General features: G+C 35.8%; 50 protein-coding genes (1 of these 50 only partly in view). 19 read left to right on the forward strand and 31 right to left on the reverse strand.

Annotated elements, in window-relative coordinates; all coding sequences use genetic code 11:
• From polX to HYG87_RS00345, 5 genes are all read right to left on the reverse strand, one after another.
• Nucleotides 1-1134, reverse strand: the 5' portion of a protein-coding gene (gene polX / locus HYG87_RS00325) for a DNA polymerase/3'-5' exonuclease PolX (RefSeq protein WP_211533260.1). Its footprint begins 573 nt before the window's first position; 1134 of the gene's 1707 nt are visible here — the first part of the coding sequence; the start codon lies at nt 1132-1134; its stop codon lies off the left edge, out of view.
• A gap of 418 nt (nt 1135-1552) precedes the next feature.
• Entirely contained in the window at nt 1553-2290 is a 738-nt protein-coding gene (locus HYG87_RS00330; protein ID WP_211533261.1) for a geranylgeranylglyceryl/heptaprenylglyceryl phosphate synthase, read from the reverse strand.
• 69 nt (nt 2291-2359) lie between these two features.
• Nucleotides 2360-2506, reverse strand: coding sequence for a 50S ribosomal protein L40e (locus HYG87_RS00335; RefSeq protein ID WP_211533262.1), 147 nt, complete (start codon nt 2504-2506; stop codon nt 2360-2362).
• Entirely contained in the window at nt 2507-3019 is a 513-nt protein-coding gene (locus HYG87_RS00340; RefSeq protein WP_211533263.1) for a DUF367 family protein, read from the reverse strand.
• Nucleotides 3020-3235: 216 nt separating this feature from the next.
• Nucleotides 3236-5398, reverse strand: coding sequence for a VWA domain-containing protein (locus HYG87_RS00345; protein ID WP_249164908.1), 2163 nt, complete (start codon nt 5396-5398; stop codon nt 3236-3238).
• A gap of 410 nt (nt 5399-5808) precedes the next feature.
• Here HYG87_RS00345 and HYG87_RS00350 point away from each other — a divergent pair, with 410 nt between their 5' ends.
• From HYG87_RS00350 to HYG87_RS00370, 5 genes are all read left to right on the forward strand, one after another.
• Nucleotides 5809-5964: a hypothetical protein gene (locus tag HYG87_RS00350; RefSeq protein WP_211533265.1), complete on the forward strand. Its 156-nt coding sequence runs from the start codon at nt 5809-5811 to the stop codon at nt 5962-5964.
• Nucleotides 5922-6404, forward strand: a complete 483-nt coding sequence (locus HYG87_RS00355; protein WP_211533266.1) for a hypothetical protein — start codon at nt 5922-5924, stop codon at nt 6402-6404. The genes HYG87_RS00350 and HYG87_RS00355 overlap by 43 nt, the downstream gene beginning before the upstream one ends.
• A gap of 14 nt (nt 6405-6418) precedes the next feature.
• Nucleotides 6419-6865 (forward strand): sister chromatid cohesion protein PDS5, encoded by a 447-nt coding sequence (locus tag HYG87_RS00360; protein ID WP_211533267.1) that lies wholly within the window; start codon nt 6419-6421, stop codon nt 6863-6865.
• Between the two features lie 176 nt (nt 6866-7041).
• Nucleotides 7042-7755, forward strand: a complete 714-nt coding sequence (locus tag HYG87_RS00365; RefSeq protein WP_211533268.1) for a DUF116 domain-containing protein — start codon at nt 7042-7044, stop codon at nt 7753-7755.
• Between the two features lie 53 nt (nt 7756-7808).
• Nucleotides 7809-8657 carry a TatD family hydrolase gene (locus HYG87_RS00370; protein WP_211533269.1) on the forward strand — a complete coding sequence of 283 codons (849 nt, stop codon included), beginning with the start codon at nt 7809-7811 and terminating at the stop codon, nt 8655-8657.
• A gap of 95 nt (nt 8658-8752) precedes the next feature.
• Here the strand turns inward: HYG87_RS00370 and HYG87_RS00375 are convergent, their stop codons facing one another.
• The 6 genes from HYG87_RS00375 to HYG87_RS00400 form a co-directional block, all read right to left on the reverse strand.
• Complete coding sequence (locus tag HYG87_RS00375; protein WP_211533270.1) at nt 8753-9640, reverse strand: ATP-dependent DNA ligase; 888 nt, start codon at nt 9638-9640, stop codon at nt 8753-8755.
• A gap of 25 nt (nt 9641-9665) precedes the next feature.
• Nucleotides 9666-10430, reverse strand: coding sequence for a non-homologous end joining protein Ku (gene ku, locus HYG87_RS00380; protein ID WP_211533271.1), 765 nt, complete (start codon nt 10428-10430; stop codon nt 9666-9668).
• A 126-nt stretch (nt 10431-10556) separates the two neighbouring features.
• On the reverse strand, nt 10557-11132 hold the full coding sequence (locus HYG87_RS00385) for a TIGR00267 family protein (RefSeq protein WP_211533272.1): 576 nt from the start codon (nt 11130-11132) through the stop codon (nt 10557-10559).
• 31 nt (nt 11133-11163) lie between these two features.
• Nucleotides 11164-12372, reverse strand: coding sequence for a hydroxymethylglutaryl-CoA reductase (NADPH) (hmgA, locus tag HYG87_RS00390; RefSeq protein WP_211533273.1), 1209 nt, complete (start codon nt 12370-12372; stop codon nt 11164-11166).
• A gap of 168 nt (nt 12373-12540) precedes the next feature.
• Nucleotides 12541-13398, reverse strand: coding sequence for a succinate--CoA ligase subunit alpha (gene sucD / locus HYG87_RS00395; RefSeq protein ID WP_211533274.1), 858 nt, complete (start codon nt 13396-13398; stop codon nt 12541-12543).
• A gap of 150 nt (nt 13399-13548) precedes the next feature.
• Nucleotides 13549-14277: a hypothetical protein gene (locus HYG87_RS00400; RefSeq protein ID WP_211533275.1), complete on the reverse strand. Its 729-nt coding sequence runs from the start codon at nt 14275-14277 to the stop codon at nt 13549-13551.
• A gap of 386 nt (nt 14278-14663) precedes the next feature.
• Here HYG87_RS00400 and HYG87_RS00405 point away from each other — a divergent pair, with 386 nt between their 5' ends.
• The 4 genes from HYG87_RS00405 to HYG87_RS00420 all read left to right on the forward strand — a co-directional run bounded on the left by HYG87_RS00405 (nt 14664) and on the right by HYG87_RS00420 (nt 20400).
• A complete protein-coding gene (locus HYG87_RS00405; RefSeq protein WP_211533276.1) occupies nt 14664-17702 on the forward strand; it encodes an InlB B-repeat-containing protein in 3039 nt (1012 codons plus the stop codon).
• A 261-nt stretch (nt 17703-17963) separates the two neighbouring features.
• Complete coding sequence (gene aroD / locus HYG87_RS00410; RefSeq protein ID WP_211533277.1) at nt 17964-18626, forward strand: type I 3-dehydroquinate dehydratase; 663 nt, start codon at nt 17964-17966, stop codon at nt 18624-18626.
• A 99-nt stretch (nt 18627-18725) separates the two neighbouring features.
• Nucleotides 18726-19349 carry a S24 family peptidase gene (locus HYG87_RS00415; RefSeq protein ID WP_211533278.1) on the forward strand — a complete coding sequence of 208 codons (624 nt, stop codon included), beginning with the start codon at nt 18726-18728 and terminating at the stop codon, nt 19347-19349.
• Between the two features lie 220 nt (nt 19350-19569).
• Nucleotides 19570-20400, forward strand: coding sequence for a potassium channel family protein (locus tag HYG87_RS00420; RefSeq protein ID WP_211533279.1), 831 nt, complete (start codon nt 19570-19572; stop codon nt 20398-20400).
• A 42-nt stretch (nt 20401-20442) separates the two neighbouring features.
• On the opposite strand, the gene HYG87_RS00425 is transcribed toward HYG87_RS00420, so the two are convergent.
• Nucleotides 20443-20805 carry a response regulator gene (locus HYG87_RS00425; RefSeq protein WP_211533280.1) on the reverse strand — a complete coding sequence of 121 codons (363 nt, stop codon included), beginning with the start codon at nt 20803-20805 and terminating at the stop codon, nt 20443-20445.
• A 422-nt stretch (nt 20806-21227) separates the two neighbouring features.
• Here HYG87_RS00425 and csa3 point away from each other — a divergent pair, with 422 nt between their 5' ends.
• The gene (gene csa3, locus HYG87_RS00430; RefSeq protein WP_211533281.1) at nt 21228-21821 is read left to right on the forward strand and encodes a CRISPR-associated CARF protein Csa3; all 594 of its coding nucleotides are present in this window, start codon (nt 21228-21230) and stop codon (nt 21819-21821) included.
• A gap of 548 nt (nt 21822-22369) precedes the next feature.
• Here csa3 and HYG87_RS00435 read toward each other — a convergent pair.
• On the reverse strand, nt 22370-23647 hold the full coding sequence (locus HYG87_RS00435; protein WP_211533282.1) for an ADP-ribosylglycohydrolase family protein: 1278 nt from the start codon (nt 23645-23647) through the stop codon (nt 22370-22372).
• 149 nt (nt 23648-23796) lie between these two features.
• Here HYG87_RS00435 and HYG87_RS00440 point away from each other — a divergent pair, with 149 nt between their 5' ends.
• Nucleotides 23797-25302, forward strand: a complete 1506-nt coding sequence (locus tag HYG87_RS00440; protein WP_211533283.1) for an MBL fold metallo-hydrolase — start codon at nt 23797-23799, stop codon at nt 25300-25302.
• Between the two features lie 229 nt (nt 25303-25531).
• On the forward strand, nt 25532-26113 hold the full coding sequence (locus HYG87_RS11070; RefSeq protein WP_320055112.1) for a class III signal peptide-containing protein: 582 nt from the start codon (nt 25532-25534) through the stop codon (nt 26111-26113).
• Between the two features lie 137 nt (nt 26114-26250).
• On the opposite strand, the gene HYG87_RS00450 is transcribed toward HYG87_RS11070, so the two are convergent.
• From HYG87_RS00450 to HYG87_RS00480, 7 genes are all read right to left on the reverse strand, one after another.
• The gene (locus HYG87_RS00450; protein ID WP_211533285.1) at nt 26251-26430 is read right to left on the reverse strand and encodes a hypothetical protein; all 180 of its coding nucleotides are present in this window, start codon (nt 26428-26430) and stop codon (nt 26251-26253) included.
• Nucleotides 26431-26466: 36 nt separating this feature from the next.
• On the reverse strand, nt 26467-26964 hold the full coding sequence (locus tag HYG87_RS00455; protein ID WP_211533286.1) for a GNAT family N-acetyltransferase: 498 nt from the start codon (nt 26962-26964) through the stop codon (nt 26467-26469).
• A 290-nt stretch (nt 26965-27254) separates the two neighbouring features.
• Nucleotides 27255-27968, reverse strand: a complete 714-nt coding sequence (locus tag HYG87_RS00460) for a hypothetical protein (RefSeq protein ID WP_249164860.1) — start codon at nt 27966-27968, stop codon at nt 27255-27257.
• Entirely contained in the window at nt 27965-28300 is a 336-nt protein-coding gene (locus tag HYG87_RS00465; protein WP_211533287.1) for a hypothetical protein, read from the reverse strand. The genes HYG87_RS00460 and HYG87_RS00465 overlap by 4 nt, the downstream gene beginning before the upstream one ends.
• A 341-nt stretch (nt 28301-28641) precedes the next feature.
• Complete coding sequence (locus tag HYG87_RS00470) at nt 28642-28986, reverse strand: hypothetical protein (RefSeq protein WP_211533288.1); 345 nt, start codon at nt 28984-28986, stop codon at nt 28642-28644.
• 189 nt (nt 28987-29175) lie between these two features.
• Nucleotides 29176-29535 (reverse strand): PepSY domain-containing protein, encoded by a 360-nt coding sequence (locus tag HYG87_RS00475; RefSeq protein WP_211533289.1) that lies wholly within the window; start codon nt 29533-29535, stop codon nt 29176-29178.
• 139 nt (nt 29536-29674) lie between these two features.
• On the reverse strand, nt 29675-33349 hold the full coding sequence (locus tag HYG87_RS00480) for a DEAD/DEAH box helicase (RefSeq protein WP_211533290.1): 3675 nt from the start codon (nt 33347-33349) through the stop codon (nt 29675-29677).
• Between the two features lie 446 nt (nt 33350-33795).
• On the opposite strand from HYG87_RS00480, the gene HYG87_RS00485 reads away from it, so the two are divergent.
• From HYG87_RS00485 to HYG87_RS00495, 4 genes are all read left to right on the forward strand, one after another.
• Nucleotides 33796-34074 (forward strand): cache domain-containing protein, encoded by a 279-nt coding sequence (locus tag HYG87_RS00485; protein WP_211533291.1) that lies wholly within the window; start codon nt 33796-33798, stop codon nt 34072-34074.
• Nucleotides 34075-34137: 63 nt separating this feature from the next.
• Nucleotides 34138-34263, forward strand: a complete 126-nt coding sequence (locus tag HYG87_RS11015; RefSeq protein WP_256438689.1) for a hypothetical protein — start codon at nt 34138-34140, stop codon at nt 34261-34263.
• Nucleotides 34264-34353: 90 nt separating this feature from the next.
• Nucleotides 34354-34929, forward strand: coding sequence for a nucleotidyltransferase domain-containing protein (locus HYG87_RS00490; RefSeq protein WP_211533292.1), 576 nt, complete (start codon nt 34354-34356; stop codon nt 34927-34929).
• Nucleotides 34919-35449, forward strand: coding sequence for a hypothetical protein (locus HYG87_RS00495; RefSeq protein WP_211533293.1), 531 nt, complete (start codon nt 34919-34921; stop codon nt 35447-35449). The genes HYG87_RS00490 and HYG87_RS00495 overlap by 11 nt, the downstream gene beginning before the upstream one ends.
• Before the next feature lie 8 nt (nt 35450-35457).
• Here HYG87_RS00495 and HYG87_RS00500 read toward each other — a convergent pair whose 3' ends face one another.
• Genes HYG87_RS00500 through HYG87_RS10965 form a run of 4 tightly spaced genes read right to left on the reverse strand, consistent with a single transcriptional unit; the run spans nt 35458 to nt 43449 of the window.
• Entirely contained in the window at nt 35458-36645 is a 1188-nt protein-coding gene (locus HYG87_RS00500) for a PD-(D/E)XK nuclease family protein (protein WP_211533294.1), read from the reverse strand.
• A gap of 12 nt (nt 36646-36657) precedes the next feature.
• Nucleotides 36658-39003, reverse strand: a complete 2346-nt coding sequence (locus tag HYG87_RS00505) for a DEAD/DEAH box helicase (RefSeq protein WP_211533295.1) — start codon at nt 39001-39003, stop codon at nt 36658-36660.
• Between the two features lie 9 nt (nt 39004-39012).
• Nucleotides 39013-40887, reverse strand: a complete 1875-nt coding sequence (locus HYG87_RS00510; RefSeq protein ID WP_211533296.1) for a DUF2357 domain-containing protein — start codon at nt 40885-40887, stop codon at nt 39013-39015.
• Nucleotides 40888-40896: 9 nt separating this feature from the next.
• Nucleotides 40897-43449 carry an MrcB family domain-containing protein gene (locus HYG87_RS10965; RefSeq protein ID WP_320055122.1) on the reverse strand — a complete coding sequence of 851 codons (2553 nt, stop codon included), beginning with the start codon at nt 43447-43449 and terminating at the stop codon, nt 40897-40899.
• A 58-nt stretch (nt 43450-43507) separates the two neighbouring features.
• On the opposite strand from HYG87_RS10965, the gene HYG87_RS00525 reads away from it, so the two are divergent.
• From HYG87_RS00525 to HYG87_RS00535, 3 genes are all read left to right on the forward strand, one after another.
• The gene (locus tag HYG87_RS00525) at nt 43508-44023 is read left to right on the forward strand and encodes a hypothetical protein (protein ID WP_211533297.1); all 516 of its coding nucleotides are present in this window, start codon (nt 43508-43510) and stop codon (nt 44021-44023) included.
• A gap of 4 nt (nt 44024-44027) precedes the next feature.
• Nucleotides 44028-44486 (forward strand): DUF6884 domain-containing protein, encoded by a 459-nt coding sequence (locus tag HYG87_RS00530; RefSeq protein ID WP_249164861.1) that lies wholly within the window; start codon nt 44028-44030, stop codon nt 44484-44486.
• Between the two features lie 225 nt (nt 44487-44711).
• Nucleotides 44712-45623, forward strand: coding sequence for a DUF5655 domain-containing protein (locus tag HYG87_RS00535; protein WP_211533298.1), 912 nt, complete (start codon nt 44712-44714; stop codon nt 45621-45623).
• Between the two features lie 69 nt (nt 45624-45692).
• Here the strand turns inward: HYG87_RS00535 and HYG87_RS00540 are convergent, their stop codons facing one another.
• Genes HYG87_RS00540 through HYG87_RS00570 form a run of 7 tightly spaced genes read right to left on the reverse strand, consistent with a single transcriptional unit; the run spans nt 45693 to nt 57369 of the window.
• Nucleotides 45693-46502 carry a hypothetical protein gene (locus tag HYG87_RS00540; protein ID WP_211533299.1) on the reverse strand — a complete coding sequence of 270 codons (810 nt, stop codon included), beginning with the start codon at nt 46500-46502 and terminating at the stop codon, nt 45693-45695.
• Nucleotides 46486-46998, reverse strand: a complete 513-nt coding sequence (locus HYG87_RS00545; protein WP_211534171.1) for a DUF1802 family protein — start codon at nt 46996-46998, stop codon at nt 46486-46488. The genes HYG87_RS00540 and HYG87_RS00545 overlap by 17 nt, the downstream gene beginning before the upstream one ends.
• 4 nt (nt 46999-47002) lie before the next feature.
• Nucleotides 47003-47416, reverse strand: a complete 414-nt coding sequence (locus HYG87_RS00550) for a DUF365 domain-containing protein (RefSeq protein ID WP_211533300.1) — start codon at nt 47414-47416, stop codon at nt 47003-47005.
• A 21-nt stretch (nt 47417-47437) separates the two neighbouring features.
• Nucleotides 47438-51520 carry a helicase-related protein gene (locus HYG87_RS00555; protein ID WP_211533301.1) on the reverse strand — a complete coding sequence of 1361 codons (4083 nt, stop codon included), beginning with the start codon at nt 51518-51520 and terminating at the stop codon, nt 47438-47440.
• A 15-nt stretch (nt 51521-51535) separates the two neighbouring features.
• Complete coding sequence (locus HYG87_RS00560; RefSeq protein ID WP_211533302.1) at nt 51536-54046, reverse strand: DUF1156 domain-containing protein; 2511 nt, start codon at nt 54044-54046, stop codon at nt 51536-51538.
• A gap of 12 nt (nt 54047-54058) precedes the next feature.
• Nucleotides 54059-54475, reverse strand: a complete 417-nt coding sequence (locus tag HYG87_RS00565; protein WP_211533303.1) for a hypothetical protein — start codon at nt 54473-54475, stop codon at nt 54059-54061.
• Complete coding sequence (locus HYG87_RS00570; protein WP_211533304.1) at nt 54472-57369, reverse strand: DUF499 domain-containing protein; 2898 nt, start codon at nt 57367-57369, stop codon at nt 54472-54474. Before HYG87_RS00570 ends, HYG87_RS00565 begins: the two co-directional genes overlap by 4 nt.
• Nucleotides 57370-57671: the final 302 nt, after the last annotated feature.

Here is a 57671-nt window from a genome sequence, read left to right on the forward strand (position 1 = left end):
GGCAATTTTCAAAGATCCAGTGTGTTCGGTAAAGGCCAGATACTCATAACCCTGCTTGCGGGCCCCCTCCACCATCTCCTCCAGGCCGGTTTTACCATCACTCCACTTGCTATGTAAATGCACATCCCCTCTTATATCTTTAAGTTCAATTAGGGATGGTAAATCACCTCTCCGGGATGCTTCCACTTCACCCCGATTTTCCCGCAGTTCAGGAGGAATGTAATCCATTTTCAGGGCCTGGAATATTTCTCGTTCAGTTTTACCTGCTAACCGATCTTCTTTTTTAAATAGGCCATATTCACTGAGTTTCATACCCCGGGATATGGCTATTTTTCGCATCTCCACATTCAGCTCCTGGGAACCGGTAAAATACATCAGGGCCGCCCCAAAAACTTCCTCATCAAAAACCCGGATATCGCATTCCACACCCCCCATCAGACGTACAGTGGATTTAGCCGGGCCCTGTACAATTATCTCCCCCACCAAATCCAGGGAGACAAAATAATCCATAACCTCCTGGGGATGGGAGGTTATAACCAGAATATCAATATCCCCCACGGTTTCTTTATAACGGCGTATGGAACCTGCCACTTCCACCCTATCTGCCAGGGAAAGTTTTTCTATTTTCTTTTTAACTTCCCGAGCCAGGGGTAAAACTTCACCCAGTAAACTGCGCTTTTTGAATTTACGGGCAAATTCTATATTTTCCAATAGTGCCTTTTCTTTCTTATCACCCATACCCTTCAACCGCCGGATATGATGCCTTTTAGCCTCCCTTTCCAGGTCATCCAGGTTTTTAACTCCCAGTTCCTGGTAGAGCAACTTGATGGTTTTAGGTCCCAACCCCTCCACCCCACGCAGTTCCTCAAAATTCACTGGATATTTTTCTTTTAGTTTTTCATAAAAATCAGCGGTTCCTTTTTCAATTATCTCTTCTATTTTACCGGCAATATGCTGGCCAATCCCGGGGAGTTTTATAAGTTCACCTTCCTGGTGTATGGTTTCAATATCCGTGGTTAGTACTTCTACACTGTGGGCAGCCTGACGGTAGGCTTTAACCCGGAAAAAATCATCCTCCATCTCCAGGTAGTCGGCAATGCTATTTAGAATTTTAGCTACTTTTTCATTAAGCAATTAATTACCCCGCATTCCCCTTATAATTAATATAAACTATTCTTAATTCTGGTTAATAATTTTATACCTGCTGATAAATAAAAAATCATATGATTATCAATAGTGGGGGTTATTTTTTTTTTGTAGATAATCCATTATCCACCTACTCCATTTAAAATTGAATCAGGTATAATAGGGAATTAAATGTATTATAATCAATCAATTTGACCAAAAGGGTACTTGATATTTAAATCTATTTGACCAAAGTGATACTGGATATTAATCAAGTTGACCTAAATGTTATTAGATATTTTAATCAACCTGCCAAAATAGTATATTTAATCAATTTAAAAAAAATGATACGGGATATTATTAATCCGGTCTAAAGGTGGGCTTTTTTAAAAATAATATAAAAAAATAAGGATTTATTTTAAGATTATTAAGCCTGGTGAATACCTTCCACAATCTCTCTAATCTTTTCTTCCACATCAGAGCATTTTTCCACCACAGTACCGGTTACTACAAAATCAGCACCTGCTGCAGCAATCTTATGGGCGGTGGCACCGTCCTGAATCCCGCCTCCTACCACGATACTCATGCTGGTGTATTTTTTACAAGCAGCAATCATCTCCGGGGGAATGGTCTGACTGGCACCGGATCCTGCTTCCAGATAGAACATACGCATACCCATAAATTCAGCAGCCATGGCATAGGCTGCAGCCAAATCAGGTTTCTTTCGAGGGATTAATTTAGCATCCCCTACCCAGCCCACAGTTCCGCCTGGTTCCACCACAATGTATCCCATGGGGATGGCTTCAATACCTATTTTTTTAACACTGGGTGCTCCCAGGGCCTGAGCTCCTATTATCCAGTAAGGATTGGTGGAATTAAGTAAACTCATAAAAAATATGGCATCAGCGTATTTACTCACTCCCGTAATATTTCCCGGGAACAGTACTATGGGAACATCGATATTTTCCTGGAGGGCTTGTGCTGTGGCATCCAGTTCACTACCATCATTGGTGGATCCACCTAACATGATACCATCTGTTCCCCCAGCAATAGCTGCCTGGGCAATCTCCACTGCTTCTTGTGGGCTTTGCTCTTCCGGGTCCAGCAAGGTAAGGTGAACTTTACGATCTTTTAAAATATCTTTAAAATAAGCTTCGACTTTCATATTCCACCCTTAAAAAAAATTAATATAATCTGTGTAAATAAGAAAATAAAGGGAATTAAAAGACTTTATTTAACCCCTTGGTTCTTTAGCTTTAAATCTCAAACCCTTGTATCCGCACTTCCGGCATACTTTAGCATTGGTAGGGTTACGAGCATTACATTTTAAGCAAATCTTGATCTTGAATAATCTATTTTCTGCTTCTTCAAATCTAGCCATTTATGTTCCTCCTATGAATTCGTTTTGAATTTTAACAACTTCCAGACTACTATCAGCCTGGGAATAAGCTTCTAATATTTCTCTATTGAGGATTAGAAAATGAGGTCCCCACTTAAAATGGGACATAATATCTTCTGCTATATCTTTCAATCCCACTATATAAAATGTTGCTGCAATAGCCTCTGCAGTGGAAAGTATACATGGTTTACCATAATTGGTAGGATTAGCTGCAATCAAAAAAGGCAGCGACCGATGGTACTTTGATGTTTTAAATATCACAGCAGACTTCTTGACCTTTTTCCAGGAACAATCTAAAGCAGCCACCCCTCTTTTAATAACCATATCCCTATCTTCAGGAGATACAGATTTTTCAGAAAAGGGATTTAAAACCAGTGCACCATATGGTAACTGGTTAAGATGATTTACTATTTTAAACTTTCCCTTTTTGGCCATGCGAAAGGTGGTGCACTTTTTGCGATCGCATTCTTCAGCATGGTAAACTGTAACCTTCATCTCCCTCACCAGTAAATAATTCAGATATTCCTAATCAATAATTTAATTTAAATTAAAAAACAGCATACTAACCATTTCTAAAAATTCAATTAACTTAAAAATTAAGCCATCTCTTAAAATCTTTAGTAGGAATAGCTTAATATACTTTTTCCACCAGGGGTAAACATATTTCTTTTTTAATTTTTTTAGGGGGTAGTGGTTTTGGAGATTTTTTATCTAAAAATGACTTCTCTCATATTTCATTATTTGACACATGGCATTACCTGGATTTTGTAAGTCCTCCAGTTCATAGTAACGACCACCTGAGGCCAGGGCCAGTTCCATATTCATGTTACGGCCATGTGCTTTAGATCTCTCGAAGTTGACCACCAGGGCATTTATATGATTTTCTTCTATCATATGGGCATATTTAAGGGCGTCTTTAGCCGGGTTCTGGTCAATACCCACATTGGGCATACCATCGGTTAAAAGCACCATTAAAGGTACATATTCTTCTTTTTTCATTTCATTTTTAAGTACTTCCACTCCCTTTTTTATACCGGCGGCCATGGGAGTGGTTCCCCCTACCTGAATATCCCCCACCACTTCCTGGAAGGAAGAAACCCTTCTGGTGGTGGGTATGATTACCTGGGCTTCCTTTCCTTTAAAACCAATAACCGTTAACTTGTCCTTATGGCGGTGGGCATCTTTAATAATTTCACTTATTATTCCCCGCACCCGCCGGGCTTTTTTATCAGAATGCATGGATCCACTGATATCCACCACCAGGGCAATAGAGGCCCGGGCACCATGCTTTCTAATCTTCTCCCTTAAATCCCCGGATTCTACTTTTATTTCACCCTGGGACTTTAAGGCCGCAGCACGAAGGGTGGCATCAATGGCAATATCTCCCCGGGAAGGAGAATATAAACGGCTTTTAACATACTTCCCCTTATCTGTTTTAGAATCCACCCGGGCACCATATAGACGTTTTTTCTTTTTACCCTTCATTTTCAGCATTTTTTTTATATCAAACTCCTCACAAGACCCTTCCAATGGTTCTTCCTGGGGATTAGGTACAAAAGGTTTCTCCTTTTCAGGGCCCCTGTTACCTGCTGAAGATGATTTATTACTATCATTAGTTTCTTCTTCTTTACCGCTATGAGGAGAAGAACTATCTTCCTTAGAATCATTACTTTCATTTTCCTCAGGAGAATTGGATGCACCACCTGGAGATTCTTCCTCCGGGGTATTATCATCATCGTCCTGGCTTTGTTCTTCACCTGCAGAATCTTCACCCTGATTTTTTTCTTCTTCTTTAGATGAATCACCATTAGAAGAGGAATTTTCCTGATTCTGGGATTCCTCCTCTTTTTTTTCTTTTTCCATATCCTCTTGGGCTTTATTTAGTTGATTTTTTAGTTGCTGGGGGTTTTGAGGTTTCCCAGTACTTCTTTCACCTAAAACCAGGGTTATGGCCTCTTCCACATCCTTATATTTTACCTCTTTTTGCTGGTTATAACTGGCTATGGCCTTGGAGGTTTTTAATATGGCAATATCTGACCGGTGGCCATCCACCCCGGCTTCCACACATACCCGGGCAATCAACTCCATGAGTTCTGTGGAGATGGTTACCTGGGGTAACAATGCCCGGGCCTTAATTATCTTATCCTGCAATTCCTTTTGGGTGTTTTCAAATGATTTTTTAAAGCCTTCTGGATCCTTTTCAAACTGCTCCCTCCGGTGCATAATGCTTATCCTGTCTTTTATATCCAGGATACTATGCACCGTCAGGTGTAATCCAATCCGGTCTGATAACTGGGGCCTCAGGTCACCTTCAGCAGGGTTCATGGTCCCTACCAGTATGAATTTAGAGGGGTGGGATATGGATATTCCTTCCCTTTCCACATTATTTATGCCATAGGCTGCAGCATCTAAAAGCACATCCACCAGGTGATCATCCAGGAGGTTGATTTCATCAACATATAAGATGTTCCGGTTGGCCTCAGCCAGGATACCCGGTTCAAGTGCTTTAATACCTTCTTTTAAAGCTTTTTTAATATCCAGGGAACCTACCACCCGGTCTTCAGTTGAGCCCAGAGGCAGTTCCACCACTCTCATCTTCTTTTCTTCAATTTCCATATCCGGGGTTTGACAGAACTCACACAAAGAGTCCCGGTCATGGGGGTTGCAATTGAAGGGACATCCTTTCACCACCTCCAGGGAAGGCAATAGATCAGCCAGAGCCCGGACCGCGGTGGTTTTACCAGTACCACGGTCACCTTTAATCAATACTCCACCAATACCCGGGTTTATAGCATTTAATATAAGTGCTTTTTTTATATCCTCTTGTCCAACAATGGCTGTAAAGGGGAAAATCAGGTTTTTCAAGTGTCTCACCAATTTTTTTTGCAATGTGATTACCCTTACTTTTAGTTTTAATTAATTTTTTATTATACTTACCCTTAATAAATCCGACTTTTCTATATTTTAAGGGATTATTATTATTTGAATTTGATTAAACTTATAAATACCTTTTTTTTAATCCATAAAATTTGATTTAGCGGTATAATCACTTTAAATAAGGATAATATTCCTTTAATATGAGAAAAATAAATCATGATAAATTATGTTATTAATTATATTATTTTTTTATTTAATAAATATCTTGGGTATGATACTCAACCTGGTATTATTCTGGCTCCTATTTATGATAATTTGATTTTAAGGGTATTTTAGTTCATAAAAATGGTAATTTATTATAAAAAAAAATAAATAAGAACAAAAACATAGCCTCCACTGGTGATAATATGTGTACAGTGGGCGGTCCCATGGCGGACATCAAGATGAAAAAACTGAAAACTAAACGATGTAAATGTTTAGATTGTGGCAATGAATTTAAAGGACTTGGAAAACGAATCATATGTCCCTCCTGTCAATCAGAGAACGTGGAGTGCTCAGAGTAGACCCTTCACAAATATTATTTTTAATAGGTGATACCGGTACGGTGGGGGTGGTGAAATCACTTCAAAACCAGACTTTATTTATTGGTACCCCTGATGAGGACGAAGTGGTGATGTTTCTAGAGGAAGATGATTTATTTGTAATCTCTGCTTTTGGAAAAGGAATAGAAGTGGAAAAAGGTATTAAATGCATGAGTTATCTATTGCGTGAAATGGCCTCCCCTATTATAGTTCTGGGGGAAAATCATCCCACATCCCAGCGCCTGAAAATGGTGGTGGCGGTAGGTAGTCAGGTGAGACTGGACTGCAATATCATACCTGGAACCCACCCGGAACAGGACATATTATGCTCCTGTGAATCACTATCTGGAGTGCAGATTAAATCCACCCCTCAGGGTGTGGAAATAGAAGGCAACCTCCTGGTTAAAATGGAAAAGATTTAAGGGTTAGAGATACTATGGAAACATATAGTAGCACCCAAATTGACCAGATGAAGCTGGATAAAGACTTAAACGGCCTGGTAAAGGTACTACAACAAAGTGATGAATTTTTAAAAAAAGAAGCAGTCCGGGCCATGGGCCAGGTAGGTACCACTGCCTGCATTAAATATTTAGAAAAAGCCCTGAAGGATGAATACCCCAGTGTGAGGGCGGTGGCCCTGCAATCTATAGGTACACTGGGATCCCAGGATGAAAATACCATACCTGAAGATAGAATTAAAGAAAATATTGTAAATCTGCTCCATGATAAGAACTGGACAGTTAGATATGCGGCAGTAGAATCATTATCCCTTTTATATGGAGAGGAATCCTTAGATGATATAACACCCTTTCTTCTGGATGAAAACCCCCATGTAAAAGAAGCAGTATTCCAGGCCATGGATAATTTTAGAAAAGAAAAATAATTTTCTTAGTCAACTTTATATAAAAAAAGAGAGATAATAGCTTTATAATATTATTAAAAATGTTCTATTTTTCATACTGATTGTTATATATTTTAATTATGAAGATATTAATTTAAGTTAAGCTTATTATATTAAATTTTGTTATTAAAGCACAAAATTATTACAGGTACAATGGCATGTTACTTAGTGAATTTTATCAACTATTTGGACAGATGGTATTCTTAGCAGGGGCTTCTTTAATTGTCCTGCTTTTAATTACCCTTATTTTAGGTAAGATATTATTAAAACAGGATAAACTCATTTTTCCCCGACTTCTTTTATTCACCATAGACCTCTTCTATGGCCCTTTCAAGAAATTCTCGGAAATAATAGGATTAGATGAGAAAATAGTGGATCATATTGGAGTGGAAGTCAGAAATAAAGTCAATCAAAAACAATTTGAAAAAATCAAACCCCAGGATAAACTACTGATACTGCCCCATTGTTTAAGGAGCCTGGATTGTGAAGCCACCTTAGAATCATCAGGACTAATATGCAACCACTGCAAAAAATGTGTTATAGGGGTATTAAAAGAAAAAGGAGAAGAGATGGGATACAAAGTATTTATCATCCCGGGATCCACTTTTCTTCAGAAAATCGCTGAAAAAAATAATTTCAAAGCAGTGCTGGGGGTGGCCTGTTACCAGGACCTTAACCTGTCCATGATGAAACTGGCCCGGTTCTCACCCCAGGGAGTGGTCCTATCCCGGGACGGGTGTATAAAAACTAAGGTTGACCCTAAAGCCGTACTGGAAAAAATGGGATATAACTCTGATAAATCAACTGAAGATAAATCCCTCTCCCCGGTAAGCTCTTGCAATACGGATAAACCAGATAAAAGAGCCTATTAACTTTTTTTTTAAATTAATTTAATAAATGCAATGGATTTAAGGAATTGTTTACCATGGAAGAAATCCCTATCACTGATAACCATATTCATGTGGACCCTGTAAATGGGGAAGGACCCTTAAAAGTAGCCCAGAAATTCCATGCCTCAGGAGGAAGGGTGATGATCATCCCTAATAAACCCTCCTGGAGTTGTGGTAAACCATTTAATTATGAACATGCCATGGACCTGGTCTTAGAATATGTGGATATAATTAACCAGAACACACCAGTTAAGGCCTATGCCGTGTTAGGACTCCATCCGGCAGAACTATCCCGACTTTTAGAATCGGGTAAATCACCGCAAGAAGCAGAAACACTCATAATAGAAGGTATGGAATATGCCCAGAAAAAAGTCCAGGAAGAAGAAGCAGTGGCCCTGGGGGAAATAGGCCGACCCCACTATGAAGTCTCCGGGGAAGAATGGGAGATCCACAACCAGATCATGGTGCAGGTTATGCAACTGGCTAAAGAGGTAGATTGCCCGGTGCAACTACATACCGAATCTTCCCAGGAACCACAATTTAATGAATTCAGTCAGATGGCGGATAAAGCCGGTCTTAAAAGACATAAACTGATTAAACACTTCTCCGGGCCCTATACTTCCCGGGAAGAAAACCATGGACTCACCCCCTCTCTAATTGCCACCCGGGAGGTGGTGAGTGAGGGTATAAAAAAGGGAAATAATTTTTTAATGGAAACTGATTACCTGGATGATGTTACCCGTCCGGGGGCGGTTTTAGGCCCGAAAACAGTACCCCGCCGGACCTTTGAATTTATTAAAAAAGGGATAATGACTAATGAGGATGCTTTTAGTATTCATAAGGATAATGTGGAAAAGGTGTATGGGATTCTTAATGATTTTTAAATCTATAAAAAAAACTTATTTTATGGTATTTTTAAAATCTTTAATTGTTTATAAAAAACTTATTTTAGGGTTTTTTAAACTTAAATTGAATTATTTTAATCCCAGCGGAAACGCACCCATACCGGAGCCCGGGGAGATCCATTTATCATTTCCTGGACTCGTATTTCAGCTAAAAGGGGGCGGGTACTAATTAATAATTCAGATTCCACCTCAGGAGGTAGCTCAATATCCAGAGGGGCCTGATTTTTTTTAAGTATATGGAGTATGATTTCACGATCCCTATCACTAAAACCGGTACCTACCTTACCCAAAAATTTCCCATCTTTTTTAAGGATTAAAGCACCAAAAGGAATACTACCTGTGCTACGGGTAGCACCCACCACATATACATCTACCGTGTCCTGTTTTTTAACTTTTAACCATTTATCTGATCTTTTACCAGCTTCATAGGTCGAATGTGCTTTTTTAAGAACCACGCCTTCAAAGCCCTCATCCAGGTATTCCTTAAAACGATTTTTCCAGTTACTATCCCCGGCCTCCTGAAAGGGAACAATATCAATACCCTCCTTAAAATAAACCGCTTTTAATAAAATGCCTTTTCGTTCCAGCAATGTTTTATTGGTTAAATCTTCCCCATCCAGGTGTAAAATATCAAACAGGTTATAGGTGGCGGGCATCTTCCAGGATAAAATACCTATTTTAAATTTATCCTCCACATTACGCTTTAATAATTGTCTAAACCCACCCTCCACCGTAAGCTCCCCATCCAGGATCCAATTATCACTGTTAATATTTCTTCTTAAAGCTTCTACAATCTCTGGAAACTTATATGCAGCATTAACATGTCTACGGGTCCAGAGATCAATCTTATCTTTATTTCGCTGGGCAATTATTCGCTCTCCATCATATTTAGGTTCAATAACCCATTTACCCTCCAATTGGAGCTTTTCTTTAACTAAAGTAGCCAGCATGGGTTCAATCATAGAAAATATCTCCTGAAATTATTATTTACTCTTCAAGGAGCATTCTTTCCAGCTCCGCTTCAATGGAACGAGTTTCCGGTAATTTGATTTCTTCTCGGGGTATTTCTTCACCCCTGGCCTTTTTTTCTATCAGTTCTTTTACCTGGGAAGTGTATTCCTCCTGGTAACTACCCCAATCAAAATCAAAACTCATCTTCTCTACCACCTGCACTCCTTTTTCCAGGAGATCTTTGGGGAGGTCTGCTTCTATTATTTCTATTTCTTGTGAGGATCGTACCTGTTCTTTATAGAGGAGCTGTTTTAAGAGAAAGCCATTTTCTTCTGGTTTTAACATTCCAATATATTCATTGCTCCGGGAAACCCACTTAACCACCGCCACTTTTTCTGTTTTTTCCAGAGCTTTTTTAAGTAAAAGAAAACTTTGTCCCACTCCTCCTTTTTGAGGTGACTGGGTACCAATGTAATAGGGTTTTCCCAGGCCCAGAAGAGGTATTTCTTCCATTTTACAAAATCCCTGTATTTCCATTATTTTATTGGCAAATGGTCGGAGGGATTCTATTTCCTCATCAGAGAACTTTAAACATTCACCGGCAATAAAAAAAGCTTTAGATATTTCATCTCTTTTTAATTCCTTCCCATCCTTTTCACAGACCTTTTTATACCGCACCCGACCACAGTCTATTTTATGCACCTGATGAAAACCAATGTGCAGGGGCCCGCTGGCAGAATAAGTACGTATGGGAATTAAAATACTTCCAAAAGTTAGATATCCAGACCATATGGATCGCATAACTATACACCCCTATAATATTATTTTAACAAGAGGTAATATATTTTCCCACTCAACCTGAATTAAGAATTATTATGCGGTAGTTATGAAAAAAAATAATAATTGGGGGGATATTCTAAAGATTAGTTATCCTCCACCCATAACAAAACTAACCACCATAATGAATATTCCAATTACCACTATTTCAATACTGGTTTTAAAGAGGCTTTCCCGGGATACCCGTCCCAGGTAGATACCCAGGATGATTAGAGCTATAAAACACAGTATCAGGGTGACAATGGTGGCGGTGATTCGATCAGCAATCACCAGAAAGGCGGTTACCGGTACAAATGATCCAATAAAACTGGAAAAACCATGGGTGAACATACTCATGTAGATACGGCGTTTGGCCTGTTTATGGATGAGAGTATCATCCAGTTTTCCTTCTTCCATAATCATCTTCTTTTCCAGTTCCCGCATGGAACGCATTTCTTCGGCCCGTTCCCCAATAAAAGAACCAAAGGCATTGGACATGGCTATGGCTATCCCTCCACTAAGACCAGTTATACCAATAAGGTAGTTTGGTATTTCTGCTCCCCCTAAACCAGCCACACCACTGGCGGTAAGGGTAACTCCCATCACCGCCAGGATCCCATCCAGACTCCCTAAAGCCACATAACGGCTCATATTGAAAAATTCTTCAAAAAATTCTTTTAGATTCATTTTATTTAATACTCCCTGAACGTGGAGGTATTTAACCTCTTCCCAGGTCTTTATGTGCCCGGGCCAGATGTCCTGAAGCAAGAGCCCCTAATAGTGATAACTCTCCGGCTAATACTGTGGCAGCTACAATCTCTGCAAATTTCTGCACTTTACCGGCACCATAAACATCCATTATCTCCAGACATTCCCGGGCGGTTTCCAGCCGGGTGCCCCCACCAAAGGTGGCCAGAGGCACATCCGGAAGGGTCACTGCAAAATATAAATCACCATTTTGCTCTTCAGCAGTGGTAATCCCCATACTGCCCTCCACCACATGGGCCTCATCCTGGCCGGTGGCTAAAAATAAGGCCCCGATCATATTAGCATAATGGGCATTAAAACCCATACTACCTGCTATAGCAGAACCTACAAGGTTTTTAGCAACATTAACCTCGACAACAGCCTGGGGGGTGGTTTTCAATTTTTGTTTTACCATTTCAGCAGGTATTACGATTTCTGCTATCATGGTTTTACCCCGGCCTTCTACCATGTTTAAAGCAGAGGGTTTCTTATCCACACAGACATTTCCACTAAGTGCCACCACATGGGCTCCGGTTTTCTTTTGGAGTAAATCCAGGGCTTTTTCTGTGGCAATGGTCACCATATTCATCCCCATACTATCTCCGGTACTGTATACAAAACGGGGATAGAGGTAAGAACCCACCACCAGGATAGGATCAATTTTTAATAGTTTTCCATGGCTGGTGGTGCTTTCTGCTGTTTCTTTTAGTATATGGAAATTATCTTCTATCCAGGTTTTTATTTCCAATGCTTTTATCACCGATTCGGCTTTAATTACCGGGGCTCTGGTCATTTTATCTGAGATGATGCGGGTGGTTACACCGCCTGCCTGGGTTATGAGGGAGCATCCCCGGTTAACTGAGGCCACCAGGGCCCCTTCAGAGGTGGCCAGCGGAACATAAAAATCTCCTTTCGCATATTCACCCTGTACTTTCAGGGGACCGGCCACACCCACCGGGATCTGGATGGTTCCTACAGGATTTTCAATATTCTTTTTAACTGCTTCTTCCATATCCAGAGAATAATGGGCCACATTATCCAGTGATCCTGCAGATATGGTTTCTATATATTCCCTTCTAATATCCACACTCTCTTTTACATTGGAGGTGAATTTTTCTATCTCATGGAGCTTCATATCTCCTGAAGATAGTTTTTTAATTATCTCGTTTTTATCTACCATGATTAAAACCTTAGGGGTGTGTATTTTTGGAAATTAGTTTATTATAATCAAATTTTCTAAAAAAAGGTGTTTTTACCCTTATTTTAGATTAAGTGGACTTTTAATCTAGAATTCTTTTATAATATTTGCCCTTACTTTTGATTTACCAGGTGTTTATTCATTATTTTTTTAGAATTCTTTTATGATATTTACCATATCAGATGGTTTCTCCACCACCTTAACCCCTACTTCTTCCAGGGCCTGGATTTTACTCTCGGCGGTTCCACTGTCTCCCTCAATTATAGCTCCAGCATGTCCCATTCTTTTACCTGGTGGGGCAGTGGTACCGGCGATGTAGGCTATAACGGGTTTAGAAATATTTTTTTCTATGTACCGGGCGGCTTTTTCCTCGGCATTACCTCCGATTTCCCCAATCATCACCATGGCCCGGGTGTCCGGGTCGTCTTCAAATTTCTGCAGTACGGTGGCAAAGTCCAGTCCCACCACCGGGTCTCCTCCAATCCCCACACAACTACTTTGACCCTTACCAGAACGGCTTATCTGGTGGGCGAATTCATAGGTGAGGGTTCCACTACGGGATACAATACCAATATTCCCTGGCTGGAAGATATGGGCCGGCATAATACCCAGCTTACCCACACCCGGAGAGATAACTCCCGGGGTATTCGGTCCCACTACGGTGGTATTCATTTTTTGGGCATACTCCATAATCTGCACCGAATCATGCACCGGGATGTGTTCGGTGATAATGATAACGGTATCCAACTGACTTATGGCTTCAAAAGCGGCATCCTTGGCAAAAGGAGCAGGTACAAATATTATGGAGGTATTAACATCCATGACTTCTTTTACTGCTTCTACTGAATCATAAACTGTCACCGGTCCGAATTTTTGACCTCCCTTACCGGGAGTTACTCCCGCCACGATATTGGTACCGTATTCCAGCATTTGCTCGGTATGGAAAGCTCCCTGCTTTCCGGTAATTCCCTGTACTAAACATTTGGTATTTTTATCCAGGATTATCATTGATAAAACTCCTTAATTTTTTGAGTTAATATAAAAAATATTTTTTTTTAGTAGTTACTATATGGGCCGCTTATTTATTTAAGGATTAGGATGGCCAACAGGCTTCTATAATAAAAGGGATAAGCTTGATTTCGGTATGAAATCAGGGCACTACAACCTTAAAATACGGGTTCTTTCTTCAAAGGGAACAGCCAGATCAATGATATTACCATTCATATAGGCAGTAACTGAGGTGATAACACTTCCTGGTATCACATGGGATGGTGCTCCTCTTTTTACCAGGTAAACATTTTTATTTCCCAGAGCAGCTCCCATCATGGCCCCGGCCACACTACCCACACTCTCCAGATTTTCTATGGTGGCAATAATCACCGGATCATCAGTTTTATCTGATACATAACCCACTCCCGGTATGTGATTAACCCCGGGGGTGATCGGGGCAGATACATCTGTAACCCCACTCATGCCCTGGGCAGCCAGCCGGGCGGAGTTGGCCACCTCTCCCACAAAGTCTTCCCCTCCATAGGTGTCAAAGGCCATGATGATAGCATCAGGGTAACGGTCCTGACGTATACGTGCTTCAGCATAAGATATGCCCTCCCCGGCACCTTCCGGGGTGGAGGATATCCCCTCTACATCCCCCAGGTCCTCGGCATTATCCCTTAAAATTTGCACCATGGCCTGGTTAATGGTCTCTAAAAGTTCATCCGGGACAAAAGCACTGATAACCACATCATCACCAGTTATATTGGTTAAAGCAGCTTTATCAGCTCCCAAATCCACTAAATGGGAGATGTTATCTTCTAAGTTCTTTATAAGAGAGTTACTACAACTTGTGTCATTATTAGATATATCTGCACCAATGGAGCTTACTTTCATGGGATCACCTTTTAGATTAATTATATATAATAATTGGATATAAGTATCAGTTTTGGGGTTAGGTGTGGTATTTTTAATTAATTTCTTTTTTAGATTAAGGTAATATTTAGTTTATCTTCACTTTTTAATACATTTTAAGTAATTGTTATATTTGCTACAAACAAATAGGTAGATTTATTTAGTGTTATTACTAATACTGAGGTGTTTTACTATCAGTTTCAGGGATCTTTAATCCCGCATCAGTAAAGTTCAGTTTCAGTATTTATTATACTGCACAAAGGAGTTTTTGCTTTTTTTTAAGCCGTCCTTTAGAAATTAGCAATCATTTACCATTTATTTTTCAGATATTTATCTTACATAATTGATTGTACAAGGAGGTGAAAAACGTGAAAAAACAACTAATAATGACTCTAATTGTTCTATTATTAGCTATCACCCTGGCTGGTGCGGTATCTGCTACGGTGGATCCTGATAGTGTGAAATACGTTTCCCCTACAGGTAGTGATGATAACGATGGAAGTGAACTATACCCTTATCTAACTATTGGTAAAGGAATAACTTCAGTAAGTGTGGATGGTACGGTTAATGTGGCTGATGGGGTCTACCAGGAACAATTAATTATTGATAAGAATGTTAATCTGGTGGGTCAAAGCCAGGAAAACACCATCCTTGATGGGGCTAATACTAAACGACCCCTTACCATAGATACTGGTGTTACAGTGAGTATCAGTCTATTTACCATACGAAATGGTAGAGCCACTGGTTCCTATGCTTATGGGGGAGGAATCCTCAACACTGGAAACTTGACTCTTGATAAGTGTACCATCAAAAATAATCAGGCCAACCCTAATACTTTTTATGGATCCAGTTACGGGGGAGGAATTCACAACTCTGGAAACCTGACCCTGAAAGGTAGCACTGTTGAATACAACACTGGTACCGGTTACTATACTTATGGTGGAGGAATCCATAACTGGGGGACTATGACTATTGAAGACAGCACCATACAGTACAATCAAGCTATCAGTTCTTCTGATGAGGCTATGGGTGGTGGAATCTACAACGAAAATACACTTACCATCATTAACAGTAATATAAATGGTAACAGAGCCCAGAGCAGCTATCCTGATGATGCTTATGGTGGTGGTATTTACAATAGGGGTGCTTTGATTATGGATAACACCAACCTGGAAGGCAATATAGCATCTGGTTATGACGCCTATGGTGGAGGTATCTACAGTTATTATGGTACCCTGGAAATTAAAAACAGTACCATCCATAATAACCTGGCCGAAGCCAGCAATACCTCAGCTTACGGTGGTGGAATCTACCTTAATAGTGGTAGTTTAACCTTAACCAATAGTAACATCAACCAAAACACAGTAACTGGACAGGATGGTTTTTGGGCTGAAGGTGGTGGAATCTACAACTCAGGAGGCGCCATGACCATCACCGGTGGAAGTGTAAGTTCTAACCGGGTTAACGGAGGATCTGCCAGTGGTGGTGGGATTAGTAGTGATGGTTATCTTAATATGGTGACCATAAATGGTTGCACCATCCATGATAACGCTCTCTACAGTACTTTTACTTCTAATGGTGGTGGAATTTACAATAAAGCCCCTATGGCCATTAATGATTCAACTATCAAAGGTAATACGGCTAAAAATGGTGGTGGAATCTACAATTACCAGAGTTCACTAACCATCACCGGATCCACTATTCAGGAGAATAATGCCGCTATTGGAGCTGGAATCTGGAATTCAGGAACCACCAGTATCTCTAATTCAACAATCACTGGTAACATCGCATCTATTCAGGGTGGTGGAATACACCACCGGAGTGGTACTTTGACTCTCACCGATACAAACATAATCCACAACACTGCTACTACTTACGGTGGTGGAATATCAAATGAGGGTACTTTATACATTCAAAACTCAGCCATAAATGATAACACAGCACAATTTGGTGGTGGAATCTTCAACGTCGACCGGGAAGTTATTCTGGATAGCACTGAAATCTTAAGAAACACCGCAGCCGACTATAATGGAAACGGAGCACGCGGAGGAGCCATTTACAACCACTATGGTGCAGTTACTATCGATAAGAGTAAAATCAATAATAACACCGCATATTCTTACACCTTTGTATATGGTGGAGGAATATACACTTATAGTGGTTTATTAACCATTACCAACAGCAACTTCAACCATAACACCGCCGCTGCTACTAGTAATGTATATGGTGGAGGAATCTACACCTACGATAGTATGGTGACCATGAACTTCAACCGTATAGTGGGCAATTCCCATAAAACCATCTATCATTCCCTCGACTCACAATACGGTACTGTAAATGCTGAGTACAATTGGTGGGGTTCCAATAATCCCAACTTTGCCACTTTAATTAGTGGTGTGGTGGATTACACTCCATGGTTATACATGACCTTCCAGGCTGATCCTACCAGTATTGTACAGGGTGAAACCTCTACTCTAACTGCTAACTTCAACCAGGCCTTTGATGGTACCACGGTTACTCCTTTAAATCCAGTTGATGGTCACCTGCCGGATGGTACTCTAGTGACTTTTAAGACGGATTTAGGAGAAGTGGGTAGCCAAGAAGTGGATAAACCCACCACTGGTGGTGTGGCCATTGCTACTTTAAATGGTACTCAATCAGGACTAGCTACGGTTAATGCAATGCTGGATGGGGAGGAACTATCACATACGGTGCAGGTTACCGGATCAGAACACAACCTGGTGGTGAATGTCACCGGCCAGGGTATTGTTAATAAGAATCCAGATATGGCTTCTTATCCTGCTGGTACTGTGGTTACATTGACTGCTGTTGCTAATCCTGGTTGGAACTTCAGCCACTGGACGGGAGACCTGACTGGAAACACTAATCCTCAGACTATAACTATGGATGGGGATAGGTCTGTTACTGCGGTCTTTGTAGCAGATGCACCGGAAACTGGTATTTTCACCCGTTTAATGGTGCAGGATGCGGCTATTCGGGTCAGGAATTTCATCACCAGTCGTGGTGTTTTACCTAACTGGGTGCGTATGGTGGATACCGCCGGTACAACGCATTATGTGACCATGCCCGTATTTCTGGAGTTATCCACTGCCAGTTTGATATCTTCGGCTAATGAATTTAAGGCCCTGGATGTTAAAACGGCACCTAAAGCTGTGGGTTCAACCATTGTAAACCGCAACCTTTACAAGGCTGGTTATATGGATATGGCCTACAGGGTGAATAAGTTCATCCGGAATAATGGTGTGGCACCTAATTTCGCCTGGAGCTCACTGGGTAACATTCGTTTCCAGGCACTGGTGGATAGTTTTGCTCGTATTGTGGCTTTTAAAGCTGAAAGAAAAGTACTACCAAATTATGTGGTAATAAACACCCGTCGGGTAAGGTAAAAAACAAATAATTTATCCCCTTTTTCTTTTTTTTTATTCAATACTAGAATTTAAGTTATATTTTAAAAACAGATTAAGGCCTAAATATAATATTATTTTTTAAGGTTGGTTTAGATAAAAACTAATATACTAGTTTAAAGGATATACTAATATATTCATCATTATATACATTGTTTTTATTATCAATATTTAACTGATATTAACTTTTAACTTAAATCTTAATAACTAAAATTATTTACTACTATAAGAAGGTGTATAAATTTGGAAAATGTTGTCCAGATATGTGTCCCTGTATTTGAAAAAACCCTGGAAAAAGCTGTTTTATCGGGGAAATCCTACCAAAAAATGGGTGCAGATTTATTAGAACTCCGGATAGATGCTCTGGATAATCCCACCCCCAAAATGGTGGAGGATATATTAGGGGAGCTGGAACTACCGGTTATTGCCACTAACCGGGTGGAATCAGAAGGTGGATTTTTTAAGGGATCTGAAGAAGAACGCATAGAACTACTCTTAGCCGCCAGTTCCCAGGCCCATTACCTGGATATAGAACTTAAAACTAAAGAGGAGTTACGCCAAAGGGTGATAAAATCAGCCTCTAAATCCATTATATCTTTCCATGACTTTAATAAAACCCCGTCTATCGTTTCCCTACGGAAGATTGTGGAAGAAGAACTGAGCCTGGGGGATATTGCCAAGTTCGCGGTTATGCCTCACAATATGGAGGATACTTTAAGGGTGCTTAAGATTATTCAGGAGTATCCTTCCACTTTGGGACTGGCCATGGGATCCTATGGTAAATACACCCGGGTGGTTGGGCCTTTATTTGGTTCACCCTTTACTTTTGCTTCTGGTAATAAATCCACTGCCCCGGGACAGATGGATATTAGCACCACCCGCATGATTATAGATGAACTGATTTAATAAGCATATATTTATTACTTAAAATAAAATGATTAAAACTAGAATAGATTATTATTATCAAATACATTTAATATTATCCAACACTTTAATGGTGAAATCATGAGAAATAGTACTAAAATTCTGGTGGGTTTCATGGTACTGGCCCTGGGTTTAGTAGTGGCCTCTTCTATTGCTTTATCCTCAATAGAACCCACCCTTAATGTTAATATCCAGACTGATGGTTCATCCACCACGGTAAGTTCCTATACCTGGTGGGGTATGGTACCTCCTGAAATGGATCGGGAAATGGCCCAGTATGCAGCGGGAGCCATTAACGAACCTTCCAGTTCTCTGGAGAGCATAGAAGCTGGGGTTAAATCTATTGCTAATAAATATAACTACACCCAGGTAGATATCACCCTTAAGTCCCAGTTTGGTGAAGACCAGCTACCCTTAATAGCGGTGGTAAAAGGAAATTCCATGGTTCCCACCTTATATGACGGTCAAAGTATCACCGTACTAAAAACCGCAGATATTAAAGAAGGGGATATTGTGGTGTCCTTCCATCCCACCTATGATTTAATAGTAAAAAGAGTCAGTATCATTGAAGAAGACCGGGTTTATCTCATCAGTGATAACAAGGAAGTGGAAGTAACCTACACTGCCACTTCAGTAATAACCCGCACCCCCCTGAATACCTGGGTCCCCCGGGGAGATATTATTGGAGTAGTTAAATCCTACTAAATGTGGGGACTAATAAACTAATTTTTTTTTTTATACGTTTTCCCCTATTATTCCTGGTTTTCCAGGGATAATCACTATATTTTCCTTGAGAAATTTAGGGATAATAACTCTCCCATTCATCTAAAATAATCCTTGAGCTCCCCCGGTGGAATATTTAATATAAGATAAGGCTCCATATAAATAAAACATATTGGCTTTTATAATTGTAGAGGGTTTCAGAATGAGGGATAAGATAAAAAATATAATGCAGCAGTTTTTGCAGTTCTATTTAACCATACTAATTATACTCATTGTGGTGGATGTGGTTCTTTTAATTGTTTTAACCCTGGATCAATCCCGGATTTTTGAGTTTTTCCAGATAAGTTCTTCTACTGTGGTAAATATTTACAATTTTGATTTAATGGTTTCGTTGTTGCTATTTATAAATTTATTAATGGTACTTATCACCAGAGAGGACCGGAGAGATTTTATAAAGAATAACTGGGTTTTTATTCCAGCGGTTATACCCTTTGACTTTATATTCCTGGGACAATTAGGAGTCACCCTCACCCTGCCTCTGGCTATTTTACGGGTGATTCATATCCTGGCCCTCATTCGTACCATAACAAAAATGGGATCCACTTTTGTCAAGTTCACCAAAAAAACTGGTTTAAGTTATGGTATCACCATTATCACCATACTATTTTTATGTACCTCCTTTAGCTTCCTTCTGGTGGAAAGGGGTGTTAATCCTGAAGTTAAAAATTATGAGGACTCCGCCTGGTATACCGTTACCACCATGACCACCACCGGTTACGGGGATATTGTGCCGGTAACCTCCTGGGGACGGTTTATAGGTGCCTTTATGATGATTTCTGGTTTGGCCTTCACTGGATATGCCACCGCATCTGTGGCCAGTATGCTGGTGGATAAATTCCGGGAAGAACAAGACAAGGATCGTAAAGCACTGGCCCAGATATCTCAAAAACTAAACCAGGAAAGGAAAAAAGAAAGTGAAGAAATTAAAGAGTCACTGAATGATATTTTAAAAAGGCTGGATGAGAAAAAATAATTGTTTAAACTTTTTTTACTAATCTAAGGGAGTATTATATAATTATTTCAGGGCCAGCTGAATATTAATCCGTAATTCCTCATTATTTAAGGGCTTAAGCAAATAACAATTAGGATTAATCTCCAGGGCACTATCCACCACTTTTGGATCCATATAAGCACTGATAATGATTATCGGGAACTTGCTCCAACTTTTTAATTTTTTTATGGTTTCAATACCATTGATTTTTCCTTTTAAATGGATATCGGCCACGACCAGATGGGGAGGGTGCTTTTTTGCAATTTCCAAAGCTTCACTACCTGTAGAAGAGATGAATACTTTATCATATCCCCATGATTTTAACTTGGTTTTAAGTTCCAGGGCTATTAGACCTTCATCTTCCATTATCAGGATATTTTTTTCCATATTATCTCCCCTTTATGAGTATCAGGTAACTCCTATTATAAGCTATTTTTTTTGCAATCCCTTATCATAGTTACTGCTTTATAAGCACCCCCTATATAAATTTAATGTTTTATATTCAATATTTTTAAAATTATTTGATAGTTTAGGAATATTATTTAACTTATCATAAAAAAAATCTTATTTAAACTTTTTAGATTAACATTTACTTTGCTGTAAGAACAATTAATAATCAATAAAATAATATAATAAACAGTATAGTAATTTACAGCTTAAAAAACAAGATTTAATACATTGTGGGTTAATAGCACATTTATTTAAGGAAAATATATATAAAGTAGTTACAACATAAGGGCATACGATAAGATAGCATTGTTCACCCTGTATATATATTGTGGGTATGAACATCTAAGGAAAGTGATATTATGGAAACAACTATGATTTCCACCATTTATTCCATTGAGCCGGTGATGATCTGTATCACCCAGTTTTCTCCCAAAAAGGTAGTGCTCTTAAGGGAGGATAAGGCTCCAGATGAGAAAAATAAAGTGGAGCAAATTTTGAATGATACAGTAGGTAAATTTATTGAAATTGTATCCCATGAAACCAGCTTATATGACGTGGTGCGGGTAGCTCAGGACACGGCTGATGTGATTGATGAAGAAAAAGCAGCCGGCAGAAGGGTGGTAGTTAATATCAGTGGGGGACGTAAACCTCAAGCTTTAGGTGCTCTTTTTGGTTGTTATGCCCGGCACCAGGAAGTAGAAAGAATAGTATATGTCACTGAAGAAGACAGTGAATTAATTGATCTACCTATACTCAACTTTGGTATTTCTAAAACTAAAAAACAGGTTTTAGAGTCTCTCATTAATGGGGAGAGTTCGGTTAAAAACCTGGCCATAAAAATCGGTATCAGCCGGGGTATGACCTACAACCACATCCGTGAATTACGGGAAATGGGCTTTATTGATCAAAATAAACTGGAAATTACTTCTGCTGGACAGCTGGCAGTAATCTAATTTCTTCTTTTACTTAGATTATTTAAGCAGAGCTAATAAACTAAATTTTCTCCTTTACCTTTATTAAAATATATAACTGACCTATTTTTTTTTATTTATTCTGGTGTATTTAATTTACTTTGGAATTCTAAAAAGGAATGGAATTTACAATCTGATCTAAAATAATTAATATTTGAAAAATTCCAGATGCCTGGAGCTATGATATGATAAGTTTTTAGCTAATAATACCGTATTAAAGATGTTTTTAGGTAACATTTGCATTGTAATATCCCACCTTTTTAGTTCACTTGTGTAATTCATTTCACTTAGTAAGAAAGTGTACCTGATTACACTAATGAACTTAATAAAGAGTAAGCTAGATTTCACCAGTTAAATCTTTAAAGTATTTAACTAAGGCAATGAATTTTTAATCAATGAATCAGGCTTTTAAAGCATTATTTTAAATTAAAAAGAAAAATTAATCCGTATTATTTCTTCATATAATTTGAATAGTTTAGGAGGGTATAAAATTCCTTAAAAAAAATACTATAATTCCAATTTTTTTATATCTACCACTCTGCATGATAAACCAGTCTCTGGCTTAAATCCATTATAAAATCACAGCAGGCCAACTTATCCAACCATTCCAGGGGAATACTCTTTTTACCATAATAAGCCCCGGCAAGCTGACCATAAATAGCCCCCACGGTATCCGCATCATCCCCCAGATTCACCGCCAGAAGAGCACCACTTTTAAAATTATCCGAGTTATAAAAGGCCCATAAAGCAGCCTCCAGGGACAGAACCACATAACCCCTGGCCTTAATCTGTGGAGGGTTTTTTGTTTTATAGGATCCCTTAATTACTTCTTTTAGTTCTAAATTAATCTCCTCTGTAAAGGGGTGATTATCCGGGGATAATAATTTATCTTTATCCTCACCTAAAAGGGCCCTCCAGAGTAGATGGGCAAAGTAGGTGCAGCACTCCACCACCAGGGGGTGCTGGTGGGTGGTGCAGGAGCTAAGCCGGGCATACTTTAAGACTTCTTCTTTTTTAGAGAAAAAATAGATGGGTATGGGGGCTATGCGCATCAGGGAACCATTACCTGCAGAATTACTATGATCTGGCCCAGAATAGGGTTCTTGGGTATCGGCAAAGTGTTCCAGAGCCTCCCGGGTGGTGTTACCTATATCAAAACACTCCCCATTAACTGATAAATATCCCTCCTGGTACCAGGCCAGGTAGCGTTCCATCTGGTCCTGAGGGTCAAAGCCCTTACTATCAATCAAACTTTTAGCCAAAGCCAGGGCTAAACTGGTATCATCACTCCACTCCCCTGCTTTAAGGTTGTGGGATCCACCTTCCCTAAAACCGGTAACTTCTTTAAAACTCCCGGGGGCATTAAATTCCACCGGCACGCCCAGGGCATCTCCCACAGCCAGTCCTAAAAGGGAGCCGTACATGCGGTCCTGGGTTTCTGTTTGGATAATTTTTAATCTTTTTACCAGTTTTCTTAAATTTCCCTGGGCAATGAATTCACTTAAAAAACCAGGGGAGTAACGATCAGCCATCACCACCCCACTAAATACCTCTACCAGACTGCAGATATCTGCTTTTTCCAGGTCTTCTGGTAAATGAGGGGATTTATTAAATACCTGAATGAAATGTTCCATGTATAGTTTATTTACCAGCTGGAACACTTCAAAAGAATAGATATAAGGATCAATAAGGTCCGGGTCATCTTCTCCTTCGTAGTGGTGGTCCGGGGGGTGGCGGAAAAATTCATAGTATTTTAAAAACCGGGCAATATTGGCAGGGGAAGGGATGATCATTTTTTCATGCTCCATTAATATTAATTAAGGGAGATACTTTAGCATAAAATTTATGATTTAGATTATACCAAATTAAATAAAAAGTTATATGGGTTAAAGTAAGTATTCCGGATTTAAACCAGCTAACCGGTTATAATTTAATAATAGATAGGGGGAGTAAAAACATGACTAAATTTAAGTTCTATGGTGGGGTGGATGAAATAGGGGGAAATAAGGTACAGCTTATTTCACAGGAAAACTCTATCTTCTTTGATTTTGGTAAGAGTTTCAACCGGGAGGGTGAGTTTTTCTCGGAATTCTTACAACCCCGTAAATTTAATGGTATTATGGATCTGGTGGAATTTGGACTCTTACCCCCTGTAAAGGGTATCTACCGGGAGGACTACCTTAAAAAAGCCGGCCTACAACATACTCCCCAGCCCTCAATTCAGGGGATTTTAATAAGCCACGCCCACCTGGACCACATGGGATACTTACACCACATCCGGGAGGACATACCATTCTACATGACCCGGGATAGTCACCGGATTATCCGGGCTCTGGAGATGACGGGGATAGCAGGATTTAATAATTACACCACCTATCAACCTGATTTTCTACTTTTACCTAAAAAAAGATTGAATAAGAATTCTAAAACCACTCATAAGCGGGCTGATGCCAGGGATGGGATTAAAAAACCCCGGCCAATTGAAATCATGGAACCCTACCAGGAATATGAGCTGGGAGATTTAAAAATCACTTCAGCCCCGGTGGACCACTCCCTACCAGGATCCTGTGCTTTTATGAGTGATGATGGTGAAGAAGCAGTTTTATATACCGGGGATTTCCGGTTCCATGGTCTTCGGGAAAGAGAAACCCTGAAGATGATTAAAGAAGCTAAAAAATTCACCCCCACCACCATTATCACCGAGGGTACCCGGATTGATCGGGACCATAATCGGACTGAAGCAGATATTAAACTAAAAGCAGCTGATAAAGCCCTGTCCCATGATGGGCTTTTGATTGTTAATTATCCTTTGCGGGATCTGGATCGTTTTTATACATTTTACCAGGTAGCAAAAGAAAGCGACCGGACCATGGTGGTGAATACTAAACAGGCCTTTTTATTAAATGAGTTTGGAGGTGATGGTTACCCTGGCCTGAAGGATGTGGCGGTATATGTACCCCGCCGGGGCTGGGGATTACTGGGAGGAGAATCCCAGGTGTGTATGGAAGATGAATGGATTTACTCCTGTGAGTTAGGAGAAGAATACCTGGACTCTGATTACAAGGGATGGGAAAAAGACTACATCAACTGGGATAATAATGTTAATTACCAGGACCTGCAGGAAAAACCAGAAGATTACATCTTCCAGTGTGACTACTTTGAATTTAAAGAATTAATTGATATAAAACCAGAAAATGCGATTTATATTAAATCTAAAACTGAACCCTTTAATGATGAGATGGAGATTGATGCCCGGAGGGAGAAAAACTGGTTGGAGCACTTTAATATTCAGATTGAAACCGGGTACCATGCCTCCGGTCATGCCCATGGAGTGGAGATACTGGAAATGATACAGGAGATTGCACCAGAGAAGGTTTATCCCATACATACCCGTCATAAGGAGAAGTTCCAGGTACTGGAAGATGATGGTATTAAGGTGGTGGATCCGGAGCAAAATAAATGATGGAGTTGAATATTCAGGTTTAGACGGCCCTGCATTAAAATATATGAGGGGAAAATAAACCCTTATTTAGAAATTATCCCCTGAAAGATAAGTTATTATGTTCAAATATCACTAATAGTTTATTTTATCTGATTTAGGTAGCCAGGGAATGCTACTGGGGACTTTACCGTTTAATTATTATATTATAAAATCAATATAATACTCTGAATGCATGGAGGTGTATTTTAGGTTGCTAACTAATGATAAACGTGGCCAGGGAGGGGCAGAATATTTACTGCTTCTAGGAGGGGTGATTGTAGTGGCTATTATGGCTATTATGATCTATCAGAGTTACTTTAATATGGGATCTGGAGATGGTGAACCGGTGGATGTCACCATGAATATCACTCATATAAACAGTCCCTTTGCTTTAAAATATGTTTACCAGGTTAATGATACCACCAATAATACTAATTCTGTTATACGCTCTAATACTGGACAATTCCAGTACCTGAATCGGGGTCAAACCAATTCGGTTTATCTGGGGAAAATGAATCCCGGGACCAGTTTCACGGTTATGGTGGCGGTGGGCTGGCCGGTAACTCACCAGTATGATCAACCAGGTTCTGACTGGACCGGTAATAATCGCTGGGTAAGGGTGGATCTGGCCATGGGAGATGAGGTAAGTAGCTGGGTAGTAGCAGGACCCTATGATTGGAGGAAGAATCCTTCAGGAGCGGTAATTAAATCATTCACCGTACCAGGAGGAGGGGGAGGAATACCCAACCTCATGGATGATATATTCGAAGTAAGAAATAAAACCTCACCCTGATTTTTTAAATTAAGCACCTTTACTGGTGCTAATCCACCTTTTCTTTTTTTATGGTTATCTTAAGGCTTCAAGTTAAAAATATATGAATTTAAAAGTTTGGTTTTTTTAAAATTTTAATCAATTAAAACTGCTATTTTTTATCCATCATCAACTTTTTTAGATTTTTTATAGGATGATATGATACTGCCTATTACAATTCCAATTCCTGCTCCCATGGCAGCACCCAGAGCCAGATTATTAAATATTATTCCCAGAGCAGTACCTATTCCCACACCCATTACCAGTCCAGTTCCAACCCATTGATCTTCTTTAGCCATTATAATCACCCATTTCTTTTTGGTTAAATATTAAAATTAAAGCTTCAACTCTCTTATAATTTCTGTATATAATATTCTATTTTTTCTTTCAACTTCCTTTAAACCATGTTTTTGGTAGATTATTTGAGCTTCCCTTTCATTGGAAACATCAGAAGTATAGAGTCGCAGGTAATCCACCTTCTTACTCCGGGCCTCTTTAATGGTATAGGTAAGTAATTTTGTCCCGATTCCCTTACCTCTTTCTTCCGGGGCTACACAAAACCAGAAAAGCCATACTGCTTCATCTGCATCTTTTAAATAATTATAAAGGCCGGTGGTACCCACCACCTCCTGTTTTTCATTTACCGCCAAGTAGATATCTAAAATATCTTTAATTCCAAATAAATTCATGATTTTTTTAAGTAGCCAGTTATCAGGAGAGGTGATAGCCATTAAATTAAATTGTTCAGATAGGCTTCTATAGGGGAATACTCTTTTTATTAATTTTTTTGCTTCAGGAAGGGTTTCTTCTGTAGCAGGTACAATCTTAACCATATAAAATCCTCTTAATCGTTGGAATAATGTAATTATTTAAATTAGGAGGTGGGAATTATTTTCTATTTAATTACTTCCCTGGTGGGGTTTACTTCATCTGGATTATAGGGGCTTTCATCCTTTTAGCACATGATGGACATTTTACATACTTCCATCCATAAGTTTTACTGGAATCATCTCTACTCAGGCCCTGGGGGCTTATAAGATTAGTAAAATTTGAAACTCATTCCCCACTTATTAAAAAGGTAAATTTCTTTTTTTTTAGTTCAATTATTCAAGTAAATTATACTTCATCCTTTTTTTGTAAGATTAATATTAAATACTTTAAACATTTTTTTCAAGGGCTTTCTGTAAATGTGAAGGTGTATAAATGTCCCCAGCACCATCAATAAAGCTAATTCTGCGTGCCAGTATGTTATCCCTGAATTATATGCTGTAGAAATACCTAATTTAATCATTAAAGTTAGTAAAACTCCTGTCAGGCCAGTACCTATATAACCAATAGTTACCAGGATATTCCATATTCTTTTGTGCTGTTTAGGTTTTAAAATCCTCTTTTTAAATAGATAATATGTGAAAAGATAGGACCCTATGATTATTATGGTGACGGGAAGTATGTGAAAATTTGATCCTTCATTAGCCCCTTCTAAGGCGTCGGGCCCGGTATCAGAAACTTCTAATCCATTATCATCAACGGGATTTATGGTATCATTATCACTATCAGCTGAACTATTTTGAGTATTAGATGCTGCAGAAAGGGCCAGATCGCATGATCCGCTCCCATCTAAATCTATATATCTGGAACATTGTCCGGGGTAGGGATCATAATCAAGGCCATAGGGACACCCTGCGGCACAGGAGCCTTCCATGGTTGCAGCGGCAATTATAGGTGCTGTGGCCAGTGTTCCCCATATTTTAGCCTGACGGGGAGATAAATTATTATAAAAAGACTTGGCCCGGATAAAAGAATGTTTAATCTTTTCTTTTATTTTGTCTTTTTTCATGAACCCATCCCCTTCTTTTTATACCCAAATAATGTTTTTTTAGTACTTTTCCAGTAAATATGAAAATGAAAAACAGTTACCAGAGTCAGGGTTATTCCTAATTCCACATGCCAGAATAAAAGGCCAAAATTTATGGTGGATACAACTCCCATTTCCATTAATATCATGAGTATAAATCCAGCCCCACCTGAAATAATAAATGAAGCCAGTAGTATTATATTCCATAAGTTAATATGCAGGCCCTTTTTTATTAATCCCCACTTGTAAAGAGTATAGGTGGCCAGGTAAGCGATTAAAAACGGGAGAGATGGTATTAATATATTATAACTCATAAATCATCCTCCTTAATTATCCGGGGTTTTTTTTTAAAAAAGTAATAAAAAATAATTATTATTCAACTGGAAAGTGATTGGCCCGCATTTTTTAACAATCACTATCTACTTTTTAGAATTTTTATAGGATGATATAATCCCACCTATTAAAATTCCCATTGCTGATTCCAAGGCAGCACCAAGAGCCAGATTATTGAAATAATATTCTCAGAGAGTACCTGTTCCCACACCCATTACCAGTCCGGTTCCTACCCATTGATCCTCTTTAGCTATTATATCACTGTTATTAATTCTTTAATTCGGTTTTACGAGTTAAGTTAAGCTCAAGTTTTCAACTTGGGTTACTTCATCTGGACTATGGCGGCTTTCATCCTTTTACCACACTCAGGACATTTTAAATACTTCCATCCATAAGTTTTACCGGAGTTATCTCTACCCAGGCCCTGGGGGCTTATAAGATCAGTTAAAATTGAAACTTGAAACTCATTTCCACAGCTAGTACAATGGTAAAGAGCTTTTTGGGAGTGGGAGAAAGCCAGAATAATCATTCCTGAAACTGTTATCAGGACCCATATGTACCAGTAAAGGGGTAGCAATAAAATGGCTGCAATAACTATGCTGGAGAGGTAGACTATTAAATAAATGATGGTTTTTTTCCAGTCTTCTGTGGTGGTTTCTATTTTCATTTTAAGCTGCTATCCATAAATAAACTTGATTTAGTAATTTTAATTCTTTTAATTAGTGAATTATTATAATTTTTGCAGGAATTTACCTTATTAAAATAGATTTGGTTTTTTAGGGGTTTTTTTAAATTCAATGTACTGCAATTAAAAAAATAAAAAAGGCAGGGATTAAAATATCCCTTTTTTGGTTAATTATCCTCTACCCAGAACCTGTCCAGTGGTGGCATCAATATCCACCCCATCAACGGCCTGTCCCTGGGCATCAACTATCTGCACATTCCATACCAGTCTACCATCATCCCATCGATAGAGCCGGGGGTTAGCAGCCACAAATCCTCCTTCAGCTATCACCTGGGTATTCACAATCTCCATGGCTTCCTGGGCGGAAATAGCAGGAGTTTCAGTTTCATTAGTTACCGTGGTGTTATTGGTGGTGATGTTAGTCATATTAGTGGTATTATTTACCGGTGCCGGGGCCAAAAACAGGGTATAACCGGCTCCGATAATAATTAGTACCGCAATAACCACCAGAATTATAATCTTTTTATCCAAATTCTTCACCTCCTCGGGTAAACAAATAGTTCTTAATGATATATAAGTTTTTAGAGGCCTTATTTATTGTGTTTAAATTTTTTTTTTTTTAACATAATTCCGATTAGCCCTCATTTTTAACTTAATTTACAGGTTCAATTTATTTTCTCAATTTCAGCACTTCTTTTAATTCATCACTATTCATTTCGGTTATGAAGTTTTCTCCAGTTGTCACGGTTATATCGGCTAATTCTTTTTTACTGCTAAGCATATTATTTATTTTTTCTTCAAATGTTCCGGTAGTAATAAGCCTGTAGACCATTACATTATCTTTTTGTCCGATTCGATATGCTCTATCTGTGGCCTGATTTTCAACAGCAGGGTTCCACCATAAATCATAGTGAATAACATTTTGTGCTGCTGTTAAATTTAAACCGGTTCCTCCAGTCTTCAAGGAGATAATGAATATGTTATGCTGGGATTTATTTTGAAAATCATGAATTATTTTATCTCGTTTTTCTCGAGATAATGAACCATGCAGGAATAATGATTCTGTATTGAATTTTTCATCCACCACTTTTTTCATTATATTGCCCATTTGAACATACTGTGTAAAAATTAGTACTTTCTCCCTATTTTCTATGATATTTTCTAAAATATTAATCAAAACTTCCATCTTTCCAGAATCAGGGATGTTAATTGTTTTTGATCTGGAAAACTGAGATGGATGATTACAGATCTGTTTTAAACTATTTATTAATTTAAAAATAAGTCCTCTTCGATCTATACCTTCACTGGCATCTATTTCATCCATTAAGGAGTCCATCATCTTTTTATACAGTGCAGTTTGCTCAATACTTAATTTGCAGTAGACATCACTCACTATTTTATCTGGTAGTTCTTTTATTATTTCTTTATCTGTTTTCAGCCTTCTCATGATAAAGGGATGAGTTATCATCCGGAAAGTTTTAAGAACTTTTTTATTTCTTTCCTTTTCAATGGGTATGATAAACTTATCAGTGAATTTCTTAAGGGATCCTAAATAATGGGGGTTTATAAAATCAAATATACTCCAGTAATCAGTTAGCCTATTTTCTACTGGTGTACCAGTTAATGCAACTTTATTATCAGATTTAATGACTTTAATAGCTTTAGTTTGTTTAGCATTAGGGTTTTTAATGTTCTGAGCTTCATCAACAACCATCAAATACCATTTTTTATGTTTAAATTTTTCCAGGTCACTTCTTATAGTACCATAAGAGCTTATAACCACATCATAATCATCTTTTTTAGGAAATTTACGCTTATTCCCGTGATATATAAATGGTTTAAGTGTTGGAGTGAATTTTTTCATCTCATTTTGCCAGTTAAAGAGTAAGCCGGTGGGAGCAATAACCAACACCTTTTTTTCATCGATTAATCCTTTATTTTTCAGATGTAAAATTGAACTTAAAACCTGCAAAGTCTTTCCCAATCCCATATCATCAGCAAGAACACTGCCAAAACCAAGATTAATGTTTTGCAGGAGCCAGGAGAATCCTAATTTTTGATAAGGTCTAAGTTCAGCATTTAGATTACCTGGAATCTCCAGGTTATCATATTTTTTAATCTTTTCTAAAAGAGACTTAATATTATAATCAATATTAACTTCATTATCTTCTAATTTCCCACTAATTATGGCCTGAAATAGATTATTTTGACTTAAAGTTTCAGGTAATTTATTCAACTTTTTTATGAAGGATTTTATTTCTTTTTCATCTAAAATGACATAGTTATCTTTTATTTTAATTATTTTTTCAGATTTTTCTAAAATATTTTGAAATTCGGAGGTACTGATGTTATGCTCACCAATTGCTACTTTCCACTGGAATTTCACAAGTTCCTGCAGTGAAAGATACGTTTTTCTCTTTAAACTAAGCTCTTTAGTGCTTTTTATATCAAGTACAAGTTTAGGTTTAACGTTTTTGTCCAGACTTTTAGGGAGGAACACTGAAATTCCCATTATTTTCAATAAAGGAAGTATATCCTGTAAAAATATAGAAAATTCATTGATATGTAGATTAATAGGCGTTTTTAAATCAATAATTTTTCTAATTGGAGGGAAGTACTCCTGTATTAAGTAGATATCTGAGAGTAACTCCAGTTTCCTATGGTTTTCTTTTTTGAGGGAAAGAAATTTATAGACCTCTTCGGGAGGTGTATTACCATCTCCAACTTTAAGATGAATACTGAAACTTTCTTCACTCTTTATTTCTTGATTTTGCACAGTTTCTTCTATGATTAAATAGAGATCATGATCTCTTTTCCTTAAATATAGGTTTGAAAGCCATTGGTCAATTAAAAATTCATATCCACTGGTCCGGAATTCATTAAACTTTAATCTTTCTTTAAAGAAAAATAATTTAAAAACAGGATCATTAGCTTGTCTTTCTAATATTTTAGGCATACCCCATCTGGTGTAATGTTCCATTATTCCTGAAATAATAAGGCTTATTCCAGTTATTACCTGTTCTTTTCGGTTTATTCGTGAATTTTTATAACAAATCAGATTATCAGGGCACAGGGAATACAACTTTTCACATATTTCCTCTATTTTTTTATCAAAAAGACAGGGTACCCATCTTATAAGATAAGCATTATTATTTAATTCTATAATTTCGGGAATAATACCCTGCTTTTCTACAAGTTTTAATGAAAATTGAAGTAGCAAGTGTAGAAATTGTATATTATAATGATATTGAAGTTTATTGGTAGGAGATATTTCCACCAGAAAGCCTAATAAAATGTTTTCCAGATGCTGATTATTTTTTAGAGTAAAAGGGTTTTCCTCAAGGGTATCTTCTTTTTCATCTGGAAATATATTATCCTCAGTTAGGGATATATTTGAAATTCTATAATCATCATCCATAACTAAATAGAATTCCTCCCATAACTTAGGATTATTCCATTTTATGGATAAATATCTCTCTTTCCATTCTACTAAAGTCTCATCATCTCTTTTAGACAACTTAGAGAGTTCTATGGATTTTAAGGATATGAAATCGTTGTTGTACTCATTATTGAAACGATTGTAATTATAGTAATTTCTAGAGTGTCTGGCCATTGATTTGTATACTCTTTCAATAACATCTTTAAAGTCTTTATCATAGAAAAGGGGTGATGGTTTAAGGAGGGTTAATATATATTCAGACAGAATAGGGATATCCGAAAAATCAATGCCCTTGCTGATATCATATTTTATTGTTTCATCTGTTTTTTCGATTTTATTCTGGAAAATATCACCAATACTGGTGATTTTTCGAACCGTCATATCTTCAACATTATCCAGATGGACTATAATACCCCGCAAATCACAGTTATGAAGGTCAAATATTCGGAAAGGATTTTTATCAATTTCTATACTTATCATATAAATTAAACTGGCAATATGTTTACAGGGAAGTGCATAGTCCGGGCAGTTGCATTCGGCACTAATATCCCCCCATGATTGAGGGAATAATTCCACTCCAATTTGTGTCAATTTATAGTAAAGTTCTTCTGGAAGTTTTTTATTTAAAAGTCCGGCAAGAATTGAGGGAGAATTATTTATAACCTGAGCAATGAGTTCTTTTTCATCTAGAGTAAATGATTGCAGCTTCAATTTAGTTTCATAGTATTTTTGGTAGTTACCCTCAACTTTTCCCGTGATTATATTTCCATTAAGAGCGATGTCATAGACTTTACCAGTGTTAGCATAAGATTTTCCCCGGGGTAATCTATTGGTAAAGTCAATATTTTTAAGGGCATCCAGCCATTTTCTCCCCCACCAGGTTTTTCCATATTTTAAAATTGCCATATAAATCATTTTCAGGGTGGTTTAAAGTTTATGAGGCCATAAGAATTAAAAAAATTGTTCTAACTAGTAATTTTTTAAATGTTTTTAAGTTAAAATTTGCAGTATAAACAAAAAAACTATACCTTAGAATCTAAGACTAATGCAGATTTAATTTTCCATTTTAATTTTCCTAATAAAATAATCTCCCTCTTAGACATTTATTTATCTTTCAGATTTATAAATCTACATAAATCAGATATTAAAGATAATTTCAATTTTAAATGCGTTTCAAGACCTAAAAGCTTTTAATTAGATGATTTATTCTTTGGAATTTGCTTATGAGCTTGAAAAAGATGGAATAATGTTTCTAATAAAATCATTTGGAAACTGGATAGTTCTTACTGGTCCAGTGGGGTGATACCTATTAACTAAAAAATCATATAATAGTATTATGGGGGTGGTATTCTATGGATAAATTAGAGGGAATTATTTTTATAATCATCGTCCTGGTGGCTTTTTCTGGCTTTACCTACCAGGAAACACAAATTAATGAAAAAAAGGATGATCTTTTAATCTATGTTAATGCGGCGGTTATGCTAATAGAAAATGAAGGGCCAGGAGCATTTTCTCAATTTTATACTCCCGAATGGTTTAAAGGAGATAAATATATCTTTATCTGGAGAATGGATGGGGTAAGATTGGTCTATCCTCCAGAACCAGAGAAAATTAACCAGGATATTGAGTAATCTACAGGACTATGAGGGAAAACCTATTGGAGAGATTTTCCTGGAAACTGCCCGGAGTGGTGAATGGTTGGGTGGAGTACTTATGGCCTAAACCAGGATACTCATCCCTCCCGTAAGGTGACCTATATTAAACGGGTAGATTATGGGAATAGTAGTTATCTGGTGGGGGCGGGGGTTTATATTAATTAATTCCAACTTATTTTACTATAAGTTAAGTATATTAATAATCTAATACTAAATAATATGGTAGAACTACCATAATGTTATGGTGATATTACCATGAATAAAAAGGATTCCCCCATTATCATTAATTTAATTGAAAAAGGCATAGCTTCAACTAGCATCAGCCAATTATCTAAAGACATAGAAATTGATTATAAAACAGTCTATGAAATCGTAAAAAGATTAGAAAAAGAAGACATAATTACTTTAGAAAAGTTTGGTAAAGCATATAATGTTATTTTAAATAAAAAAAACCATCCTATTATTTTTGAAGCTGAATATAAAAGAAGAGAAACATTGCTTAAAAATCCAGATTTTAAAATTCTCTACCATAAACTAAATAATCTTCCTTTCCCGTTCATTGGCTTGATTTTTGGATCGCAAGCTAAAAATGATGCACATCCCAGATCAGATATTGATCTTTTAATAATATGTGAACAAAATAGAGAAAATGAATTTGAAAGCCTAATTTCATTATTACCTCTGAATATTGACCTGAATATCTTTAATTTTGAAGAATTTATATCCATGATTAAAAATAAAGAATTTACGGTGGTATCTGAAGCCATAAATAATAATATAATATTAGTAGGCATTGAGGAATATTACAGGATGTTAGAACATGCAAAATAAAAACCGCATCCAGCAAGCAGAAATAAATATTAAAATTTATCACCGTGACGGTCTTATAAAAAGAAAAGCACCTGATGAGAATATAATTAAAATTTATCAGAAAAACTCTCATGAAAGTTTAAAGGTAGCTGATTATTTATTTAAAAAGGATATTTCAACTTTATGGGTTATAGTATGTTCTTATTATGCCATGTATTATATGGCCAATGCAGTTCTATACAAAATGGGATATAAGGTAGGAGATAAAATTTCCCACAAAGTAACCAGTGATGCTCTAATATATTATGTTAGAGACAAACTTGAAGAAAAACTTTTAGAAGATTTTGAAAAAGCTAAAAAAGAAGCTTTAGAATTAACTAAATTAACAGCCAATGATTTAATAGAAAGTTTTGAGTTTGAAAGAATGAAAAGATCACGTTTCCAATATAATATGCTAGAATCTATCAAAATTTCAAAAGCTGAAACTTCTCTAAATCGATCCAAAAAATTTGTTTTTGAAATGGAAAAGTTACTAATGTAAGGTCTCTATCAAGGAACAGTAGGCTTCTGAGACAAAGGATCTGGATTATTACAAAAAGTCCTAAAATCACATGCATCACAAGTCCGAGCCTCCGGTCGAGCCTCCCAGGAGTTTTGAATACCCTTACCCTTTATTTCTTTTAAAAGGCAGTTTTCAATTTCATCCACCACCTGATCAAATTCTCCAAGAGAACGGTGCACAGAATCAGGTTTTACATCCACCAACCTTAAGGATCTTCTGGTTTTAAATTCCTCTGATAACCGGGGTGGTGGGTTATTAGTTTTCCACTTTAAAATTTTTTTTAAATCATTACCCTGAGGGATTATATCGGTATTCTCACCAACAACATCCTCTTTAATATCCTGCATATCCTTGGTGAAGGGTACTAGTTCGTTTATATAAAATAGGATCCCTTTTACTACTGGGGAGGATTCTTCTTGCCGGGACCTTAACCAGGCATAGGTTAGTATCTGCCACTTATGATAATCCCAAGTAGAAGAACTCAAAGGGGCCCGCTTCATACCCTTATAATCCATGATAATCTCATACTCTTTACTATCCAGGGCTTGGACTTTTTCTTTAAATAAAGGATCTTCTTCTAAAAATTTAACTAAAAGATTAGAAGAAGAGTGCACTTCCAAATTAACTGAGCTGATCACATCCACAATACCGGTGATGCCATAGTAATTAGATCGGCTAAAACCCTCTTGGTAGTGGGGCATATCCCTTATACCCTTTAATCTTACCTCGGCACTGGTTATTAAAGGAAAAAGATGAGGTCCCCAGGTATTTATAGCGGCTTCTGCTCGTTGACTTGCTACTAATTTATGGGGATGGTTTAAATCCATGCAAAAACCTTGTTTATGACCCTCCTCATTGTAGGGACAGAATAAATTAGAAGGAGGGTTTAGACCCCGGGCCCGCATTCTCTTATCAATTAGCATTTCTATGGGTCGGATTTCTTTTTCCCAGTCCCAGGGGAATTCTTTTAAGTTATGATCACGCCACTGGAGGTAGGCTTCTTCTAAGACCCCATGGATAAACTCCCCAAACCACAACTGGATAGGCATAGAAGGTGGTAGGGTTCCCTTATTCTGGTAACGGTACTGTAATCCGCAGGTAAGAAATGCTAATAAATCACCAGTTAAACTGTATTCCGGGATGATGTAGGGTTTAGAGCGTACCGATAGCGTCATTTTTACAACCTCTTAAATAAATATTATATCCTTTAATCCAGGCCAATTCAAGTTTCTATCCCAACCAGTGGCCACATTAGGTATTTGTTTACCATTTTGGTATCCTTCCATCACACTATTAAGTCCCACCAAGAGGAGCACATCTTGAGCCCGACTGTAAGATACAAAATATAAACGGAATAAGTCATCAAAGGCCCTATCCCGCGGGCTTCTAGGTGGTGTTCCCAGGGGTGAATATTTTCTTAAAAAATCCTCTAAATTGGAGGATTTACCTCCATCTTGGGGATAACGTTTAAAGGCCTGGGTGTGGTGATTTATTCTAAATTCAGATCCCACATCCACCACCACCAAGGGAAACTCTAAACCCTTAGCTTGATGCACCGACATGATACTAATCCGGTTAGAGGGTAAGGTGTCTAGTAAGTTTTCATCCACCTCAATAGCCCCGGTGGCCAGAGGCACCATAATATTCCACATAGCATCTTCAATAGATTTTTGTTCTAGTTCCGGGATCTTACTATCAAAGATGATTTCCCCTCCAAAACTACTAAAGAGTCCGGTCTGGGCAATGGTACGGGTAACCGCTTCTAAGTATACTAAGCCTTCCACATCTTCTTGTAAAGGTTTAATCCAAGTAACTAACTTATAAGCTAACTCCATAACCGTTACTTCTCTTATCCAAGACTTTCGACCTAAGGGCTGTCTTTTTTGCCAGGCTTCTACAAATTGGGCTAAAGAAACCGGTTTTTGGGGTTTAGGACTTGTTTCTATAAATTTATGGGCTTCTTTTCGCCAGGTATGGAAATTTTTCCGGGCAGCTAAGGGTAATTTTTCTATATCATTTTCAAAAACACTCTCTGGATCCAAACATTCTAATATCAAACCACATAAAATTTGGGCTTCTTTTACCCTTTCTAAGTCCTCTCCTCGGGGATTAAATACCTCCATAGATGGGTTACGCATTAACTGCTCCCTTAAATGTAAAGGCAATCGTTTTTTTCCACTAGCATTTCGCTCTAGAGGAGAACTACATAGTATGGATATGTCTGCAGCTGAACCCTCTTGGGGATGGGCTTTAATTAAAAGATTTCCTCCCTTATATTGAATATTCACACCTTCCCCCTGGATTACTTTTTTAATAAAACGACTTAAATCATAGGCTAATATATCTACACTTGGTCGGAACATGCCTAATATGGGAAAATCAATGTGCTTTGGATTTCGGGCTGCTTCAATTAAAGGTTTACTATCTACTCGAACCTCCTGAAAGTGGGGATCTAACTGGGCAAAGTAGTTACATAAGTTCACAATGTTTTTAGTGGAGCGATAATTTTTAGATAAATTAATTAAACCTACTTCTATTCCTAATTGATCCTGGATCCGAGTTTTAAAATTAGTAAATAAATCCACGGTAGCTCCTCTAAAGTGATACAAGGATTGATCATCATCCCCTACCACGGTGATACTACCCCCATTTTTAAGGGCGGCCTGGGCAAATTGAAAGTAAATCTGCTCTTGTAGGAGATTAGTATCCTGATACTCATCTACTAAAACAAGTTTTAATTGGGATAAGAAATCCTCTAACTTACCCTCTTTTAATACTCTTAAGAACTTTGCTTCTAACATGGCAAAATCATATAAAAAACGAGAATCTAATTCCTGGATATAATCTTCAATAGCCTTAAAGGCTAATTGGGGACCTAAAGCAGTTTCTTCTTTTTTAAGCTTTTCAAAATCAACTTGATCGTAATAAATATGGTCCTTTATTTCGAGTAGTAGTTTGGCCATCTCTGCTACATTGAATTTAAAACTTGTACCGCGAAGATCAACTAGAAATTCTTTTAAATCTTTTACGTGATAACGGTCCTCTTTAAATAATCCTACCCGCATCATCAAGGCTGAGGCTACAAAATCTTCAATAACTACTGGTGGAGGAGAACCAGGATCCCGGTGGGTTCTTAAAACGTCTTCAGAGATACTATCCAAGGTTCCAGTGATGATTTGATTAAAATCTAGGTTTTTTAGTTTAGGGTGGATATTTGAGTATTGTTTGTCATTTAGTAGGTATTGTCTGATTTCATCTCCCCAGGATAGTATGCGGGATCGTAGTTCTGATGCTGCTTTTCTAGTGAAAGTGGTGGCTAGGATGCTGGCTGGTGGAACATCATCTACTAAAATAAATTTAAGAATTTTTAAGACCATGACTGTGGTTTTACCACTACCTGGGCCGGCTACTAGGAATAAGGATTGGTTTTTAGGTGAGGAGATGGCTTGGTTTTGGGGTGGGTTTTCATTGTGGCTGATTTTTCGATCTAATATTTGGGTTACTATTTTTTCGTATTCACTCCAATCTAACATAAAATCCACCTATATTTCTAATCCCCAACGATTTATCAAATTCAATAATACAGCTGTAATAAAATCTCCCAAATCATATTTTTCTTTTTCATTATCGCCTGGATTTAAAGGAAAAGCTCCAACAGAAGGTATAGGCTCACCAGGAACCACATTAAAAAGTCCCTCCCGGGAACCAGGATAAAGCACATAGGCCCCTTCAGTTTTTAAAATAGCATCCTTATAGGTATGCATCTTGTAAATATCCCCATTTTTAAATTTATGGAGTCTTTCTTCCTCAGCGTCCCTTTTATTTGCCTCTTTTAAATCATGGAATATTTTTTGTTCTTCTGATCCAATCTTCTCATAAAAATCAAGGACTTCCACTTCCGAGCGATACTTAGCATCAAAGTGGATAAAAAATATATTACCATCTAAATCAATTAATAAAGAATAATCTGGTCTAAAAGGGAGTGAATAAGATTTTTTTCTGGTATTCCTGGAAAATAAACGATTATACATTAACTTAACTTTAACTTTCCTACCTTCAACCTCTATATTAAATATCTGGGCTGATTTTTCACCCTTCTTGATATTTATAGACCACTCATCTTTATTTAATTCAAAAATATCTGCAAAGTCTAATTTTTTATTAGAAAGTTTATTTAGTACTTCTAGGAGCTTGAAGTAACACCAGTACTCGTATAATTCACTGAGTTTTCGTTCATAGCCTTTGAAATTATCACTTATTTCCTCCCAGGATAATCTAAATGATAGTTCTAAGCTCAGGAAATATTTGAGGATATCCCGGTAACCTTCTCTTTTTTGCAGGACCTGTGAATTTAAGGGAGCATATTCCATTTTACCTACATCTTTTAACCACTTAGAAGATAGATAATAACCCACCTCATCACTATAATCACATAATTTATCTTTAACATAACCTTCCTTAGATTTTTTAATTAAATCCAGAATCAAAATATCCAGGGACTCTAAAAAATACTTAAAAAACCGGTTTTCAGGTGTATCCACACTATCTTGGTAGTTAATCTGATGGATATTATGGGGCATATAATTTTTTAATTTTATCGGCCAATGGGAAGGCGTATTTTTAGATTGATACAGATGGGCCCCATTGGATAAAAATTGGATAATTTCCCCTGGACCAACACTAGAGGCATAAGTTGCTGGTACCATCTCCTGGTAACTATCCAAGTGGGAGTATAAGTTTCGGATTAAATACTCATAGGTAGCAGGTAAATTCTCTTTTCTAAATAAATATTCTAAGAGCATGAAATCCTCATATAAAGTGCTCTTTTTTTTATAGTCTAGATTAAAATCTTGAAATAAGGGAGATTTAAGTTCATAGATTAAAGCAGAACAAATTTCAGATAAATCAGCAATCATAGCCGGGTACTGATCATAATACTTAATCTTTTTTGATCTAACCTCAATTGGAATAGATTTAGATCTAACTGAATCTTTTTTAACATCTAAAAAGGATTTACCCACATAACTTCTAAAATTCAAGGTTCCAGCACACCTATAAGAATGCTCATCATCCATCTGGAACCTTAAAGGCTCAAAAGGATTATAATTAGTATGGCTATTACTTAGATGAGGTAGCACCGTGAATTTAACTGATTCTTCTTTTTTAGACTCAAATAATACTTGATAATGAGTCTCCTCTAAAAACATTAAAGGTGCAAAGTGATGCTTACCTAAATGGGAACAATATTGGATAGGGGTTGTATTATCTGGTATTTCTACTTGAGGCACATTCTTATACTGAATATTATTGATTTCAAATTCACTATTAAATTCTACCTCAGTTAAACTAATAATACTCAAATTTCCCAGGGGATTATTATATTGATCCTCTAGTGGTATGATAATTTCCTGCTGCATAAGAATCTTCTAATTTATAAAGGACACATATCTTTGCTCAAATAGCACCTTTTCCATTTCTTTAAGCTTTTTATAGGAATTTGGGAATCTTACTTCATCCTGGTTATCTAAACACAATTTAGATAATTCCTGGATAACTTCTCCTAACACCCGTTCAGATCCATGTAACTTAGGGAGCATTTTTTGTTTAATCTGGGCATCAAAGTAGCGCTCCCAGTTAATCCATTTTGATGGTTGTTTTTCATATTTCCAGGCCACATACATGAATCTTAGGATCTCATTTATTACTCGGAATCCAAAATCAAAACCTGCTTTTTTAAGGGCTTCTTGGAAGTTTTCTAATTCATCCCCTAATATCTCCCATAATTTATTACCATCAGGGGTTTGGATATCTCCTAAAACTTGGCCTAGTTTATTAATATCATAATTTCTAACTTCCATGTCCTGGAGAGGGTTTTCTAAATACTCAGTATTCCCTTTTAAAGTTTCAAGCTTTGTTATATTTTTCATATAATTTCTAGCTGAATAGGTTTCAAATTCCAGGGTATTAGCACGGTCCAGGACCTTGGGAGAGAACATGTAAGTGGTTTCATCCACATTAACCGTTCCTACCACCAGGAGGTTTTTTGGGATTTTTAATTCATTTATAATCTTATCTTCTTGGCTATGTAAGGGGATGGTTTCTCCACTTTCTAGAGCAGATAAAAAATCAGCAAAATAGCGTTCCACATGGGATAAATTCATCTCATCTAAAATAAGAAAATGAGGTAAATTAGAGTTTTCTACTTTCTGGGCATCTAAAATTAATTCTAAAGAAGGAGTTTTTTGATAGCTTTCGGTTATTAAGTTATAGAAACCTAAAATGTGTCTATTTTCGGTCCAATTGGCACCTACAGGGATTATTTTGTATTGTAGGTTTTCTGTGGATGGAAGTTCAATTTCCAAGTCTATTCTTTTTTGAGGGTCATCTTTTGCCAAATGTGATAAGTGGTTTTTTAATTCCTGGTTTTCGTCATTATAAAAAATTCTAGTTAAAATATTTAATTTTCCTGTAGCAGGTATATCATCAACTTTGATATTATATTGGCCTTCGATATCATCTATTTGGATTAAATCGTTTACATCATCCCTTTTCAAGGACCATCCACCACTATTTGATGATTTACCTACCTTAACACTGGTTTTAATACTTTGGGCTTTTGGTTTGTTGGTTGAAACATACTGGGCAAATAGTTGTGCCAACTTAGTTTTACCGGTTCCTGAATTACCCGTAAGGATCACAAAGGGCTTGACTTTAAGGGATAGTAGGTAGTTTTCAATGGTTTCTGGGGGGAATAAATAGCCTTTATTTAGGAGGTAATTGTGAAATTTTGATTCTAATCCTTCTCCAATAATCTCTTCAGAGTCATCTTTAGTTATTTCATCATCCCCATACTTAATTTTATTAACCTCTAATACAAAATTACGAACATTATATGGTAATTTAGGATCGTTTAATTTCCCAATAAGTACCATATTCGTTTTTTGATCCCCATCTTGGACTAAAGTCCAATCACCCTCATATCTTTCTTCAAAATCTTTTTTACCAAAAGTTCCACCTAATTTCCCCCGGTGAAGAACATAAATGTCATCATTTTCATCTTTGGCAAATACACCGGCCACTCTTCGATTAATGTCTTTTATAGGGAAATTGATTTCACATACAATATTAGAACTCTTGGGGGGTTCTGGTTTTTCTAGGCCAAAACCATTCCAATACCTACTTTCTTCAATTTCAAAACTTTGGATCCACATATTTAATTTATCAGACCAATATGTTTTTTCAGCTTCTTCTTGCCCTCCAGGGAAGCCTACACTCATCAGGTAGTCCTCGTTTGATAAATCAATAATAGATTTCGAAAATAGTTCTTGGTATTTTCGAATATCAGCTTCATCTTCTACAACACGTAGTAACTTATCTGGTTTAGTATTGGCTAAAAAATCATAAATTTCAATAAAATCATTCAAATCAGATATAAACTCATCATCAGAGGGTAAAACATCTGCAGAATAATATTTGGCATAAATATTTCCTGCCTCATAAAAAGGAGCATAATTTCCAGTACCTAAATTAATAGATTTTTCGAATTGATTATCATAATCTAAGTTATTATCAATTTTTTCTCTAAACGATTTAGAATTGTTTAAAAGATATTCTCTAGCTTTATTATTGCCATATTTGTTCCGAATCTCAGTTACACCTTGGTTTAAGGATAAATAGAATCCTTTCATATCTTCTCGGAATAAGTATACAATGTAATAACCTGACTGGGCGGTTTTGGTGATGTGGGGATTAAAAATACCAACCCAGGGTAAATTGGTCCAGTTACCTTTCCCAGGAGATCCAGTAACTATAAAATCGTTATTAATTACATTTTTTAGAAATTTTGGAACATCCTCACGCAATAGTTTGGCTAAAGGATTTCCTGTGAAATTTCTTTCTTTTGCTGAAAGATAATTTTTTAGTATTTGATCAAAATAATCTCTTAATATAATTACTCCCCCTAATCTTAATTTTTGTATTTATACTTAACTAGTTAAAATTTTTTATGATAAGATCATAATATAATAAGGGATTATTATGGTAAGTGGTGAAAAGTTAATAGAAAAAATAAATGAAGAAATCCAAGATTTAAATCTAGGATATGAAATCTTTGTAAAAGGTAAAAATGGATTAAACAACATTGTATTTTTTGATGAGCCAGATTTATATCCGGGAGAAAAATCTAGATTTAGAATAGGCAATGGGAGTATAATGCTCTTTGATGGCCAGAAACCTATTTTAGCCATTGAAGTTATACCCAATAAACCCACCCCACCTAAAGACATGGCTGGCCCTATTCCAGTGTATATGGTTTCTCGTAAAATAATATTAAATTTCAATAATGGAAAAGGTAGGGAGTATGAATTATTAGATAAATTTCCTTTAATTATAGTTGTTCCAGATCAGTCAGAAACAAAAAGAAAGCAAATCAATGACTTAAATGAAAAATTTAAGGGAATTTTTAATTTAAAAACAGAATATTCTGCTTTAAATGATTTTATGATATGTGTGGATTCTGATTTTAGTGGTATAATTAAAAGAATGTTAGATTGAATATATGAAAACATTATGTATCATACCCTGTGGAAAAACTAAAATATGGGATAAATATTTTAATATAGGACCAAATAGTGCTAAAGAAGTTTATATTGGCCCATTTTCAACTAAATGTAAACAATATGCAGAATTATTCCACCCGGATGATTGGTGCATATTATCTGCTAAATATGGATTTTTATATCCGGAGGATATAGTTTCAGGGCCCTATGATGTAAGTTTTAATTCTAAAAAATCTAATCCTATATCCTTAAAAGAGCCCTCTATTCAAATTAAAGATAAAAATCTAGATAAATATGATTCTTTGGTTGTCTTAGGTGGTAAAAACTACAACTTGATTATAAAAACTATTTTTGAAAATAAAAAACTTTCTTTTCCCTTGGAGGGATGTAAAGGCCTTGGTTTTATGATGAAAAAAATTAATGAGTTAATATCTAGTAAAGATCAGACGGGCCAATAAATCTTAGTTAAATTTTTTTAATCTGTTTTAAACCTAATGAATCCACATTTACATTATTTTTTTGTTTGAATCTACCTATGAGGGGTTATTATTCAATTGAAGTGCCAAAATGACCTTTTCTTTAAGAGAACAGAAATTTAATTATACTTCTTGGGCCTAATCTGACCTAATGAGGATAATATTATTATTTATAATAAATAAATATTCTAATGAGGGGATTAATAGATGTTATTTTCAATTGAAGGGGAAGAATTAAAGAAAATAAATCAAATTGATTTTAAATTAGAGAAAAATATTCAGAAAATAACTGAGAAAAATATAGGCAAAATTTTTGGTTTGGATTTCGTCAAATCTGAATTTAAGCTTAATGATTTACGGATGGACACTCTAGCCTTTGATAAAGAGACCAAATCATTTGTAATTATTGAATATAAAAAAAGTTCTAATTTTTCTGTAATTGATCAAGGCTATGCTTATCTTGCGCTTCTTCTAAATAATAAAGCAGATTTTATTTTAGAATATAATGAATCTACAGATGATTTTTTAGGTAAAAATGATGTGGACTGGTCTCAATCACGAGTGATATTTATTTCTCCTAAGTTTACAAAATACCAAAGACAAGCCATAGAATTCAAAGATTTACCCATAGAATTATGGGAAGTTATTAGATATGAAAATGATACAGTTCTTTTTAACCAATTAAAAGCCCCTAAATCAAGTGAGTCCATTACCAAGGTTAGCTCTAAAAGTGAAATTGTAAAAAAGGTTACTGATGAAGTAAAAGTGTATACTGAAGAGGACCATCTAAAAACCACATCAGATGATGTTAATGAATTATATAATGAATTAAAGGAAAGGATTTACAGTTTAGGTGATACTGTAGAGATTAGGCCTACAAAATATTATATTGCCTATAAATCTAACACTAACTTTGCAGATTTACGTATACAGAAAAGTCAGATTAAAATATGGCTGAATGTTCGGAAGGGTGATTTAGATGATCCTAAAGGTATCACTAGAGATATTTCTAATGTAGGTCATTGGGGAAATGGCGATTATGAAATAAAAATAAAACCTGAATCTGATTTGGATTACATAATGACCATTATTAGGCAATCTTATGAAATTAATTCTTAAATTATCGAATGGTAAAAAATGACCAAGTTCTCAGAAAAAATAAATTACACATGGAGGGTATAATCGTTATCAATCTAGTAGTATGGGTTTTTTACTTTTCTCCAGACTATGTTCATTAAAACATATTTTATTTTCTCTGGTTTTGGAATGTTTCAGCACTCTTATGAAAATTTTTCTTTCGTATGCACGATTAAATCCTCCTAGCATGCCGCTTTCGTTTAAAACATGCTTACCTGGAAGAGCTTTATTTAATATTTTTTTGTATCCTTCCTCAGAAAATAAATTATCGTATACATCACCAAACTTGGCACATTCTACACCCCTTTTACGGGTTAACTCATATGTAGCCTGAAAAACAATATCTGCAATATAATTCCTTTTACCATTTTCTCCTATTTCAACATTCTTCAAAAAAGCACGGAATATAACATCTTTTTTGTTTAAAGAATCTATTTTATTCTTCTGTGGTTTCAGAAACTCATAAATCCTTTCACCATCACATAGAATAATTCCTATTCCTTCCGTTTTACATAAGTCTATGTCAATCTTATTGTTTTCTTTAAAATCGTCACTGTAATAATCAAAAACATAAACATTGTCTGCATATTCCTTAAGAGAAAGTGCTTTTTCATAAAACTTAAAAAAATCTTTCTTGTTGTCCTGTTTAAATCTACCAATTATGAAATGAATAATCTTTTCATCACCAGATTTAGAGATACCAAAAAAATCAACCTTAGTTCTACCACCTAAAGAAAGATCCCAGCCAATATATTCCTTAAAACAATCCTTATCTTTTTGCAGGAAAACTCCCATCAAATAACCTAGATTTAAATTCATATATACATTAACCCCCATTTTTAGATTATTTAATTTTCCCATAAATCTCATTAAACTCAGAATCACTTAAAACAGGCTTACCTTTCAAAGAAACCCCTTCACTTACATTAGCATACAGTAAACCCCGGGTCCTATCTAACATAACCGGTTCATCCAATTCATAAACCCTCAGAACCCACACATAACCTTTACCTGAACCCAGATATGATTTAACATGATCATTTGTCCAGATATGATATTTATTTAAGGATCCAATCCTGGTGGAAGGTTTTTCTACTACTTTTTCTACGGTGGCGCAGTACTTTACTTCACTTTTACCATTATTTTGCTTAGGAAGGGCATTTTTTTCAGCAAAGGATTGATATTCCTTTTTAAAGCTCTTTAGGAAATCATCTTTCATAGTGTAGCTGGTGGTGGGGTATAAGAGGAACTTATCTACACTGGTGTTATATTTTCTAATTAAAATGGTTTGTTTTCCCTTCCCCAGTGCTTCTAAAGTGGCATTCCATTCATTAAGACATTTGGTTATAGATTCCATCATTTTAACCCCGGTTTTTCTCAATAATCCTGAATTCGTCCTCATAGATGTATTTACCACTTATGGCCACGAATCTTTTAGGCGCCACTTTTTTAGAAAATAACTGGAAGTTTTCAAATTCAATCACATTCATCTGGCTGCGGCCCTTAGAGTATTCCTTGAATTCATCTGGTGTAATCATCAGCTGGTCGTTATATTTATCTAAAATTTCCGCTGGTTTCATCTTCAACACCTGGATGATATCTGCCCAGCCGGTATAGGCTTTGGCCCCGTGGGATTCATAGATAACGAATTTATCCCCTTTTTTAACTTTTCCCAGATGCGTTTTTCCTACAAAGACTGTTTTCCCCTTATGGTATATCCTTTCTGCATATTCGGTGGGTACTGGATGTGTAACCCCTTTTATTTTTTTCTCCATATTTTTCACCCCTTAATAATATTATGAAGGAAGTAATATTTCAATTGCTTTTTTTATGTCCCTTTCTAATGGTAAATATAATTCTGGATCAATTCCATAGTGATAAGAAATCCATCTAACTGTACTTCCATCGACTTCCCTATAGAAATAACAAGCTTCTTCACTTGTTTTGCTGCTTTCTAATATTTTAAAGAAAGGAAGTATTTGCAAAGGCTTTAGTTTATCTTTATTTATTAAATAAAGAGTTTTAGTTTTTAATGAATTATCAGTTTGCAATTTCATGGTGATAAAAGGAGTTCTGGTGCCTATTATTTTTCTTACATCATATTGATAATGATCTTCTAATCTAGTACCTTCCTGGGGCATAATCAAAATATTGTCTAAATAAATATTAGAAATAGTTCTCCACGTCCGATAAAGCTGTTTTTCTAAGTATTGAAGAACTTCTTTTTCAATTTCTTCAGATGAATCTCCTCCATGTCCTTTATGCCTATTACGATAGTCTTTAACATCATTAAATAAGTTGTATAATTGCTTGTTGGTCATTAAATCAATAAATTCTCTGCTTTGACCAGTTATATCTAAAAATTTCTCAAATAATAGTCTATGGTTTTTAGATCCGCTACTGGATAAGAACCTGATTTTTTTAGCAATTCTACCTCCAAATGTATACCATTTCCCAAAACTAGTTTGTATTATCCATTCTACACGATCTTCCAGAATATTAGGATCTTCCAGAATGTTTCGATCATTTTTTAAGGCTTCCGCAGTTAGACTAACAATAATAGTACCATGGAATTCACATAAAGCCTCAAAGTAATTAAATAAAATTTTTACTTGTTTAGAAGTATTTCTCTCAGCATAATATTTCCATAAAATAGATGATAATGGATAAGGTAAGTTTTCTATCCAATTCACAAAATCCGAACTCATTAACTGATCCATTATATCAGAACTACTTTCTTCTTTAGCTGGTTCAGGAACTATCAATTTAGTTTTAGTTGATTTTATAGCATCATCAAGACCCGAAGGATCAATAACAACTTTATAATCATCAAAATGAATAGTTTTGGCCACTTCACTTAAATTATTATACGGATCCCTTATTTTGGTTAATTCTGGATCATCCAGAGCATTTTTCACCACATATAAATGGTAATTATCTGGATTTTCCGATGCCACTCTCCATTCATTTGAAGATATTTGAATATTACCTTCTGTTTTAAATGATTTAGCTTCAATCATCCTTTTTTCACTATCAGATATTGTTAAAAGATCATAACCTCTAAATTCTTCCTTATCCAATGAATTATAAACAGTTTCCCGACCCCATTCTTTTTCTTTTTTGATTATATAGTCCACACCAGCTTTTTCAACTTCCTTTTTTAGTTTTTCTATATCCATATCATTAACACCGGAAGCTTTTTCCGGTTTAATCACAATCCCACTAGATAGCGGTCCACATAACTCCCATCGAATATTTCGAGAAGACTCTAATTCTGAAACAATTCTTAGATGTTCAGCCCTCAAAGAACTTACATTTTCTGCATGACCTGGAATTAAGAAGCGCTGACCTTTTTCTTTAGCTTTTTCGATATTTCGCTCTTCAATAGCTATTTTACATTCATAATCAGCATTAACTCTTTTTAAATCTAACTCTAGATCTTTTTCATGCTTATTTTGAGCAAATTTTTTCAAATCCTGAATCTGAGGATCAATTTCCCTTTTTATTTCCGTAAAATTCACAGTATCTAAAAAGTCCATAAATTCCTGTGGAATATAATCTTCCTCTAAAGTATCATAATCCCATATCTGTAAGGGATCTATTACTTTTGCTTCTTTCTCATTCATAAAAATAAGAATAGGTTCAGCATAAACTTCTTGATCTTGAGCATCAAAAAATCTTAAAATATAAGATAAAAGAAGTCCATTTTCTTCACCTTTCAATAGGCTTATACCTTCAAAATTCATGGATTTTTCCAAGGCCATACTAAGTGCGGGGTTTCCTAGTGCCACATATTCATATTTTCTTTGGGCATCTTTATCAAAGGTACCCTGAAAATCGTAGACTTTATTTTTATAGGGAGGAATATTTTCGGTGCATTTCGGGTCTGCACTAATATCCACCTCATTAAGATACAAAATATGCGTATTTTTCCCAATAGGATCATAAGATCCATTTTCTCTATTAGATAAATAACTTAATAAAAATCTTTCCACATCAAACTTAACGACACCGCTTTCTATGCTCCTAGTAGCTCTTAAAACTTCAGTCAAATCAAAACGATTTTTAATCATGTAATGTTCAATATTATCTATTAATAATAGTTTTTCTTCAATTAAACCTTGTACTCTGTCAGATGCATCAGTATCACCTACTGTACGAGCTATTTTAAAGATTTCCATCATTTCTTTTTCAGAAATTAGAGAACCAATAACATCTACGGTCCGATCACCAAAAGCTAAGCGTATTTCTTCTAATTTTTCCACTAACTTCTCTAAAACATGATTATCAATGGCAAATCCTGTTTTATAATTATAAATAAAAACAGGCTTTTCCTGACCATAACGATAGGCTCGCCCAATCCTTTGTTCTAAACGATTAGGATTCCAAGGAAGCTCGTAATTAACTACAATATTAGCAAATTGGAGGTTAAGACCCTCACTAATAGCATCAGTACCAATTAAAATATTAGCAAAATTTTCAAAATTATCTCTTTGAAGTTCCCGCTCTTTAATATCCATACTACCATGGATTTCTACTACACTAAAACCTTCTTCTTCTAATATTCTTTTAAGATTAAACAAAGTAGGTTTAAATTCAGTGAAGAGGATAATTTTATCTTCCGGTCTAGTCCTTCTAAGTTCTTTTAATCCTTCTATTAATTTCAGGCTTTTACTATCTTCATTAGAATCAACTAAATTCTGACCCATTGATATTAATTCTTCCAGTTCTTCAAGTTCTTCTTTTAATTCATCACCAATAGATGCAGTTGACCCAATGATAATGTCGTCATCTTCTTCTCTGGTTTTTGCATCTAAATCTTCTGGATGTTCAAAATAGATGCTTTCATCTTTAGTTTCTAGGAAAGGTTCCCATAGTCTATTTTTTCTATTTTTTAGAGCTTGTAAACCGGCATAAATGGAAGATGAAACCATTCTATGTAAAATATATAGAGCTAAAACAGCACTAGTTTTATTTCGTTCTTCGGCTTTACGGTAGTATTTGTTTACATAAGCACCCATGGCATCGTAGAACTCTTCTTCTTCATGATTAAAATCAATATCAATAGTGTATGGATCTTCCCGGTGGGGGAATATATTCTGCCCTTTAAAATTAGTTATTTCATTTTTCATTCGCCGGATCATGATAGGATCTAGATAACGTATAAGTTCATAACGATCTTCAGTTAATTGTAAATTTTGATCGAGAAGTCCTAAAATGTTTAAAAAGTTTTCTAACTTACCATCGTGAGGGGTAGCTGTAGCAAGAATTAAATTACTGGAATTTTCACTTAAAACTTCACCTAAAGCAAATCTTAAGTTACCATACTTTAATTTGTGAGCTTCATCAATAATTACTAAATCCCAGTGGGTATCTTTTAATAATTCTAATTTTTCAGGATTTTTAGCATAATCCATCGAAGTTATACATTTATTCACGTGTTTAAATGGATTATCCAATCCCACTTTACCCCTAATAATTTCAAAGCTTTCCCCAAATTTATATAACAATTCCTCTTGCCATTGGATCTGTAAACCAGCTGGACACACAATTAACACTTTTTTGATTCGAGAAGATAATAGAAGCTCTTTTAATACCATACCAATCATAATGGTTTTTCCTAACCCTACATCATCTGCAAGAAGTACCCTTATTCTTCCATCAGTATCTCCATGAGGCCGCAGCATATTCATCATTTTGACAAAACTCTCAATCTGGTGAGGCAGAGGATCAATCCTACCAGTGGCCACACAAGATAAAGGGTCAAAAAGATGTTTGAGGTGGATACGATAAGCATCCACAGCTAGCTTAAGCTTAAGAGAAGGTTCAATTTGGTCATTTTCAAGTCGGGACTTTATTTCTTCTAAGGTTAGGACCATTTTATTCGCTCCTATCTAATCAAATGTTGTTTGGCCTTTTTCAGGGATTAGGTCAGCTGATTTTCCGAGTATCTGCAGAGCTATTTGTTTTTCGGGATCTCCTGATTCTAAGTGTTGGAATGATTCTAGAATGTTAAAGATTTCTCCTTGACTGTAAGGAATATCTGCTAAAACAGACTCAAATTCTCTCATTCCACCTTTATCATAAGCTAGCATCCCTAATTGAACAGCGTCAATAAGATTTTTGACCTCAATATCTTCTCTTTCATCAAATTTAAGGATTTTAATACCCTTCTTGCTTCCTTTTGTAATGGAAGATATATTTCCGCTGGATTCTAGTAATTTTAGGTCAATACTGAGACTTTTTGATATTAAGTTGGCTGTATCGAAAGACATTCCATCTAATTCACTCAATCTACAGTAAGTATAGAATCTGGTTGGACTATCTAGGCTTTCAGAATTTTTCAAGAATTTTTCAAGAATGTATTCCACGACATAAATCTCTACAAGTTCTAAAATATCTTTAACGGTCATCTCACCGGTATAACTTTTAATTTCTGAATATTGTGTTAAAATGTCGAGAGTTGCTCCCATTGCTGAAACAGTTATATCTGCACCTCTTAATCCATAGTCCCAAAATTCTTGAAGTCTTGCTTTAAGATGCTCTTCCACGTCTCCTTTGATTTCTTCTATATATCCTGTTTTATCTTCTTTACGTTTCCTTGCTACAATAACAATAGAAGACATAATTGAAGCATTTCCTCTGGATAATGGATTATTTGGATTTTCAGTATGTATTGGCCAAGTTGCAGTTATTCTAAATTTTGCAGTTCTTAAAGAGTTTACTACAAAATCCCATGCTTTAACACTGCTATGTGCAAAATACATTATTAATATCCCATTTTCGGTCAATAAAGAATTCATTTTTTGACATGAAACATTAAAAAGATGTTCAAAAACGTCTTTTGATCTTTTTTTACCAACAGAAAGATCTTCTGATTTTTGAATTTCGAGGGGTAATTTAATTATATTTTTCAAAGCTCTTTTTTCAAAAACATAAAAGAATTCGCTTAATTCTGCATATTGCACATCATCAAAATATGGAGGATCTGTTACAATAATAGGAGTATTTAATTCAAGCTCAGTAATAGATTTATTCTCAATTAAAATGTTGGTATTAGATTCTAACTTTTCTACAGAGTATTTTAAAGCTTTATTAATATCATTTATCATCCCTATAAGAGTACCTGAGCTTTTTACAAAAGGATTAACTTCAGAATGATCCCAAAACATCGAAGGTCTTCTTGTTGTTAAAGCATGTGCAATTTGTTGATTTAGTCTATGCCAACTTGTTGATCTACAGTTATAATCTATATGTTTTCCTAAAATGAAAGACATTGAAATTATTACTGCTCTTTTGTATTCATCATCTTTATTCAAATTTGAGGAATATAAACGGATATATCTTATTAATGATGAGAACAATATAAGTTGTCTTGGATTTAAAATTCTATACCAATACTTTAAATATCTATAAGTTGGGACTTCTCCCTCAGGCATTTCTTCAAGAGGTATTAAATCCTCTTTTATTAATAAATCCCAATGCTTTTCTAAAAATTTTTTAGATTCTTCTAATGCATCGATATTTGTTTTGTCTGGTAAAACGTAGGATTTTCCGTTTTTATCGAGTAATACTAAGGCTAATAATATTTCTTCATTATTTTCAAAAATTTCTTTTTTAATGATATCATTCTTAATAACATTTCCACATTTAATGCATTTTGCATTACCTCTTTTTACAGTTCCATCAGGAACAGCATCTCCTGTTTTTATTTTAAATTTAACTATATTACCTTCAATATAGGGATCCAAAAAAATCTTTTTTTTTCGAGAAAGTGACCATTGTCCAACTAATGGGTTTTTTAGTCCGCAATCAGGACACTTAACAACCCACGCATGAATATATGCGGCCACATCTTTGTTTTCATATTTTGGATAAAAATCTTTTAATTCATTATAAGATTTATCAAATATCCATTTTAATCCATCTGAAACATCTTTTAATAATTTTTCTTTGTATTTTAAGGGAAATTCTAAAGATCCTTTCAAAATTAGGTAAGATACAGGATTATAATCATTTGCAATTACATTACATCCCATTCGCAGTGCTTCAAAGGGTATTGATCCACCACCCGCAAATGGATCCATTATTGTTGGAGATTCAGTATCCCATAGTTCATAAGAATATTTACGGATTTTTTCGTACTCACTTTTTTTTAAGTTATAATTATGAGATCTCTTATCTTTGTTAAGATACAATAACTTTTTAAAATCATTTATATCATAATTTTCAGGTAATAATGCACCAAGGACAGTTGCTCTAGAAGCAATAAGGGGTTTTCTTGTCCACCAATAATGTAACATTGATCTTGCAGGTTTAGCATTTCCCAATTTCTCTTTTTTAGCCTCAGCACTAATCTCCTCAACAGGTAAAAATGTCTCAATTAAAGTCCTCTTTTCTTCCATTCCCTCACCCTTTTATAAATACATGGCCTTAAAAGCTGTTAAAGCTTTATTTTTTAATGAAAGGATCTTCCATACCCAGAAAGATACTTCTTCATCAGATAATCTTCGTAAATTGTCAAAAGCTTCTTCAATTCTTAATCTGTCCTCAATACTGGATGCTAATTTCATGGCCACTAATATTCTCATCCCTTCATCAACCTTGAAATCAAATTCATCGCCCCATGATAATTTTTTCAAGCCCTTTTCTTCTTGAAGCCTATCTGCAAAATTTTTGATAATTTCACTACGCCAGGAAAAAATTATGCTTATCGGGGTGGAATAATTTCTATTTATGCTTTCAATATGCTCAAACAGTTGTATACTCCTGTTTTTACCTTCTTTTAGTTTTAAAGAGTAATGAATACGTTTATCATTGGGATATATTTTCAAATTCCCACCTTTTCACTCGTTATAATTTCAGCTTTAAATTCAATTTCATCTTCATAGGCCTTTAATCCTTTAAATGATTCAATTAAAGAAGATACATCAATTCCATCATCATAATCAAATTTAATCGTAGTTACCACATCTTCTTGAACTAAATTGGATAACCTTTGTACAATGTCTGATAGCTCATTAACATCAACTTTCTCAGCTTCTTTAATGTTTAAACCAATTTTATCTCCCTGCATAGAAGCTTTTATCTTTGGATTATATCCTGTGGTTAATGTACTAAGTCTAAACCTGGCAGCTTGAAGTGTTTGAGTTGTAGGCAATCTAAATTCAACTTTTTGGAGTTTAAATGCTTGTTCTTCTACATCCTCTAAGAATTCATCAATGGAAGTAAAAGTTAATTTTTTAGTGATTATCCATTTTCCACACTTTTCACATTTTTCAGAGCCTTTAGGATTTTTAGTCTTACAATAAGGGCATTCAATATCCTCTTTATCGCCAGGTTTTCGTGGTGGTTCTGGAGGTTCAACAGTGTCAAAAGATTCACCACAACAAGTACATTTAACCGCACTCTTAGAGTTTCTTCCTTTGCAGTGTGGACAAACTTTAGTATTTTCCACAATATCATTTAATTTATCAAAAAGTTCATCCGCCAGATTTTTAGGCAATATTTGGTAGGCATCTTTAACTCCGCCTTTTATGGGCTGTTTATATTCAAAATCATTAGTGATAGTATCAAATTTACAAAGATTTATTTCACTAATATCCTGCATGGAACCTTTATATGAAGCAAATAATCCTTGATCAACACCATTATTAACTGAATTTTTAAGTATTTCCTTATTTTTTGGTAAAGGCAGGGAAGGATTATTCTGGAATCTTTCATAAAGATCTGAAAAACTAATAGCCTTTTCTTGTAAAACTCTATCTGCAATAAAAGAAGGATGTAAATCTTCTAAGATTTTATCTGCCTTTTTAAGAGCTAAATAAACCTTTTCAGGTAAATTTTTAGCTCCTTCTAATCCACTTTGCAAGGTGATATATTTCAAATCGTTACCTTTGGGATAGAAAATCATAGAATAACAGAGTTCAATAGTACTATTGGAATTACTATTGGTTTCCTTTTCATACTCTTCAATTTTCTTTTTATAAGTTTTTAGTTGTTCTTTAGTATCTGTAGAAGTTTTTAAATCTTTTATAGCAAGATAAAGGGCAACAGTATCTTCCATTTTAGAGATTCTTTCCTTTTTAGGAACTAATAAATAAATAAGGTTTTGTTTTTCCCTGAAATTTTGGCCTTCTTTTTCTACAATATCTTTTAATCCTTCAGAAGGTTTTCCGCCTTCAGTTGAAGGTAAATATTGATAATCAGTAACGACTAATGTGGGTTTAGTGGGGTTTTTCACATCAGATTCCCAAACTCTAACATCAAATATATCTGTTCTGAGCATTTTACTTAGTCTAGATTTAATTTCCTTTTTCTTTTGTATTCGGGAAATACGTGTTTTGGCATCATTAATTAATTTTTTTATAGATATATCAACCGTAAAGTACCAATGACCAGCGGTTTGTTTGAAGTACCATAATCCATCAATACTATCCATTTTATCAATTGATTCTTCCACATCGCCGGGATAAAGGAGTTTAGGTACCGATACTGCAAGTGCTATGTCTTTAATGGTTGCCCCTCTACTATAATCTTTAGTAGAACCAATTAATGTGTATAAATAGATGGTTGTTGCAATTCTTACATTAGATCCCATATAGGTTATAGGTTCTAGGGCTTGAGCACGGGCTTTATGATCTTCATTGACTATATCTGTGCGAATGACATTTTGGAACTCGCCACGGTCAATTCTATTGGTCAATTCATTGTAAATAGAATTATCTAATAGATCAATAATACCTGGTGTTATAATTAGATCAATATCTAAATTATTCCTCTTTTGATAAACACGCTTGATTACATGTGAGAGTAGTCTTAAAACTCCTCTAGTTTTATTAAACTCACTAATAGTTGCTATCCTATCATATAATATATCTATAATTATTGGATGGAATGGATAGGCTTTTTCTAACGATTTAAAGTATTCTGTTGATTTAACAACTTCCGGTAAATAATTGGAATTTTTTGTGTAGAATGATTGAATTTCTTCTGCTACCGCAATAGCTAAATTCTCATCAATATTTTCAAATAACCTCTTTTTAACAATAGTATAAACATCATCCTTTCGTAATGGAACTACAAAAGAACCTTCACGTGCAATAATTGATCTCACACTTTCTTTATAGCCTTCTAATAACTCTGATTGTTTTATATAGGCAGGTTCAAAACCAGGTAAGGTTAAAACCATCATTGCTTTTTCGGTCTTGGAAATGGCTTCAGTGATGTTATGTAGAAAAGATATAGTTATATTAGATAGATTAGTATCTCCAACTTTTATTCCTTCAGAATCTTTCAAATAGTTTACTAATTCATCCAATAATATTAAAACAGGCTTATTTTGATTTTCAAGAACTTCAGTTAGAACTTTAGTGGTGGGGCGTTGCATTTTTTTATCATATTCTTCGAAACGATCATAACAGTTTAGCTGTCTACCTATTTCTCCCCAGATGGTTTTATATTCACTTTCAATTCCACTGAGGTCTCTGGCATCAATAGATACCATAGATACTTCAGGTATTTCTGTCATTTCTCTTTGCTTTAGTAGCTCCTTTATGTTCTCATTTTTTTTTAGCAACCAAGAGTTTTCAAATAAGTGATACAAAGCTACTAAAGTGTGAGTTTTACCTCCACCAAAAGTGGTATCAATAATCATCAGGGGTTTGGCCTTTCCCGTACCTAGTCTTTCTAATGATTCACCTAGAATACCTTTTAAATTATGAGTCATATGAGTTAATTTAAAGAATTCTTGAGAATTTTGGTACATAGGATCCGCTTTTCCCTGTAAAAATGAGAAAAAGCTTACTACAAATGAATTCTCTTGAATATTACCTTCTCTAATGTTTTTTCGTGGAACTAGTTTGCCAGTTTCAAACGCTTCTTTAAGTTTTAATACCAATATGAACACCCCTTAAACAATCTTTTTTTTTAAATGATTTTTTTTATTAGATTAAAGCAAATTAATTATTAATACTATTGAATCCACATCAAATATTATATTTTCTATAAATTATGGTGGGAATATCCTAT

The sequence above is a fragment of the Methanobacterium alkalithermotolerans genome (genome assembly GCF_018141185.1).
Lineage (GTDB): Archaea > Methanobacteriota > Methanobacteria > Methanobacteriales > Methanobacteriaceae > Methanobacterium_F > Methanobacterium_F alkalithermotolerans.

What these genes read in the sequence shown, in the direction of transcription:
- HYG87_RS11015 (WP_256438689.1), top strand. Translation starts at nt 34,138, where the DNA reads ATGGTTGGGTGGAGTACTTATGGCCTAAACCAGGATACTCATCCCTCC.
- HYG87_RS00525 (WP_211533297.1), top strand. Translation starts at nt 43,508, where the DNA reads ATGGTAAGTGGTGAAAAGTTAATAGAAAAAATAAATGAAGAAATCCAA.
- HYG87_RS00540 (WP_211533299.1), bottom strand. Translation starts at nt 46,502, where the DNA reads ATGGGAAAATTAAATAATCTAAAAATGGGGGTTAATGTATATATGAAT.
- HYG87_RS00375 (WP_211533270.1), bottom strand. Translation starts at nt 9,640, where the DNA reads ATGATTGAACCCATGCTGGCTACTTTAGTTAAAGAAAAGCTCCAATTG.
- HYG87_RS00450 (WP_211533285.1), bottom strand. Translation starts at nt 26,430, where the DNA reads ATGGCTAAAGAAGATCAATGGGTTGGAACTGGACTGGTAATGGGTGTG.
- HYG87_RS00355 (WP_211533266.1), top strand. Translation starts at nt 5,922, where the DNA reads ATGTCCCTCCTGTCAATCAGAGAACGTGGAGTGCTCAGAGTAGACCCT.
- sucD (WP_211533274.1), bottom strand. Translation starts at nt 13,398, where the DNA reads ATGATAATCCTGGATAAAAATACCAAATGTTTAGTACAGGGAATTACC.
- HYG87_RS00340 (WP_211533263.1), bottom strand. Translation starts at nt 3,019, where the DNA reads ATGAAGGTTACAGTTTACCATGCTGAAGAATGCGATCGCAAAAAGTGC.
- HYG87_RS00495 (WP_211533293.1), top strand. Translation starts at nt 34,919, where the DNA reads ATGCAAAATAAAAACCGCATCCAGCAAGCAGAAATAAATATTAAAATT.
- HYG87_RS00545 (WP_211534171.1), bottom strand. Translation starts at nt 46,998, where the DNA reads ATGGAATCTATAACCAAATGTCTTAATGAATGGAATGCCACTTTAGAA.
- HYG87_RS00535 (WP_211533298.1), top strand. Translation starts at nt 44,712, where the DNA reads ATGTTATTTTCAATTGAAGGGGAAGAATTAAAGAAAATAAATCAAATT.
- HYG87_RS00465 (WP_211533287.1), bottom strand. Translation starts at nt 28,300, where the DNA reads ATGAGTTATAATATATTAATACCATCTCTCCCGTTTTTAATCGCTTAC.
- HYG87_RS00425 (WP_211533280.1), bottom strand. Translation starts at nt 20,805, where the DNA reads ATGGAAAAAAATATCCTGATAATGGAAGATGAAGGTCTAATAGCCCTG.
- HYG87_RS00550 (WP_211533300.1), bottom strand. Translation starts at nt 47,416, where the DNA reads ATGGAGAAAAAAATAAAAGGGGTTACACATCCAGTACCCACCGAATAT.
- HYG87_RS00335 (WP_211533262.1), bottom strand. Translation starts at nt 2,506, where the DNA reads ATGGCTAGATTTGAAGAAGCAGAAAATAGATTATTCAAGATCAAGATT.
- HYG87_RS00350 (WP_211533265.1), top strand. Translation starts at nt 5,809, where the DNA reads ATGTGTACAGTGGGCGGTCCCATGGCGGACATCAAGATGAAAAAACTG.
- HYG87_RS00415 (WP_211533278.1), top strand. Translation starts at nt 18,726, where the DNA reads ATGAGAAATAGTACTAAAATTCTGGTGGGTTTCATGGTACTGGCCCTG.
- HYG87_RS00400 (WP_211533275.1), bottom strand. Translation starts at nt 14,277, where the DNA reads ATGAAAGTAAGCTCCATTGGTGCAGATATATCTAATAATGACACAAGT.
- HYG87_RS00560 (WP_211533302.1), bottom strand. Translation starts at nt 54,046, where the DNA reads ATGGAAGAAAAGAGGACTTTAATTGAGACATTTTTACCTGTTGAGGAG.
- HYG87_RS00490 (WP_211533292.1), top strand. Translation starts at nt 34,354, where the DNA reads ATGAATAAAAAGGATTCCCCCATTATCATTAATTTAATTGAAAAAGGC.
- HYG87_RS00510 (WP_211533296.1), bottom strand. Translation starts at nt 40,887, where the DNA reads ATGCAGCAGGAAATTATCATACCACTAGAGGATCAATATAATAATCCC.
- HYG87_RS00460 (WP_249164860.1), bottom strand. Translation starts at nt 27,968, where the DNA reads ATGAAAAAAGACAAAATAAAAGAAAAGATTAAACATTCTTTTATCCGG.
- HYG87_RS00435 (WP_211533282.1), bottom strand. Translation starts at nt 23,647, where the DNA reads ATGGAGCATGAAAAAATGATCATCCCTTCCCCTGCCAATATTGCCCGG.
- HYG87_RS00500 (WP_211533294.1), bottom strand. Translation starts at nt 36,645, where the DNA reads ATGACGCTATCGGTACGCTCTAAACCCTACATCATCCCGGAATACAGT.
- HYG87_RS00570 (WP_211533304.1), bottom strand. Translation starts at nt 57,369, where the DNA reads ATGACTCATAATTTAAAAGGTATTCTAGGTGAATCATTAGAAAGACTA.
- HYG87_RS00365 (WP_211533268.1), top strand. Translation starts at nt 7,042, where the DNA reads ATGTTACTTAGTGAATTTTATCAACTATTTGGACAGATGGTATTCTTA.
- HYG87_RS00440 (WP_211533283.1), top strand. Translation starts at nt 23,797, where the DNA reads ATGACTAAATTTAAGTTCTATGGTGGGGTGGATGAAATAGGGGGAAAT.
- HYG87_RS00480 (WP_211533290.1), bottom strand. Translation starts at nt 33,349, where the DNA reads ATGGCAATTTTAAAATATGGAAAAACCTGGTGGGGGAGAAAATGGCTG.
- HYG87_RS00360 (WP_211533267.1), top strand. Translation starts at nt 6,419, where the DNA reads ATGGAAACATATAGTAGCACCCAAATTGACCAGATGAAGCTGGATAAA.
- HYG87_RS00505 (WP_211533295.1), bottom strand. Translation starts at nt 39,003, where the DNA reads ATGTTAGATTGGAGTGAATACGAAAAAATAGTAACCCAAATATTAGAT.
- HYG87_RS00555 (WP_211533301.1), bottom strand. Translation starts at nt 51,520, where the DNA reads ATGGTCCTAACCTTAGAAGAAATAAAGTCCCGACTTGAAAATGACCAA.
- HYG87_RS00385 (WP_211533272.1), bottom strand. Translation starts at nt 11,132, where the DNA reads ATGAATCTAAAAGAATTTTTTGAAGAATTTTTCAATATGAGCCGTTAT.
- ku (WP_211533271.1), bottom strand. Translation starts at nt 10,430, where the DNA reads ATGCGATCCATATGGTCTGGATATCTAACTTTTGGAAGTATTTTAATT.
- HYG87_RS00370 (WP_211533269.1), top strand. Translation starts at nt 7,809, where the DNA reads ATGGAAGAAATCCCTATCACTGATAACCATATTCATGTGGACCCTGTA.
- HYG87_RS00420 (WP_211533279.1), top strand. Translation starts at nt 19,570, where the DNA reads ATGAGGGATAAGATAAAAAATATAATGCAGCAGTTTTTGCAGTTCTAT.
- hmgA (WP_211533273.1), bottom strand. Translation starts at nt 12,372, where the DNA reads ATGGTAGATAAAAACGAGATAATTAAAAAACTATCTTCAGGAGATATG.
- HYG87_RS00455 (WP_211533286.1), bottom strand. Translation starts at nt 26,964, where the DNA reads ATGGTTAAGATTGTACCTGCTACAGAAGAAACCCTTCCTGAAGCAAAA.
- HYG87_RS00470 (WP_211533288.1), bottom strand. Translation starts at nt 28,986, where the DNA reads ATGAAAATAGAAACCACCACAGAAGACTGGAAAAAAACCATCATTTAT.
- HYG87_RS00330 (WP_211533261.1), bottom strand. Translation starts at nt 2,290, where the DNA reads ATGAAAGTCGAAGCTTATTTTAAAGATATTTTAAAAGATCGTAAAGTT.
- HYG87_RS00485 (WP_211533291.1), top strand. Translation starts at nt 33,796, where the DNA reads ATGGATAAATTAGAGGGAATTATTTTTATAATCATCGTCCTGGTGGCT.
- csa3 (WP_211533281.1), top strand. Translation starts at nt 21,228, where the DNA reads ATGGAAACAACTATGATTTCCACCATTTATTCCATTGAGCCGGTGATG.
- HYG87_RS00530 (WP_249164861.1), top strand. Translation starts at nt 44,028, where the DNA reads ATGAAAACATTATGTATCATACCCTGTGGAAAAACTAAAATATGGGAT.